The organism is Streptomyces sp. NPDC017529 (assembly GCF_044329785.1).
Classification (GTDB): Bacteria; Actinomycetota; Actinomycetes; order Streptomycetales; family Streptomycetaceae; genus Streptomyces.
Map to the genome: position 1 here is coordinate 358,892 of NZ_JBIRJY010000004.1, position 57,671 is coordinate 416,562.

At 73.3% G+C, this 57,671-nt stretch carries 45 protein-coding genes, 2 tRNA genes and 1 pseudogene (1 of these 48 cut by a window edge); 36 read left to right on the top strand and 12 right to left on the bottom strand.

Annotated features, from left to right (window positions below):
- Positions 1-1,965, bottom strand: partial view of a DEAD/DEAH box helicase gene (locus ACH4K4_RS12325; protein WP_398166785.1) — the 5' portion only. The gene continues 423 nt to the left of window position 1, outside the view; 1,965 of the gene's 2,388 nt are visible here — the first part of the coding sequence; its start codon is at positions 1,963-1,965; its stop codon lies off the left edge, out of view.
- A 463-nt stretch (positions 1,966-2,428) separates the two neighbouring features.
- Between ACH4K4_RS12325 and ACH4K4_RS12330 the strand changes: the two genes are divergently transcribed.
- Positions 2,429-3,184 carry a ferritin-like fold-containing protein gene (locus ACH4K4_RS12330; protein ID WP_360127863.1) on the top strand — a complete coding sequence of 252 codons (756 nt, stop codon included), beginning with the start codon at positions 2,429-2,431 and terminating at the stop codon, positions 3,182-3,184.
- Between the two features lie 57 nt (positions 3,185-3,241).
- On the opposite strand, the gene ACH4K4_RS12335 is transcribed toward ACH4K4_RS12330, so the two are convergent.
- From ACH4K4_RS12335 to ACH4K4_RS12350, 4 genes are all read right to left on the bottom strand, one after another.
- Entirely contained in the window at positions 3,242-3,514 is a 273-nt protein-coding gene (locus tag ACH4K4_RS12335; protein WP_398166786.1) for a hypothetical protein, read from the bottom strand.
- A 214-nt stretch (positions 3,515-3,728) separates the two neighbouring features.
- Complete coding sequence (locus tag ACH4K4_RS12340) at positions 3,729-3,956, bottom strand: DUF3107 domain-containing protein (RefSeq protein WP_360133309.1); 228 nt, start codon at positions 3,954-3,956, stop codon at positions 3,729-3,731.
- Between the two features lie 215 nt (positions 3,957-4,171).
- Positions 4,172-4,813 carry a TetR/AcrR family transcriptional regulator gene (locus ACH4K4_RS12345; protein WP_365835949.1) on the bottom strand — a complete coding sequence of 214 codons (642 nt, stop codon included), beginning with the start codon at positions 4,811-4,813 and terminating at the stop codon, positions 4,172-4,174.
- Between the two features lie 148 nt (positions 4,814-4,961).
- On the bottom strand, positions 4,962-5,180 hold the full coding sequence (locus ACH4K4_RS12350) for a hypothetical protein (protein WP_398166788.1): 219 nt from the start codon (positions 5,178-5,180) through the stop codon (positions 4,962-4,964).
- Between the two features lie 172 nt (positions 5,181-5,352).
- Here ACH4K4_RS12350 and ACH4K4_RS12355 point away from each other — a divergent pair, with 172 nt between their 5' ends.
- The 12 genes from ACH4K4_RS12355 (at position 5,353) to moeZ (ending at position 20,233) form a co-directional block, all read left to right on the top strand.
- Positions 5,353-6,405, top strand: coding sequence for an alpha/beta fold hydrolase (locus ACH4K4_RS12355; RefSeq protein WP_398166789.1), 1,053 nt, complete (start codon positions 5,353-5,355; stop codon positions 6,403-6,405).
- Positions 6,406-6,413: 8 nt separating this feature from the next.
- On the top strand, positions 6,414-7,877 hold the full coding sequence (locus ACH4K4_RS12360; protein ID WP_398166791.1) for a DUF3152 domain-containing protein: 1,464 nt from the start codon (positions 6,414-6,416) through the stop codon (positions 7,875-7,877).
- A gap of 89 nt (positions 7,878-7,966) precedes the next feature.
- On the top strand, positions 7,967-8,062 hold the full coding sequence (locus tag ACH4K4_RS12365) for an Ms4533A family Cys-rich leader peptide (RefSeq protein ID WP_398166792.1): 96 nt from the start codon (positions 7,967-7,969) through the stop codon (positions 8,060-8,062).
- Between the two features lie 261 nt (positions 8,063-8,323).
- Positions 8,324-10,018, top strand: coding sequence for an ABC transporter substrate-binding protein (locus tag ACH4K4_RS12370; protein ID WP_398167186.1), 1,695 nt, complete (start codon positions 8,324-8,326; stop codon positions 10,016-10,018).
- Positions 10,015-10,995 (top strand): ABC transporter permease, encoded by a 981-nt coding sequence (locus ACH4K4_RS12375; RefSeq protein WP_398166793.1) that lies wholly within the window; start codon positions 10,015-10,017, stop codon positions 10,993-10,995. Before ACH4K4_RS12370 ends, ACH4K4_RS12375 begins: the two co-directional genes overlap by 4 nt.
- Positions 10,992-11,981, top strand: coding sequence for an ABC transporter permease (locus ACH4K4_RS12380; protein ID WP_398166794.1), 990 nt, complete (start codon positions 10,992-10,994; stop codon positions 11,979-11,981). Before ACH4K4_RS12375 ends, ACH4K4_RS12380 begins: the two co-directional genes overlap by 4 nt.
- Positions 11,978-13,660 carry a dipeptide ABC transporter ATP-binding protein gene (locus ACH4K4_RS12385; RefSeq protein WP_398166795.1) on the top strand — a complete coding sequence of 561 codons (1,683 nt, stop codon included), beginning with the start codon at positions 11,978-11,980 and terminating at the stop codon, positions 13,658-13,660. The genes ACH4K4_RS12380 and ACH4K4_RS12385 overlap by 4 nt, the downstream gene beginning before the upstream one ends.
- A 179-nt stretch (positions 13,661-13,839) precedes the next feature.
- Complete coding sequence (locus ACH4K4_RS12390) at positions 13,840-15,591, top strand: glycosyltransferase (RefSeq protein ID WP_398166796.1); 1,752 nt, start codon at positions 13,840-13,842, stop codon at positions 15,589-15,591.
- Complete coding sequence (locus ACH4K4_RS12395; protein WP_398166798.1) at positions 15,588-16,850, top strand: hypothetical protein; 1,263 nt, start codon at positions 15,588-15,590, stop codon at positions 16,848-16,850. The genes ACH4K4_RS12390 and ACH4K4_RS12395 overlap by 4 nt, the downstream gene beginning before the upstream one ends.
- A gap of 333 nt (positions 16,851-17,183) precedes the next feature.
- Positions 17,184-18,161, top strand: coding sequence for an NAD-dependent epimerase/dehydratase family protein (locus tag ACH4K4_RS12400; protein ID WP_398166800.1), 978 nt, complete (start codon positions 17,184-17,186; stop codon positions 18,159-18,161).
- Complete coding sequence (locus tag ACH4K4_RS12405) at positions 18,149-18,955, top strand: spherulation-specific family 4 protein (protein WP_398166802.1); 807 nt, start codon at positions 18,149-18,151, stop codon at positions 18,953-18,955. The genes ACH4K4_RS12400 and ACH4K4_RS12405 overlap by 13 nt, the downstream gene beginning before the upstream one ends.
- A 99-nt stretch (positions 18,956-19,054) precedes the next feature.
- On the top strand, positions 19,055-20,233 hold the full coding sequence (gene moeZ / locus ACH4K4_RS12410) for an adenylyltransferase/sulfurtransferase MoeZ (RefSeq protein WP_398166803.1): 1,179 nt from the start codon (positions 19,055-19,057) through the stop codon (positions 20,231-20,233).
- 70 nt (positions 20,234-20,303) lie between these two features.
- On the opposite strand, the gene ACH4K4_RS12415 is transcribed toward moeZ, so the two are convergent.
- Positions 20,304-23,315 (bottom strand): lysylphosphatidylglycerol synthase domain-containing protein, encoded by a 3,012-nt coding sequence (locus ACH4K4_RS12415; RefSeq protein WP_398166805.1) that lies wholly within the window; start codon positions 23,313-23,315, stop codon positions 20,304-20,306.
- Positions 23,316-23,488: 173 nt separating this feature from the next.
- On the opposite strand from ACH4K4_RS12415, the gene ACH4K4_RS12420 reads away from it, so the two are divergent.
- The 6 genes and pseudogenes from ACH4K4_RS12420 to ACH4K4_RS12445 form a co-directional block, all read left to right on the top strand.
- Complete coding sequence (locus ACH4K4_RS12420; RefSeq protein WP_398166807.1) at positions 23,489-23,959, top strand: MGMT family protein; 471 nt, start codon at positions 23,489-23,491, stop codon at positions 23,957-23,959.
- Between the two features lie 294 nt (positions 23,960-24,253).
- Positions 24,254-27,625 (top strand): ATP-dependent helicase, encoded by a 3,372-nt coding sequence (locus ACH4K4_RS12425; protein WP_398166808.1) that lies wholly within the window; start codon positions 24,254-24,256, stop codon positions 27,623-27,625.
- A gap of 92 nt (positions 27,626-27,717) precedes the next feature.
- Complete coding sequence (locus tag ACH4K4_RS12430) at positions 27,718-31,494, top strand: UvrD-helicase domain-containing protein (protein ID WP_398166809.1); 3,777 nt, start codon at positions 27,718-27,720, stop codon at positions 31,492-31,494.
- A gap of 10 nt (positions 31,495-31,504) precedes the next feature.
- Positions 31,505-32,905 carry a dipeptidase gene (locus tag ACH4K4_RS12435; protein ID WP_398166811.1) on the top strand — a complete coding sequence of 467 codons (1,401 nt, stop codon included), beginning with the start codon at positions 31,505-31,507 and terminating at the stop codon, positions 32,903-32,905.
- 241 nt (positions 32,906-33,146) lie between these two features.
- Entirely contained in the window at positions 33,147-34,082 is a 936-nt protein-coding gene (gene nudC, locus ACH4K4_RS12440) for an NAD(+) diphosphatase (RefSeq protein WP_360133256.1), read from the top strand.
- A gap of 289 nt (positions 34,083-34,371) precedes the next feature.
- Positions 34,372-34,779: pseudogene (locus ACH4K4_RS12445) on the top strand (XRE family transcriptional regulator); the annotation flags it as partial.
- A gap of 86 nt (positions 34,780-34,865) precedes the next feature.
- Here the strand turns inward: ACH4K4_RS12445 and ACH4K4_RS12450 are convergent.
- Entirely contained in the window at positions 34,866-35,111 is a 246-nt protein-coding gene (locus ACH4K4_RS12450; protein WP_360133249.1) for a mycoredoxin, read from the bottom strand.
- A gap of 198 nt (positions 35,112-35,309) precedes the next feature.
- On the opposite strand from ACH4K4_RS12450, the gene ACH4K4_RS12455 reads away from it, so the two are divergent.
- The 5 genes from ACH4K4_RS12455 (at position 35,310) to ACH4K4_RS12475 (ending at position 39,224) form a co-directional block, all read left to right on the top strand.
- Complete coding sequence (locus ACH4K4_RS12455; RefSeq protein ID WP_398166813.1) at positions 35,310-37,586, top strand: ATP-dependent DNA helicase UvrD2; 2,277 nt, start codon at positions 35,310-35,312, stop codon at positions 37,584-37,586.
- 142 nt (positions 37,587-37,728) lie between these two features.
- On the top strand, positions 37,729-38,061 hold the full coding sequence (locus tag ACH4K4_RS12460) for a hypothetical protein (RefSeq protein WP_398166815.1): 333 nt from the start codon (positions 37,729-37,731) through the stop codon (positions 38,059-38,061).
- A gap of 120 nt (positions 38,062-38,181) precedes the next feature.
- Positions 38,182-38,535 (top strand): WhiB family transcriptional regulator, encoded by a 354-nt coding sequence (locus ACH4K4_RS12465; RefSeq protein ID WP_003984433.1) that lies wholly within the window; start codon positions 38,182-38,184, stop codon positions 38,533-38,535.
- Entirely contained in the window at positions 38,532-38,861 is a 330-nt protein-coding gene (locus tag ACH4K4_RS12470) for a hypothetical protein (protein ID WP_398166816.1), read from the top strand. Before ACH4K4_RS12465 ends, ACH4K4_RS12470 begins: the two co-directional genes overlap by 4 nt.
- A 162-nt stretch (positions 38,862-39,023) precedes the next feature.
- Complete coding sequence (locus ACH4K4_RS12475) at positions 39,024-39,224, top strand: hypothetical protein (RefSeq protein ID WP_398166818.1); 201 nt, start codon at positions 39,024-39,026, stop codon at positions 39,222-39,224.
- On the opposite strand, the gene ACH4K4_RS12480 is transcribed toward ACH4K4_RS12475, so the two are convergent.
- Both ACH4K4_RS12480 and ACH4K4_RS12485 read right to left on the bottom strand, forming a co-directional pair.
- The gene (locus ACH4K4_RS12480) at positions 39,225-40,622 is read right to left on the bottom strand and encodes an ABC1 kinase family protein (RefSeq protein WP_398166819.1); all 1,398 of its coding nucleotides are present in this window, start codon (positions 40,620-40,622) and stop codon (positions 39,225-39,227) included.
- Positions 40,623-40,656: 34 nt separating this feature from the next.
- Entirely contained in the window at positions 40,657-41,793 is a 1,137-nt protein-coding gene (locus tag ACH4K4_RS12485) for a ThiF family adenylyltransferase (RefSeq protein ID WP_398167187.1), read from the bottom strand.
- Between the two features lie 202 nt (positions 41,794-41,995).
- On the opposite strand from ACH4K4_RS12485, the gene ACH4K4_RS12490 reads away from it, so the two are divergent.
- The 4 genes from ACH4K4_RS12490 to ACH4K4_RS12505 all read left to right on the top strand — a co-directional run bounded on the left by ACH4K4_RS12490 (position 41,996) and on the right by ACH4K4_RS12505 (position 45,898).
- On the top strand, positions 41,996-42,595 hold the full coding sequence (locus ACH4K4_RS12490; protein WP_398166821.1) for a M48 family metallopeptidase: 600 nt from the start codon (positions 41,996-41,998) through the stop codon (positions 42,593-42,595).
- A 115-nt stretch (positions 42,596-42,710) separates the two neighbouring features.
- The gene (locus tag ACH4K4_RS12495) at positions 42,711-44,423 is read left to right on the top strand and encodes a TerD family protein (RefSeq protein ID WP_398166823.1); all 1,713 of its coding nucleotides are present in this window, start codon (positions 42,711-42,713) and stop codon (positions 44,421-44,423) included.
- Positions 44,424-44,434: 11 nt separating this feature from the next.
- Positions 44,435-45,118 carry an AIM24 family protein gene (locus ACH4K4_RS12500; RefSeq protein WP_398166825.1) on the top strand — a complete coding sequence of 228 codons (684 nt, stop codon included), beginning with the start codon at positions 44,435-44,437 and terminating at the stop codon, positions 45,116-45,118.
- A gap of 21 nt (positions 45,119-45,139) precedes the next feature.
- Positions 45,140-45,898, top strand: a complete 759-nt coding sequence (locus ACH4K4_RS12505; protein WP_398166826.1) for an AIM24 family protein — start codon at positions 45,140-45,142, stop codon at positions 45,896-45,898.
- A gap of 99 nt (positions 45,899-45,997) precedes the next feature.
- On the opposite strand, the gene ACH4K4_RS12510 is transcribed toward ACH4K4_RS12505, so the two are convergent.
- Both ACH4K4_RS12510 and ACH4K4_RS12515 read right to left on the bottom strand, forming a co-directional pair.
- A complete protein-coding gene (locus ACH4K4_RS12510; RefSeq protein ID WP_398166828.1) occupies positions 45,998-46,525 on the bottom strand; it encodes an NUDIX hydrolase in 528 nt (175 codons plus the stop codon).
- On the bottom strand, positions 46,522-47,997 hold the full coding sequence (locus ACH4K4_RS12515) for a zinc-dependent metalloprotease (protein WP_398166829.1): 1,476 nt from the start codon (positions 47,995-47,997) through the stop codon (positions 46,522-46,524). Before ACH4K4_RS12515 ends, ACH4K4_RS12510 begins: the two co-directional genes overlap by 4 nt.
- Positions 47,998-48,189: 192 nt before the next feature.
- Here ACH4K4_RS12515 and ACH4K4_RS12520 point away from each other — a divergent pair, with 192 nt between their 5' ends.
- The 4 genes from ACH4K4_RS12520 (at position 48,190) to ACH4K4_RS12535 (ending at position 51,518) form a co-directional block, all read left to right on the top strand.
- Positions 48,190-49,341 carry an SDR family oxidoreductase gene (locus ACH4K4_RS12520; protein WP_398166830.1) on the top strand — a complete coding sequence of 384 codons (1,152 nt, stop codon included), beginning with the start codon at positions 48,190-48,192 and terminating at the stop codon, positions 49,339-49,341.
- A gap of 127 nt (positions 49,342-49,468) precedes the next feature.
- Positions 49,469-49,930 carry a molybdenum cofactor biosynthesis protein MoaE gene (locus tag ACH4K4_RS12525; RefSeq protein ID WP_398166831.1) on the top strand — a complete coding sequence of 154 codons (462 nt, stop codon included), beginning with the start codon at positions 49,469-49,471 and terminating at the stop codon, positions 49,928-49,930.
- Between the two features lie 164 nt (positions 49,931-50,094).
- Positions 50,095-50,274 (top strand): hypothetical protein, encoded by a 180-nt coding sequence (locus tag ACH4K4_RS12530; RefSeq protein ID WP_365836013.1) that lies wholly within the window; start codon positions 50,095-50,097, stop codon positions 50,272-50,274.
- 152 nt (positions 50,275-50,426) lie between these two features.
- On the top strand, positions 50,427-51,518 hold the full coding sequence (locus ACH4K4_RS12535) for a PDZ domain-containing protein (RefSeq protein WP_398166833.1): 1,092 nt from the start codon (positions 50,427-50,429) through the stop codon (positions 51,516-51,518).
- 59 nt (positions 51,519-51,577) lie between these two features.
- Here ACH4K4_RS12535 and ACH4K4_RS12540 read toward each other — a convergent pair whose 3' ends face one another.
- Positions 51,578-52,132, bottom strand: a complete 555-nt coding sequence (locus ACH4K4_RS12540; protein WP_398166835.1) for a PPA1309 family protein — start codon at positions 52,130-52,132, stop codon at positions 51,578-51,580.
- Positions 52,133-52,268: 136 nt separating this feature from the next.
- On the opposite strand from ACH4K4_RS12540, the gene ACH4K4_RS12545 reads away from it, so the two are divergent.
- The 4 genes from ACH4K4_RS12545 to ACH4K4_RS12560 all read left to right on the top strand — a co-directional run bounded on the left by ACH4K4_RS12545 (position 52,269) and on the right by ACH4K4_RS12560 (position 57,603).
- Positions 52,269-55,181 carry a UPF0182 family protein gene (locus ACH4K4_RS12545; RefSeq protein ID WP_398167188.1) on the top strand — a complete coding sequence of 971 codons (2,913 nt, stop codon included), beginning with the start codon at positions 52,269-52,271 and terminating at the stop codon, positions 55,179-55,181.
- A gap of 67 nt (positions 55,182-55,248) precedes the next feature.
- Positions 55,249-55,322, top strand: a tRNA-Met gene (locus tag ACH4K4_RS12550).
- Positions 55,323-55,541: 219 nt separating this feature from the next.
- Positions 55,542-57,398 (top strand): tetratricopeptide repeat protein, encoded by a 1,857-nt coding sequence (locus ACH4K4_RS12555; RefSeq protein ID WP_398166837.1) that lies wholly within the window; start codon positions 55,542-55,544, stop codon positions 57,396-57,398.
- Positions 57,399-57,529: 131 nt separating this feature from the next.
- Positions 57,530-57,603, top strand: a tRNA-Met gene (locus ACH4K4_RS12560).
- Positions 57,604-57,671: the final 68 nt, after the last annotated feature.

Below are 57,671 nucleotides of genomic sequence, written 5' to 3' on the forward strand. Positions count from 1 at the left end.
GGTCTTGCGGGTGCGGCGCGGCTTGGCCGGGGCCTCGTCCGCGACCGGCTCCGCGCTTTCCACCGTCTCCGTGCTCTCGGCCGTCTCCACGGCGGCCTCGGCCTTCTTGGTGGCGGCGGTCTTGCGGGTGCGGCGCGGCTTGGCCGGGGCCTCGTCCGCGACCGGCTCTGTGCTCTCCACCGTCTCCGTGCTCTCCACCGTCTCCACGGCGGCCTCCGCCGCGGGCTTGGTGCTGCGCGTACGGCGACGGGGCTTCGCGGGCGCCTCGGCCTCGACGGCCGCCGGCGCTTCCGCGACGACCGGCTCGGCGGTGGCCTGGGCCGGGACCGTCACGGTCTCGGCGGGCGCCTCGGCCGTGTCCACGGCGGTACGGGCCGCCGTGTCCGCCGGGGCGGCGGCGCTCGCGGCGCCCCGCGTACGGCGGCGGCGCGGCTTGGCCGGCGCGGCGGTCGCCTCGGCGGCCTGGCCGGCCTCGGGCGCGGTGCCCCCGATGGCGTCCGGCGCCGTCTCGTCACGGGCCGGGGTCACGGCTGCCGGTGCCTGGCCGGCGCCGCCGCGCGTACGGCGGCGGCGGCGCGGCTGGCGCGGCCCGTCGGAAGCGGCGGTACCGCTCTCGGACGGCGCTGCCGTCCCGGTCTGCTGCTCGGCGTCCGTACCGTCCAGCGGGGCGCCGCCCCGCGTCCGGCGGCGCTGGCGCGGCGTACGGGTGCGCTGCGGACGCTCCTCCTCGACGACGGCGGGCGCGCCCCGGCGCGGACCGCGGCCGCGGCCGCCGGTCTCGCCCAGGTCCTCGACCTCTTCGGCCGCCAGCCCGGCACGCTTGCGCTCCGCGCGCGGCAGGACGCCAGTCGTGCCCTCGGGGATCTCCAGCAGCTCGTAGAGGTGCGCGGAGGTGGAGTACGTCTCCTCCGGCTCGTCGAACGGCAGGTCCAGCGCCTTGTTGATCAGCTTCCAGCGCGGGATGTCGTCCCAGTCGACCAGCGTGATCGCGATGCCCTTGGCACCCGCGCGGCCGGTCCGGCCGATCCGGTGCAGGTAGGTCTTCTCGTCCTCGGGGGACTGGTAGTTGACGACGTGCGTCACACCCTCGACGTCGATGCCGCGGGCGGCGACGTCGGTGCAGACCAGCACGTCGACCTTGCCGTTGCGGAACGCGCGCAGCGCCTGCTCGCGCGCGCCCTGGCCGAGGTCGCCGTGGACCGCGCCGGAGGCGAAGCCGCGGCGCGCGAGCTGGTCGGCGATGTCGGCGGCGGTCCGCTTCGTACGGCAGAAGATCATCGCCAGACCGCGGCCGTTCGCCTGGAGGATGCGGGAGACCAGCTCCGGCTTGTCCATCGAGTGGGCACGGAAGACGTGCTGCTTGATGTTGGCGACGGTCTGGCCCTCGTCGTCCGGCGCCGCGGCGCGGATGTGCGTGGGCTGCGACATGTAGCGCCGGGCCAGGCCGATGACCGCGCCCGGCATGGTCGCGGAGAACAGCATGGTCTGGCGGCGGACCGGCAGCATGTTGATGATGCGCTCGACGTCGGGCAGGAAGCCCAGGTCCAGCATCTCGTCGGCCTCGTCCAGGACGAGCGCCTTGACGTGCGAGAGGTTCAGCTTCTTCTGGCCCGCCAGGTCCAGCAGGCGGCCCGGGGTGCCGACGATCACGTCGACGCCCTTCTTGAGGGCCTCCACCTGGGGCTCGTACGCACGGCCGCCGTAGATCGACAGCACCCGCACGTTACGGACCTTGCCGGCGGTCAGGAGGTCGTTGGTGACCTGCTGGCACAGCTCGCGGGTGGGCACCACCACGAGGGCCTGCGGGGCGTCGGTGAGCTGCTCGGGCGTGGCCCGGTCCGCCTCGACGTCGGCGGGGACGGTGACGCGCTCCAGGAGGGGGAGCCCGAATCCCAGGGTCTTGCCGGTGCCGGTCTTGGCCTGGCCGATGACGTCGGAGCCCGCCAGGGCCACGGGGAGCGTCATCTCCTGGATGGGGAAGGGGGACGTGATGCCGACGGCCTCAAGGGCTTCGGCGGTCTCGGGGAGGATCCCGAGGTCTCGGAACGTAGACAGAATCTTGCCTCTTCTGTGAGACGCGGCACGAGGCGGCCAAGGGGGTCGTACCGCGCCCTCGCACGGTTTCGTACGGGCCGGCCTTTGATCAGCCGGATGGCGCGGGACCACTGCCTTCGCTCAAGCACTCGAACCGCGAGCGGTGTCCCTCTCGCTGTACGTACGTCGCGTACGCGCCGCGAAAAAGGGCGGTCGGGTTGGAGCCGATCGGGCCACCGACCGGGCATCCGCATGCGTGGAACAACCCACCGATACTCGGCGGGCGCATTACCACCATACCCCGGATACGCACACGTGTGTCCGGGCAATCGTTCGGTCGGGTGGGACGGGAGTGGCTGACCAGCCACTTCCCCCGCTTGCGCAGCGGGCTATTGTGCGCTTCATGGAGACGCCTGACAACGCAGCGCACACCGCCGAAGATGATCGAGAACACACCGGGATCGCCGCCCGGGACTGGGCCGCCGCCTCCGAGGAACCGCAGTACCGGGCCGCGGTGATCGACCTGCTGGGCGCCCTCGCCTACGGCGAGCTGTCCGCCTTCGAGCGGCTCGCGGAGGACGCGAAGCTGGCGCCGACCATGGACGACAAGGCCGAGCTGGCCAAGATGGCGTCGGCCGAATTCCATCACTTCGAGCGGCTCCGCGACCGGCTCGCGCAGATCGAGGCCGAGCCGAACGAGGCGATGGAGCCGTTCGCCGCGGCGCTGGACGAGTTCCACCGGCAGACCGCGCCGTCGGACTGGCTGGAGGGCCTGGTCAAGGCGTACGTCGGCGACTCGATCGCCAGCGACTTCTACCGCGAGGTGGCGGCCCGGCTCGACTCCGACACCCGGGACCTGGTCCTCGGCGTCCTCGACGACACCGGGCACGCGACGTTCGCCGTCGAGAAGGTACGGGCCGCGATCGAGGCCGACCCCCGGGTCGGCGGCCGGCTCGCGCTGTGGGCGCGGCGGCTCATGGGCGAGGCGCTGTCCCAGGCGCAGCGCGTCGTGGCCGACCGTGACTCGCTGTCGACGATGCTGGTCGGCGGGGTCGCCGACGGGTTCGACCTCGCGGAGGTCGGGCGGATGTTCTCGCGGATCACGGAGGCGCACACGAAGCGGATGGCCGCGCTGGGCCTGGCCGCGTAGGGCGCCCTCGAACGCGTCGGGGCCCGCCGCGCACGCGGCGGGCCCGTCTCCTGTCCGCTACCGCGCCATCCCCCGGACCGGCAGCAGCCCGCGGCCCGGCCGGACCAGGAGCGAGAGCATGGCCGCGCTCAGGCCGGCGGCGGCCAGGAGGATCTGGACGGGGTGGCCGGGGCCCATGATCGAGTGGGCGAGGAAGGCACCGAGGAGAGCCGCGACGGGGCCCGTCGCCAGGGTCAGGGGGCGGGCGGGGAACCGGTCCGGCAGGCGGCGTGTGGCGGCCAGGGCGATGGCGAGCCCGACGATCAGGGAGCCGAGAGCTTCCAGGACCATGGTTTATCCCTCCCGCGGTGATGACCGGTTGGACGACACAAATCGGTCACAGGCGGTCGTACCCAGGGAGAATGCGCCGCAACCCTCGCCGGCGCACGGAGTCGGCGGGGCGGCGGGGCACGAACGGGACACGAAAGCGGCGGCCCGGAGACGATCTCTCCGGGCCGCCGCTTCCGTGACGGGTGCGCGGGCCCGCCCAGGGGCCCGCGGCCGGCTACAGCGTGCCGAAACCGACCTTGCGAACGGTCTGCTCGCCGATTTCCACATAGGCCAGCCGGTCCGCCGGGACCAGGACCTTGCGGCCGTGATCGTCCACGAGGCTCAGCAGCTGCGACTTGCCGCCCAGTGCGTCCGCCACCGCTCGCTCGACGTCCTCGGCGGTCTGCCCGCTCTCCAGAACGATCTCGCGGGGCGCGTGCTGCACGCCGATCTTGACCTCCACGGCTTTGTCCCTCCGACGGTCTCGGTTTTCCCCTGGCGCAGCCACGGGAAGATGCGCGGAAATCCGCGCCGTACGCAGCACACATTAGCCCGGTACGCGGACGGACAGGACGCCGCGGAGCACGCCAGAAGCGAACAGCGGCGGGACACCGGTGCCGGACGGGGCGGGCCGGGCGGCCCGCGGCGCCCCGACGGCCCGCCGCGCCCCTCAGCGGCTCACTGGCCTTCGGCGCCGTGCAGCGGGAAGCCCGCGATGCCCTTCCAGGCGAGCGAGGTCAGCAGCTGGACGGCCGTCTCGCGCGGCACGGTGCTCTCCGAGGAGAGCCAGTAGCGCGCCACGACCTGGGAGACGCCACCCAGCCCGACGGCCAGCAGCATCGACTCGTCCTTGGACAGACCGGTGTCCTCGGCGATGACCTCGCTGATCGCCTCGGCGCACTCCAGGGAGACCTTGTCGACCCGCTCGCGCACGGCGGGCTCGTTGGTGAGGTCGGACTCGAAGACGAGGCGGAAGGCGCCGCCCGGGTCCTCCACGTACGCGAAGTAGGCGTCCATCGTCGCGGCGACGCGCTGCTTGTTGTCGGTGGTGGAGGCGAGGGCGGTGCGGACCGACTGCAGCAGGGCCTCGCAGTGCTGGTCCAGCAGGGCCAGGTAGAGGTCCAGCTTGCCGGGGAAGTGCTGGTAGAGCACGGGCTTGCTGACGCCGGCGCGCTCGGCGATGTCGTCCATCGCGGCCGCGTGGTAGCCCTGCGCCACGAAGACCTCCTGGGCCGCGCCCAGGAGCTGGTTGCGCCGGGCTCGGCGTGGCAGGCGTGTGCCCCGCGGGCGTGCCGCCTCGGTCTGCTCGATGGCGCTCACGCTGCCTCCCAGGTGTGGTTCCGTCCGCGGCGTATACACAGCGATGCGCCGCGGACGCCATCGTACTTTTGAGTAACCCGGCTGTGCGTGGTCAAGGGCGAGAAAATCCGCCGTCGAACGCTGTGGGAAGCCGACATATGGCCCCAGGTCATCGGTAATCGTCTTCGTCGAGGTCCACGACGCGGGCCTGCTCGGCGCGGTCCGCCTCGTCGGCGGCGTCCGGATCGGCGCCGGTCAGCGGCTCGTCGCGACGCTGAGCGAGGTCCGTGTGCTGCTCCGCGGCGTCGGCTTCCGGCGCCTCGACGTCGAACTCCGTGGTGTCCGTCTCGTCCTCGAAGGTGTCCGGGTCGGTCGGGTCGACGGGCATGGTGGCTCCCTTTCTCTCGTACTTCGGAGGCCGGGGTGAGCGTCCGCACACGAGCGCTCATCTCACGGGTGCCCTCTGGGGCCGAGCCTAAGAGAGCGGGTTACGAATTGCGATGTGGTGTGTGAGCGCGAACACACGATCGGCGGCGTGATCGTCTCGTAACATCGAATCCATGTCTTCGACGGAGTCGACCGGTTCGCCGGACACCCGCGCCGTGCTCCCGGTGCCCCCGGCGGGCCGCCCCTCGCGTGTGGGCGCGGGGGAGACGGTGCGTTCCGTGAGCCTTCCGGGGCTGACGCTGAGCGTGCGGGGCGTGCCGGGCAAGCGGGCCGGACTGCCGCCCGCGCTGTACGTCCACGGTCTCGGCGGGTCCTCCCAGAACTGGTCCGCGCTGATGCCGATGCTGGCCGACCGGGTCGAGGGGGAGGCGCTGGACCTGCCGGGCTTCGGTGACGCGCCGCCGCCGGACGACGGTGACTACTCGGTGTCCGCGCAGGCGCGGGCGGTCATCCGTTACCTGGACGCGAGCGGCCGCGGCCCCGTGCACCTGTTCGGAAACTCGATGGGCGGCGCCGCGGTGACGCGGGTGGCGGCGGTCCGCCCCGACCTCGTACGGACCCTGACGCTGATCTCGCCCGCGCTGCCCGAGCTGCGGCCGCAGCTGTCGGCGCTGCCGACCGGGCTGCTCGCGGTACCGGGTGTGACCAGGCTGTTCAGCAGGATGACGCGGGACTGGACGCCGGAACGGCGCACCCGTGAAGTGCTGGCCCTGTGTTACGGCGACCCGGCCCTGGTGACCCCGGACGGCTTCACCGCCGCCGCCGAGGAGTACGCACGCCGGCTCGAACTGCCGTACTTCTGGGAGGTGATGGAACGTTCCGCCCGTGGCATTGTCCATGCGTACACGCTCGGCGGGCAGCACAATCTGTGGCGTCAGGCCCAGCGGGTGCTCGCGCCCACGCTTCTCGTCTACGGTGGGCGCGATCGCCTGGTCTCCTTCCGGATGGCACGCCGGGCGGCCGCCGCTTTCCGCGGCTCCAGGCTGCTGACGCTGCCGGAGGCGGGGCACGTGGCGATGATGGAGTGCCCGGAAACGGTGGCGCGGGCCTTCCGCGAGCTGTTGGACGACGACGCGGCCGCGCGGGGCGCGGCCGGGGCGGGCGAGGCCGCCGGTGCGGGACAGCCCGCCGGTGCGGACGCGCCCTCCGACGTGAGTAGGAGCTGACAGGCCGAGTGGGACGTCACAGCCGCCGGGACCCGGCCGCGACCGCCGATGGCACCTCCGCGATAGCCGAGGTGGGCGGCGCGGACGCGGCGAGCGCGGCAGCCGGTGCCGTACCCGCTCCGGGGCCGGGCACGGGACGCAGGCGCCGGCGGCCGGCGGGCGAGGCACAGACCGCGCCCGCGCCGGGCACGCCGCGGACCGCGTCTGTCCAGGGCGCGCCGGGCGTCCCGCGGCCGCGTGGCGGTGGCCCGCAGGCGGCGCCTCCCGCGCCTGCCACGCCCGCGCACGGTTTCGCGCCGTTCGGCGACGACGCCGGGGGAGCGGTCCGGCCCGCCCCGGACGGCCCCACCCCGAACGACCCTGCCCCGAAGGCCCCCGACGGCCCCGTCGTCACGGGCGCCGGACCGCTCGGCTACCCCTTCACCCCGCAGAACCGGGTGCCGGCGCCGCGCCAGGACTACGTGGACGCCTTCGAGGACGGACCCGGGAAGCCGGGACACGGCGGCCCCGAGGACGCGCAGGACGACGTGTTCGCCGCCGGAGCGCCGGAGCGCGCCCCCCGGCGGCCGGTGGGCTTCGAGCGCGCGGAAGACGGGGACGAGGGGCCGGGCGGCGGCCCGGCGCCCGGCGAACTCGGCGCGCAAGGGCCGCAGTTCGGCTCCCGGAAGAAGAGCGTCAAGGGCCGTACCTTCACGGGCGTGGCCGCGGCGGCCGTGACGACGGTGCTCGCCGTCGTGGTGGCCGGGCAGGTCGCCGGGCACCGGCAGGACGACGGCAAGCCGCAGGCGCTCGGGGCGAAGGAGCGGTCGGACGGCGGCGACGCGGCCTCCCGGTCGCAGGCGCGGCCGACGCAGCCGGCGGCCCCCGCCTCGTACGACGAGAAGATGGCGCGGGCCTACCCGCTGGACGAGAAGCTGACGGCCGCAGGGGAGTTCGAGCCGGTCGGCGGGGACGCCGCGGCGCCGGGGCACGGCAAGGTGGAGCGCTACCGGGTCGACGTCGAGAAGGGGATGGGCCTGGACGGGGAGCTGTTCGCCGACGCGGTGCACAAGACCCTCAACGACGAGCGGAGCTGGGCGCACGGCGGCCGGCGCGCCTTCCAGCGGGTGGGGTCGGGCGACGCCGACTTCGTCATCACGCTGGCGAGCCCCGGGACCACCGCCAAGTGGTGCGCCAAGTCGGGGCTCGACACGACCGAGGACAACGTGTCGTGCGACTCGGCGGCAACCGAGCGCGTCATGATCAACGCGTACCGGTGGGCGCGCGGCGCCGAGACGTACGGCCCGGACAGGATGCACGCGTACCGGCAGATGCTCATCAACCACGAGGTGGGGCACCGGCTCGGGCGCAACCACGAGGGCTGCTCGCGGCAGGGCGCACTGGCGCCGGTGATGATGCAGCAGACCAAGTTCCTGACGACGGACGGCGCGACGTGCCGGCCCAACGCCTGGCCGTTCCCCGGCGGGGCGTGAGCCGCGGCGCGTCCCGCGATGTGAGACGGCCCGTCTTCCTCCGCGGGACGCCTTTGCCAGGGGGCGATCGTTCGTCCAGTCTTCTTCGCATGCCGCACCCTGCCGCCGCCTACGAGAACGCCGCTTTCGAGCTGGCGTTGATCGGCGTGTCCGCGCAGTCCGTGGCCGACGTCCACTGTCGCTGAGGCCCGTCCCCGGCCGCGCGGAAGCGCGCCGCGAGGGTCCGCGCACCGCGGGCCCGTCACCGCGCGGCGACACGTGAACCCCGGGCCGGGGCATCCCCCGCGTATCCACGTATCTCACCCGTACGTGTCCGCAGGGGCGGTCCCGCGCCTCACCGCGTTCTCCAGCCGCCGCCTTTCGCGGGTACGTCCTGCCCCGAAAGGCGCCGCGTCGTCATGGCCGAGCCCTCCCGAAACCGTCAACCGTCCGTGCCCGCCAGGCGGATGGCCGCCCTCGCGGTGGGCGTCGCCCTGGCCGCCGGAGCCACCGCCTGCGGCCCGAAGGACGCCACCGCGGACGGCGGCGGCGCCGGCGCCGCGCCGGCCAAGGGCGGCACGCTCACCGTCCTGAACTCCGAGCCCCAGACCAACTTCGACCCGGCGCGCCTTTACACCTCCGGCGGCGGCAAGGTACCGACCCTGGTCTTCCGTACGCTGACCACCCGCAACCGGGAGAACGGCGCGGCGGGCGCCAAGGCGGTGCCGGACCTCGCCACCGACACCGGGCGGCCCAGCGAGAACGCCACGGTGTGGACGTACACGCTCAAGGACGGGCTGAAGTTCGAGGACGGCTCGCCGATCACCAGCGCCGATGTCAAGTACGGGATCGAGCGCTCCTTCGCCGCCGAACTCTCCGGCGGAGCGCCGTATCTGCGCGACTGGCTGGTCGGCGGCGACACCTACGAGGGGCCGTACAAGGACAAGGGCAAGGGCGGGCTCACGTCCATCGAGACTCCGGACGAGAAGACCATCGTCTTCCATCTGAGAAAGCCCGAGGGCGAATTCCCGCTGCTCGCCACGCAGACCCAGTTCGCGCCGGTGCCCAGGGCGAAGGACACGGGAACGAAGTACGAGGAACACCCGGTCGCCTCGGGCCCGTACAAGGTGGTCGAGAACACCGGCGACGGCGAACACCTCGTCCTGAAGCGCAATCCGCACTGGTCCGAGAAGACCGACTCCGAACGGCACGCCTATCCCGACACCATCGACGTGAAGTCCGGCCTGGATTCCGCGGTCGTCAACCAGCGGCTGTCCACCGGCGCCGGCGCGGACGCCGCCGCGGTGACCACCGACACCAATCTCGGCCCCGCCGAACTCGCGCGGATCGGCGGTGCCGGCGAACTCGGCGAGCGGGTCGGCACCGGCCACTTCGGCTACACGAACTACCTCGCCTTCAACCCGAGGGTGAAGCCCTTCGACGACCCGAAGGTGCGCCAGGCCGTCGCGTACGCCGTCAACCGGCAGAGCGTGGTGAACGCGGCGGGCGGCTCCGCGCTCGCCGAACCGGCCACCACCTTCCTGCCCGACCGGAAAACCTTCGGATACACCCCCTACGACCCGTTCCCGGCCGGCCGCACCGGAAATCCGCAGAAGGCCGGGGAACTGCTCAAGGAGGCGGGTTACGAGAACGGGCTGACCATCACCCTCACCCATTCCACCGCCAAGAACTTCGAGACCGGCCCGGAAATCGCCACCGCCGTCCAGGAAGCCCTGAAAAAGGCGGGGATAACGGTCCGGCTCCAGGGTCTGGAAGACAACGACTACAAGGAGAAGGTGCACAGCGTCCAGGACGAGCCGGGCCTGTTCATCGGCGGCTGGGGCGCCGACTGGCCGTCCGGCGGCCCGTTCCTCGCGCCGGTCTTCGACGGCCGCCAGATCGTCCGCGGCGCCGCCAACTTCAACCACGCGCAGCTCGACGACCCGGCGGTCAACCAGGAGATCGACGAGATCAACAAGCTGACCGACCTGCCGGCGGCGGCCGTCCGGTGGGGCGCGCTGGACAAGAAGATCGGTGGCCGGGCCCTGTCCGTCCCGCTCTTCCACCCCGTCTACAAGCGCCTCTACGGCAAGGACGTCAAGAACATCGTCATCAGCGACTGGGACGGCGTGCTGGACATCTCGCAGGTCGCGGTCCGGTGACCACGACGACCGAGGTGACCGGCCGCCGGGACGCGAGCGCCTGGCACAGGCTGCGGCGGCGGCCCGCCGCCGTGGTCTCCGCCGCCGTCCTGCTCACCCTCGTCCTGCTCGCCCTCGGCGCACCGCTGCTGACGGCGCTGGAGGGCCAGGACCCCACCACGTACCACGACGGGCTCGTCGACTCGGCGCGCGGCGGCGTGCCGCTCGGCGCGTACGGCGGGATCAGCGGCGACCACTGGCTGGGCGTCGAACCCGGCACCGGCAGGGACCTGTTCGCACGGCTGCTGTACGGGGCCCGGGTGTCCGTGCTCGTCGCGCTCGGCGCCACGGTCGTGCAGGTACTGCTCGGGCTCGTGATCGGGCTCGCGGCCGGGCTGGGCAACCGGCTCGCCGACCAGGTGCTCTCGCGGTTCGCCGAGGTGCTGACCGCGCTGCCGATGCTCGTCGTCGCGATCTCGCTGACCGCGATCGTGCCCGACGACTTCCCCAGGCCGCTGCTGCTGGTCCTGGTCATCGGGCTGCTCAACTGGGTCGGCACCTCCCGGATCGTGCGGGCCCGCACCCTGGCGCTGAAGAAGCTGGACCACGTGGCGGCGGCCCGGCTCGGCGGCTCGGGGCCGGTGCGCATCGCCCGGCGCGAGCTGCTGCCGTCGCTCGCCGCGCCGGTGATCACATACGCGGCGGTCCTGGTGCCGGGCAACATCGTGGTGGAGGCGTCGCTGTCCTTCCTCGGCATCGGGGTCAAGCCGCCCACGTCGTCGTGGGGCCAGATGCTGTCCACCGCGACGACCTGGTTCCGGGCCGACCCCGCCTACGTCCTGCTTCCCGCGGGCTGCCTGCTGGTGACCGTGCTGGCCTTCACCGTGCTGGGCGACCAGGTCCGTACGGCGCTGGACCCGCGCGAGCGCTCCCGGCTGCGGGTCGGCACCCGCGCCGCCCGCGCGGCGATACGCGCTCAAGAAGGCGGGGCCGCATGACCGGCTACGCACTGCGCCGGCTGGGCGGCGCGCTCATCGTCCTCTTCCTGCTCACCGTCGCCGTCTACGCGCTCTTCTACGTAGCGCCCGGCGACCCCGCCAAGCTGGCCTGCGGCCCGCGCTGCAACCCGGCGCAGATCCAGCAGGTACGCGAACGGCTGGAACTGGGAGAGCCGCTGCTCACGCAGTATCTGCACTTCCTCCAGGGGCTGGTGGCAGGACGCGACTTCTCGTCCGGCACCGCCGTGCTGCACTGCGACGCGCCGTGCCTCGGGCTCTCCTACCAGAACGGCGCGCCCGTCACCGCACTGCTCGGCGACCGGCTGCCGGTCACCGCGTCCCTCGCGCTCGGCGCGATGGTGCTGTGGCTGGTGCTCGGCGTCGGCACCGGGCTGCTGTCCGCGCTGCGCCGCGGCGGCGTGACGGAGCGGGTGCTGACCGTGCTGACCCTCGCCGGCACCGCCACCCCGGTCTTCATCACCGGACTCCTGCTGCTGATGATCTTCTGCGGGTACCTCCGGTGGCTGCCGTTCCCCTCCTACGTACCGCTGTCCGAGGGCCCGGAGCAGTGGGCCTGGAACCTGCTGCTGCCCTGGACGGCGCTGGCGCTGCTGGAGTCCGCCAAGTACGCCCGGCTGACCCGCTCCTCGACGCTGGAGACGCTGGCCGAGGACCACATCCGCACCTTCCGCGCGTACGGCGTGCGGGAACGTTCCGTCGTCACACGGCACGCGCTGCGCGGCGCCCTGCCGCCCGTCATCGCCCTCACCGCGCTCGACCTGGGGACGATGTTCGGCGGCGCGATGCTCACCGAGACGCTCTTCGGGCTGCCGGGCGTCGGGCAGCTCCTCGTGCACTCGGTACGCGTCGTCGACCTGCCCGTGGTCGTCGGGGTGGTGCTGGGCACCGGCGCTGCCGTGATCGTCGCCAACGCGGCGGCGGACATCCTCTACGCACTCGCCGACCGAAGGGTGGCCCTGACATGACCCGCGAGGACGTTCCCGCCGCGGTGCCCGCACCGCTGGTGGAGGTCAGGGACCTGACCGTGGCCTTCCCCGCCGGGGGAGGGGACGGCGTACGGGCCGTGGACGGGCTCTCCTTCTCGCTGTCCGAGGGCCGGGCCCTGGGCATCGTGGGCGAGTCGGGATCGGGCAAGTCCACCGTCGCCGCGGCCCTGCTGGACCTGCACCGGGGGACCGGGGCGCGGGTGGCCGGCACGGTGCGGGTCGCCGGCACGGACGTACGGGCCGCCGACGAGCGGGAGCTGCGGCGGTTGCGCGGCGGCCGGGCCGCGATGGTCTTCCAGGACCCGCTGTCCTCCCTCGACCCGTACTACGCGATCGGCGACCAGATCGCCGAGGCGTACCGGGTGCACCACCCGAAGGCGTCCCGGCGTGCGGCGCGCGCCCGCGCCGTCGGGGTACTGGAGCGCGTCGGCATCGCGGACGCGCCCCGGCGCGCCCGCTCCCGGCCGCACGAGTTCAGCGGGGGCATGCGCCAGCGCGCCCTGCTCGCGATGGCGCTCGCCTGCGAACCGCGCCTGCTGATCGCCGACGAGCCGACCACCGCGCTGGACGTCACCGTGCAGGCGCAGATCCTCGATCTGCTGCACGACCTGCGGGCGGAGACCGGCATGGGGCTGCTCCTGGTCACCCACGACCTGGGGGTGGTCGCGGGCAGCGTGGACGAGGTGCTGGTGATGCGCGCGGGCCGGGCGGTCGAGCACGGCACGGTCGGCGAGGTGCTGCTCGCCCCGCGCGAGCCGTACACCAAGGAGCTGTTGACGGCGGTACCGCGCGTGGACGCGGAGCCGGCCGTGCGCGAGGGACGGGCCGCGGCACCCGGCGAGGTGTTGCTCGAAGCGACCGGCCTGCGGCGGGAGTTCGGCGGGCGCCGTCACCGTACGACCGCGGTCGACGAGGTGTCGCTGACGGTGCGGGAGGGTGAAACCGTCGGCCTCGTAGGGGAATCGGGAAGCGGTAAGACGACGCTCGGGCGGATGCTCGTACGGTTGCTGGACCCCACCGCCGGCACGCTGCGCTACCAAGGCCGGGACATCGGCACCCTCGGCGACCGCGAACTGCGGCCTTTCCGTGGCCAGTTGCAGATGGTCTTCCAGGACCCGGTGTCCTCGCTCAATCCCCGGCGCAGCATCGGCGAGTCGGTCGCCGACCCGCTGCGCGCGGTCGGCGACCGCGACGACGCGCGCGTGGTGCGCAAGGCCCGCGCGCTGCTGGAGCGGGTCGGCCTGGACCCGGCGTGGTACCACCGCTACCCGCACGAGTTCAGCGGCGGGCAGCGGCAGCGCGTCGGCATCGCGCGGGCGCTCGCCCCCGGGCCCCGGCTGCTGGTCTGCGACGAACCGGTCTCGGCGCTGGACGTCACCACGCAGGCGCAGATCATGGAGCTCCTCGGCGAGCTGCGTCGGGACCTGGGCCTCGCGCTGGTCTTCATCGCGCACGACCTGGCGGTGGTGCGGGCGGCCAGCGACCGGGTCGCCGTGCTGCGCGACGGGCGGATCGTGGAGGAGGGCGCCACCGAGGACGTGTACGAGCGCCCGCGGCACCCGTACACGAAGAGCCTGCTGGCGGCGGTGCCGGTGCTGGACCCGGAGGCGTCCGCGGCGCGCCGGGCGCTGCGGGCCCGGACTCCGTCGATCGCATAGCGCGCCAGAACGCCCACACGGGTGGAAAGTTACGTCTGTTCACCCCTTCCGGTGGCACGACGGACAACCGTCCGCCGTGTCACCGGGATCTCTGCGTAGCTTCTTCCTGCAGGTAGCGGCGGGCCTTCGAAGCGGCCTGACGTCGTTGGACGCCTACAGGGAAGAACGGGGGTGCGCTCGTGCGCATTGGTCTGCTCACCGAGGGTGGCTGTCCGTATGCGTCCGGTGAGGCGCGGCGCTGGCGTGACCGGCTCGTGCGCGGTCTCACCAGCCACGAGTTCGAGATCTACGCCCTCGGCCGCGGGCCGGGGGACGGCGGGGAAGGCGCGCCGGACCGGGTGCGGGCGGTGCGGACCGCGCCGCTGTACGGGGAGCTGTCCGGCGCGCTGCGGTGGCGGCCGGGGCGGCGCGCGGTGGTGCGCGGGCGGCGCGCGCGGCGGCGGTTCGCGGAGTGTTACGGCGACCTCGCGGCGGGGTTCGCCGTGACGCGGACGGCCGGAGGCCAGGCGGACCGTTTCGCCGCAGGGCTCTACGGGCTCGCCGCGCTGGCCCGCGACCACGGCGACCTGCCCGAACTGCTCCGCTCCGAGCAGGCCGTACGCCTCCTGGAGACCGCCTGCCGCGCCCCCGGCGCACTGCGCGCCGCGCACGGCGCCCGCGTCGGCGACCTGCTGGCCGTGTCCGAAGAGCTGGAGCGCACCCTGCGCCCGCTGTCCCTGGACTGGTACGGCGGAGCCGCCGGTACGTGCGCCGCCGGAGGCGCGGTCGCGCCCGCCGGGCTCGCCGCGGTGGACCTCTGCCACGCCACGGCCGGCGGTGCCGCCGCCCTCCCCGGTCTGCTGGCCAAACGCTTCTTCGGTACGCCCCTGCTGCTCACCGAGTACGGCGTGCGGCTGCGCGAGCACTACCTCGCGGGCTCCGGATCGACCCTGAGCGCTCCCGTGCGCGCCCTGCTGGGAGCCTTCGAGAACGCCCTCGCCCAAGAGACGTACGCCCAGGCCGCGCTCATCACCCCCGGCAACGCCCACACGCGCCGCTGGCAGGAACACTGCGGCGCGGACCGGGCGCGCCTGCGTACCGTCCACCCGGGCATGGACGCCGACGCCTTCACGGCCGTCCCCGACGCGGCGGCCGACCTGTCGAAGACGCTGGTGTGGACCGGCACCGTCGACGCCGACAAGGACCTCGTCTCCCTGCTGCACGCCTTCGCGCGCGTCCACCGGGCCGAACCGGACGCCACACTGCGCGTCGTCGGCGCGGCGGGACCCGGCCGGGAGGACCGCGCCTACCTGGCGCACTGCCGCGCGCTCGCCGCCCAGCTCTTCCCCGACGAGGCCGCCGACGCGCTCAGCGCCGGCGACAACCCGGTCTCCTTCGAGGAGACCGGCGGCCCCGGCCTGCCGTGCCCGGAGGACGCCTACGCGGCCGGCTCGGTGCTGGTCCTCTCCAGCGTGGTGGAGGGCTTCCCGCGGTCCCTGGTGGAGGCGATGTTCAGCGGCCGGGCCACGGTCTCCACCGACGCCGGCGCGGTCTGCGAGATCATCGGCGGTACGGGACTGGTCGTGCCGCCGCGCAACCCGCGCGCGCTCGCCGACGCGTGCCTGGAACTGCTCCGCGACCCCGGCAGGCGGGCCCGGCTGGGCGCGGCGGCGCGCGCCCGCGCCCTCGAACTGTTCACGGTGGAGCAGAACGTCGCGGCATTTCGTGGCATCTACCTGGAACTGATCTCCCATACGCCGGCCGGTGCCGGACCGGCGCCGGCCGGCGCGCCCCGCCTCTTCGCCCGGCCCGCCGAGTCCCACGTACCGGGCCGCTGGGCCGTGGCGCGCGGCGCCCGGCAGGCCGCCCCGCCCACCGGCCGCGCCCCGTCCTGGGCGGAACCGGCCACCGCGGGCGCGGGGCCGGTCCGCCCGAGAGGAGCGCGACCGTGACGACAGCCGAGACCGGCACGGACCCGGAGACGGGCCCCGAGCCCGCCGGTACCGCCTCCCTGCCCGCCCGCGACACCCGCGCGCGACCGCCGGGGCGCGGCCCCGCCGACCCCGTACGCACGCTGATGCACCGGCACCGGGCGCTGTGCGAACGGGCCGTCGACCCGCTGGAGATCGCCGCCGGCCTGGAGGCGCACGGCGTCACCGACCGCACGGCCGCCCGCTTCCGGCACCGGGACGTGTTCTCGCTGGCCGAGGAGCTGTACGCCCGGGTACCGCGCGACGAGGCGCCACCGCCCGCCGCGCACGGGCGGGAACCCGTCCGCGGGGGCCGGGGCGTCCGGGTGGTGCTGCACCTGCTGCCCGGCGCGGTGTGCGCCGCGACCGTGGCGGCCGTCACCGCCTCCGGCAGCGCGCCGACCCCCGTACCACGCCCGCTGATTGACGCTCCGTCACCCGAGCTGGTGGAAGCGGCTGTCGGCGTGGCCGGTGCGGGCCTGGTCGTCCTCGCCCTGCGCCTGTGCGTCCGCGTGGGCCCGCTGCGCCCCCGCCGGCCGTCCGCCCGCGCCGCCGGGCTGTGGACCTGCTGGCTGGCCGGGTACGCCCTGGGCGGCGACTGGCTGCTGCGGCAGCTGCTGGCCGGCGGCCCCGAACTCCCGTACGCGCGCCCCCAGTTCGCCACCGCCACCGCCCTCGCCCTGACGTGCGCCGTCCTGCCCTCCGCATGGTGTGCGCACTGGTTCGCGCGCCGGGCGCGACGCGGGCTGGCGGAGGGCCGCAGCCTGGCCGGGTTCGCATCAGGAGTACGGCCGTTGCTGCTGACCGCCACCGCCGCGCAGCTCGCGGCGCTGCTCGCGCTGGCGGCCGCCACGAGCGCCGCCGTCGGCGGCGGGGGAACGGTCCCGGTGGCCGCCGCCACGGCCCTCGGCAGCCTGCTCTTCCTGGGCCGGCTGCTGGCCCGGCACGGCTTCCCCGCCGCGGCCACCGCCGGACCGGCCGCGGCCGTCGCGCTGGAGGCCGCCGCCCTGGCCTCCGTGCTCGCCGCGCGGCTGCCGGGCCTGGCACCGGCCGGCAGGCCGGTGGAGTCCGCCGTCGCCCTCCTCGGCCCGGCCGCCGTACCGGCCGCGGCCTGCGCGGTGCCCGCGCTCGGCCTGTTGCTGTACGCGCTGCGCGCCCTGGCCGGCGCCTCGGCGCACGCACCCGCGACCGGCGCGGCGGCCCCGACCGCGCCCGCACCGGCGGAGGCGGACCGGCCGTGACCGCCCGCCCGTCGCCGCCCGCGATACGCATGCCGCTTCCCGAGGCACGCACGCCACCACTCCCGGCGCGCGTGCCATCGCCGCCTGCGCGCACACCGGCACCCCCGGCGGGCGCGCGGGCGTGCGCCGGACACCCGCCGGCGCTCCGCGAGCGCCGGCCGTCACCCTCCGGGCGTCCGCCGCCGGCCGCGCGGCATACCCCGTCACCCCCCGGCCCCGCGGCGGCCGCCGTCACCGCCGCAGATGCCGAAGTTCGTCCACGAATTCCCCTGAGGAGAACGCCATCATGAACGTCCATCCCACCGAAGCACACCGGGACCGGGGGGTCGCGCGATGAGGGTGCTGCTCATCGGTGCCAACGGGTACCTCGGGCGCTATGTCGCCGACCGGCTGCTCGCCGATCCCGCCGTCCAGCTGACCGCCCTCGGGCGCGGCGACGACGCGGACGTCCGCTTCGACCTGGCGTCCGGCAGCCCGGGGGCGCTGACCCGCTTCCTGGACGCCGTGCACCCCGGTGTCGTGGTCAACTGCGCGGGCACCACCCGCGGCGGTGCCCGCGACCTGACCCGGCACAACACCGTCGCGGTCGCCACCGTCTGCGAGTCGCTGCGGCGCAGCAGCTGCGGCGCCCGGCTCGTGCACCTGGGCTGCGCGTCCGAGTACGGGCCCTCGCAGCCCGGCTCCTCGACCGCCGAGGACGCCGTGCCGCGGCCCGGCGGCCCGTACGGCGTCAGCAAGCTGGCCGCCACCGAACTGGTCCTCGGGTCGGGGCTGGACGCCGTCGTGCTGCGGGTCTTCTCGCCGGTGGGCCCCGGCACCCCGGCCGGCTCGCCGCTCGGCAGGCTCGCGGAGGCGATGCGCCGCGCGATGCAGTCGGGGGACAGCGAGCTGAAGCTGGGCGGCCTGGGCGTGCAGCGCGACTTCGTGGACGTGCGGGACGTGGCGCGGGCCGTGCACGCGGCCTCGCTCTCCGCAGCCCAGGGCGTGGTCAACATCGGTACGGGGCACGCCGTACGGCTGCGCGAGGCGGCCGCGCTGCTCGCCAGGGTCGCCGGGTTCGGCGGCTCGCTCCACGAACTGGACGCCCCGCCCGGCTACGCGGGGGGCGGGCCCGCCGCCGCCCGGCTCGCCATTCCGGGCCCGGCCTCTGAACACGGGGCCGTCCCGCCCGCGTACCCCTATCCGGACGGGTGTGGGAGCTGGCAGCAGGCGGACGTACGCACCGCACGCGACCGCCTGGGGTGGCGGCCGCGGATCGGGCTGGAGGAGTCCCTCGCCGACATCTGGATGGAGGCCGCATGTCGTATCTGACGACTCCCCTGCACACCGGGCGCGCCGTGACCGATGCCGCGCCGCTGGGCGTCGGCGTCCCCGGGTTCGCCCACCCGCTGCTGGCGCCCACGGAGTGGGCCGAATTGCTGCGGCTTTCGCGCGGGTTGACGAGCACCGGAACGAGCCATCGGGGGGCGGGGCCCCGCGGCGGCGCGGCGGCACTGCACTGGGCGGTGCTGAACGTCGCGCGGGGCCCCGGGGTGCTGCCCGACCCGCACTGCCTGCCGGCCGCCGCCCAGCTGCGGGACGCGGGGACCCGGCTGCTGGGTTACCTGGACCTGGGGTGCGGCGCGCGCCCCTTCGGTGAGCTGGTGTCCGACGCGCACCGCTTCCTGGAGTGGTACAAGGTCGACGGTTTCTATGTGGACCGCTGTCCCACGGACCGGACACTGCTGTCCGAGACCCGCCGCCTGACCACCACCCTGCGGGCCCTGCGGGACGGCGCCCACCTCGTCACCGGGCACGGCGGCCACCCCCACCCCGGCTATGCGGAGGCCGCCGACCAGCTCGTCACCTTCGCCGGCCGCTGGTCCGACTACCGCTGGTCACAAGTGGCGGAGTGGACGGCCGATTACCCGCCGGGGCGCTTCTGCCACCTGGTGCACGGCGTGCCCCGTACGCACCTGGAGGAGGCCCTGCGCATCGCTCGCTGGCAGGGCGCGGGCACGGTCTACTTCACCGACCGGCTCGACGACGGCGGGGCCGCCTGGGAGTCGCTGCCCGGCTACTGGGACGAATTCGTCTCGCGTATCGGACCTGGTATCTCGGAATGAAGAAGGGCGTGGCAGTGTTACGGGAAGAACGCCGTCCCCTGCTCCGGGCCTTTCCGGGGCGGGGGGACACCCATCGAGATACCGACAAACGGAGTTCCCGTGTCGCTGCCACCCCTGGTCGAGCCCGCTTCGGAGCTCACCGTCGACGAGGTCCGCAGGTACTCCCGCCACCTGATCATCCCGGATGTCGGGATGGACGGGCAGAAGCGGCTGAAGAACGCCAAGGTGCTGTGCGTCGGCGCCGGCGGCCTGGGCTCGCCCGCGCTGATGTACCTGGCCGCGGCCGGCGTCGGAACCCTCGGCATCGTGGAGTTCGACGAGGTCGACGAGTCCAACCTCCAGCGCCAGATCATCCACAGCCAGGCGGACATCGGCCGCTCCAAGGCCGCGTCGGCCAAGGACACGGTGCTGGGCATCAACCCGTACGTCACGGTCAACCTCCACGAAGAGCGCCTCGACTCCAGCAACGTCATGGAGCTGTTCGCGCAGTACGACCTGATCGTCGACGGCACCGACAACTTCGCCACCCGCTATCTCGTCAACGACGCCTGCGTGCTGCTGAACAAGCCGTACGTCTGGGGCTCGATCTACCGCTTCGACGGCCAGGCCTCGGTGTTCTGGAGCGAGCACGGCCCCTGCTACCGCTGCCTGTACCCGGAGCCCCCGCCGCCCGGCATGGTCCCCTCCTGCGCCGAGGGCGGCGTCCTGGGCGTGCTGTGCGCGTCCATCGGCTCCATCCAGGTCAACGAGGCCATCAAGCTGCTGGCCGGCATCGGTGACCCGCTGGTCGGCCGTCTGATGATCTACGACGCGCTGGAGATGACGTACCGTCAGGTCAAGGTGCGCAAGGACCCCGACTGCGCGGTCTGCGGCGAGCACCCGACCGTCACCGAACTCATCGACTACGAGGCGTTCTGCGGCGTCGTCTCCGAGGAGGCCCAGGAGGCGGCGGCCGGTTCCACGATCACCCCGCTCCAGCTCAAGGAGTGGATCGACACGGACGAGAAGATCGAGATCATCGACGTCCGGGAGCCCAACGAGTACGAGATCGTCTCGATCCCCGGCGCCAAGCTGATCCCGAAGAACGAGTTCCTGATGGGCGGCGCCCTCCAGGACCTCCCGCAGGACAAGAAGATCGTCCTGCACTGCAAGACGGGCGTCCGCTCCGCCGAGGTCCTCGCCGTCCTGAAGTCCGCGGGCTTCGCGGACGCGGTACACGTGGGCGGCGGCGTCATCGGCTGGGTCAACACGGTCGAGCCGGAGAAGCCGGTCTACTGAGCTGCTGCCGGCCACACACGGCGAAGGGCCCGCACCCCGAGGGGGGCGGGCCCTTCGCCGTACCGGGCGCTCAGATCTGGCCCTTGCGGGTCAGCTGGGTGAAGGAGATCCAGCCCGGCAGCACCGGCAGCCAGAACGTCATCAGCCGGAACAGCAGTACCGCGGGGAAGGCGATGTCCGAGGTGAGCCCGGCCAGCGTCAGGGTGCCGGTCAGCGCGGCTTCGATGGCCGCCACGCCGCCGGGGGTGGGCGCCGCCGAGCCCGCCGCGTTGCCCGCGAGGAAGACCACCGCGATGGCCGCGTAGCTCAGCTGACCGCCACCGCCGAACGCGCGGATCGAGGCGTCCAGGCACAGCACGTTCGCCGCGGTCAGCAGCAGCGTGCCGCTGATGCCGACCGCCACCTTCTTCGGGCGCTGGAGCACGTCGAGCATCCGCGGCACCACACCCGCGAACAGCGACCGCACGCGCGTGTAGATGAACTTGCGCAGCGCCGGGACGGCGGTGACCACCAGCACCAGCACGGCGGCCGTCAGCAGGCCCGCGATGACCGCGCGGGACGGCGAGAGCGACGGCGTGCGTTCGGTGCCGGTCAGGTAGCCGAAGGTCAGCAGCAGCACGATGTGGCAGCCGAGGCCGAACAGCTGGGACGCGCCCACGCTCGCCACCGCCAGGCCGGGCCGGAGGCCGGAGCGTTGCAGGAAGCGGGTGTTGAGCGCCACGCCGCCCACCGCGGCCGGCGCGACGAGCTTGACGAAGTTGCCCGCCACCTGCGCGGTCACCGTCCGCAGGAAGGAGACCTTCTCCGGTACGAAGCCGAGCAGGCTCATCGCCGCCGCCGGGTAGGTCAGCGCCGAGAAGGCCAGCGCGGCCACCACCCACATCCACTGGGCCTGGCCGGCCACCTGGCCGAAGTTGGCGTGGGTGATCTGCGAGAGCAGGAAGTACGCGGCGAAGGCGCCGGCGATCCAGGTGACGAGGGTGCGCGGCCGGATCCGTTCCAGGCGGGCGGGCTCGACCGGTGCCGTCGGCCGGATCAGCAGCACCTGCTGGCGGATCTGCGAGAGCAGGTCCTCCTCGCGGGCCTCCTCCAGCGCCTCGTCGACCGCCCGCTTCTCGGCGTGCTTCTCGGCGCGCAGCACCTTGCGGTTGCTCGGCCCTTCCCGGGCGTCCGTGCCCTCCCGCCGGGCCGCCTCGGCGGCCTTCCGCTCCTTCGCGGCGCGCGACGCCTCCAGGACCGCCTCGCGCTCCCGTGCGGAGCGTTCGCGGGCCAGCTGGCGCAGCGTGGCCCGGGTGGTGCGGCTGAGGGCGATCGGCTGGAGCAGCGGCAGGCTGTCGGCGACCGTGTCGGGACCGAGTACGTCGACGGCCGCGGCCACCGCCCGCTCGGCGCCGGCGCGCAGCGCGAAGGTGGTCAGCAGTTGTGCGATGTCCATCCGCAGGACGAGGTCGCCGGCCGCGATCTCGCCGCCGCGCAGGTCGGTCAGGAAGATATTGCCGGAACGATCCACCAGGAGCGCGTCGCCCACCAGGCGCCGGTGGGCGATGCGCCGCGACTGGAGCGCCGCCACCTGCCGCCAGGCGTTGCGCATCAGCTCGTCGGTGATCTCCTCGGCCGGCAGCGAGTCCAGCGGCCGGCCGTCGATGTGCTCGTACACGAGCATCACGGCGTCCGGGCCGAGCTCGGAGGTGGCGATCAGCTTGGGGGCGTTGGCGCCGGCCGCGATGGCCGCGTACGCCAGCAGTGCCTCCTGTTCCAGTGCCTGGCGCAGCGACTGCAGGCTGCGGCGCTGGTTGATGCCGCGCAGCGACAGGCGGCGCCAGACGCGGTAGAAGAAGCCCTGGGCCTGCCGCTCGCGGTCCACGACGGTCACGTCGATCGGCGGGCCGTCCTCCAGGGTGACGATGTAGCGGCGGCCGCGGTCGGCGTGCTCCGGGTGTTCCGGGTTGCCGATGTCCTCGGCGCGCACCGCCCTGACCGGGTGGAAGCCGACCCGGCGCAGGCCGGCCAGCAGGTTCTGGCCGGTGGGGCGCACATTGGGCGAGCCGACCGCGTACAGCGTCCCGAAGGCCACGGTCCAGCCGATGAGGATGGTGGTGACGATGGCGAACGGCGTGGTGTAGCGGCCGACGAGCACGGCGAAGGCGTCCAGCAGCAGGACGAACCACATCGCCACCCGCCAGCGCGGGCGCCGCGACATGCCCACCGCTGTCATATACGCGATGACCGGCGCCAGGTAGCTGTGCACCGGCGGGGTCAGCCCGCCGTTGGCCAGCGGCTGGGTCAGCGCGACCTGGATGGACTCCGGGGCGGCCTCGGCCACCCACAGGTCGGTGGCGAGCGAGACGCCGTGCGCGAGGACCGCGGCCAGCACGCCGTCCGCGATCCGCAGGCCGTCGCGTTTGATCAGCCGTTCGACGGCGAAGGCCACCGGCACGATCAGCACGGCCACGCTCGACGCCAGCCCGGCGAAGTTGATCAGCAGGCGCGGCGCCAGCCCGGCGCCCTCGCCGATGTCGTTCTGCAGCCCCTGGGTCGTGCCGTGGGCGAACGTGGCCAGCAGCAGCACCAGGGCGATGCCCACGATGCCGAGCAGCAGGCGCATCAGGTCGGAGGGGCGGTGCACGCGGGCCGGCAGCAGCGGCTCGTCGCCGGAGACCTGGTCCACGTGGAACTCGCTGCCGACGCGGTCCCGTGGCGGGCGGTCGGCGGTGGCGCCGGACTTCCGCAAGTCGCCGGGCTCGGCCGGCTGCCGGGTGTCCGGCCCGGGTGCCGTGTCGGTTCCGGTCGGTTCCGCCGCCTCGCCGCCGGGGCTCTCCGCTGCCGCCGCCCCCGTTCCGGAGGCGGCGGAGGTGTCGGCCCGGCCGGGCCGGTCCGGCCCCTCCGGACGCGCGGACTCGTCGGCTCTTCCCGCCTTCTCGATCGTGCTCGCCTTTTCGGTCTCGGAAGCCTGTGACGGCTTCCCCCGTTGTTTCCCGTCCCCCGGGGCGGGGGTGCCGGAGGACAGCGCCTCAGGGGTGCCGGCCTCCCGTGGAGGCACCGCACCCTGCTGTTCGGCCGTCTCTTCTTGATCTCGTATCACCAGTCACCGCCCGGAAGATGGTGGCATGGCCGAGGGGAGGCGGGGGGCATCAGGGTGCATTTCGAAGGGCCGGGAAACGGAACATACGCCACCGGGACCGCCCGCGCGCGCCGCCGCGAGGCCGTCGCGCCGGCCGTGGCCGGCTGTCGGTGGCGTGGTGCAGGATGGGCCGAATGAGTGGGACAGCAGGAGACCTTCCCGAGCGAGGCGGCGCCGGCGTGCCCGGAGACGAGGGGGGCGTGCCGGGGCCGGAGGCGGGCGGTATCCCCGAGTACGCGGAGCGGGTCCTGTCGGTCGCGGAGCTGGTCCCGCCGGGCCGCGTGATGACGTACGGCGACGTCGCCGAATGGCTCGCGGGGGAGGAGCCGCCCGAAGGGGCCGCCGCCGCGGGGGCCGGGCGGCGCGTGGGCGGACCGCGCCAGGTGGGACGGGTCATGGCCCTCTACGGAGGCGCCGTGCCGTGGTGGCGCGTCGTGCGCGCGGACGGGCAGCTGCTCCCGGGCAGCGAGCTGCGCGCGTTGGCGCACTACCGGGCGGAAGGCACGCCGCTGCGGGAGACGGCCCGGTCGGCCGAGGGGCACATACCGCGCCTCGACATGCGGCGCGCCCGCTGGGACGGCGGCGACCCGGCGCCACGCGGCTGAGGCCGGGCGCGGCCGGGCCCGTGGCGCGCCCGCCGCGGCGGCCGTGCGCCCGTCACTCGGCGCACCACCCGGCACGACTGTCACGCGCAACACATCCAACACACCCGACACAGACGTCAGCATCCGTCGTACGGTCGTGAGACGCGCTGCGGCTCGTGCGCCACCTGGCGTAGCGTCGGGCACGGCCCGCACCACCGCCCCGCCGCCCGGCATCCGGCGCGGTGGCCGCAACGGCACGCCCCGCACCGCGGCGCACACCACGACCAGCACCTCCTCCCAGGACCGGCGATCCACGTGAGTTCCTCCTTCTCGGCCTCGGCCGTGCCGTCCGCGCAGCCGCGCCGGCGACCGGCGCGGCGGGGCGCCACCGGCGCGTACCGACTGGTGCGTACCCGGCCGGGACCGGTGGACCCTCCTGCTTTGGACGCACGTCAGCGCGCCGTGGTTGACCACGGTGCCGGGCCGCTGCTGGTCCTCGCGGGGCCGGGCACCGGCAAGACCACGACGCTCGTGGAGGCGGTGGCCCGGCGGATACGGGACGGCGCCGACCCCGAGCGGCTGCTCGTGCTGACCTTCAGCCGCAAGGCCGCCGTCGAACTGCGCGACCGGATCGCCGCGCGCCTGGGCAGCGCCGCCGCCCCGCAGGCCACCACCTTCCATTCGTACTGCTACGCGCTCGTACGGGCCCACCAGGACGCCGACCTGTTCGCCGACCCGCTGCGGCTGCTGTCCGGACCCGAACAGGACCTCGTCGTGCGCGAGCTCCTCGAAGGCCAGGCCGGACTGGCGGCCGCCGGGCGGGCCCGGGTGCGCTGGCCGGACGAGCTGCGGGCCTGCCTGACGACGCGCGGCTTCGCCGACGAGGTGCGCGCGGTGCTCGCGCGGAGCCGCGAACTGGGGCTGGGCCCGGAGGCGCTGGGCGACTTCGCGCGGCGTACGGGGCGGCCCGACTGGGGCGCGGCGGCCGGGTTCCTGGCCGAGTACCTGGACGTGCTGGACGCCCAGGGCGTGCTGGACTACGCCGAACTGGTGCACCGGGCGGTACTGCTCGCGGAGCGCGACGAGGTCGCGGCGGAGCTGGCGGCGCGCTACGACACGGTGTTCGTCGACGAGTACCAGGACACCGACGCGTCCCAGGTACGGCTGCTGCGCGCGCTGGCCGGCGGCGGCCGTACGCTCGTCGCCTTCGGCGACCCCGACCAGTCGATCTACGCGTTCCGCGGCGCCGACGTCAACGGCATCCTCGACTTCCCGGCGATGTTCCCGCGCAGGGACGGCACCCCGGCCCCGGTCGAGGTGCTCGGCACCTCCCGCCGTTCGGGCGCGGCCCTCCTGGCCGCCACCCGGCGGCTCACCGCCCGTATGCCGCTGACCCGCCTGCCGGCCCGCGCGGTACGGGCCCACCGTGACCTCGCGGCCGCACGGGACGGGGGCCGCGTCGAGGTGTACACGTACCCGACGCCGGGCGCCGAGCTGGACAACATCGCGGACATCCTGCGCCGCGCGCACCTGGAGGACGGCGTGCCGTGGCGCGACATGGCCGTTCTCGTACGCGCCGGCGGCCGCTCCATACCCGGCGTGCGCCGGGCCCTGACCTCGGCCGGTGTGCCGCTGGAGATCGACGGCGACGAACTGCCGCTGCGGCAGGAGCCGGCGGTGGCGCCGCTGCTGACGGCCCTGCGGGTGGCGGCTTCGACGGTGGCGGCGGTCCCGGCGGGCCCTGAGGAGACGGCGGGCCCTGAGGAGACTGCGGGCGAGGCGGAGGCGCCTGCCGGGGCGGCGTACGGGCTGTCCGCCGAGACGGCGATCGAGCTGCTGACCTCCCCCCTCGGCGGCATGGACGCCGCCGACCTGCGCCGGCTGGGGCGGGCGCTGCGCGAGGAGGAGCGGGCCGCCGGGCACGACGTACCGCGGCCCTCCGACGAACTGATCGCCCGCGCGCTCGCCGAACCGGAGCGCCTGGTCGCGCACGATCCGGCGTACGCGCGGGGCGCGCAGCGGCTCGGCGCGCTGCTGCGCACCACCCGCGACCTGCTGGCCGGCGGCGGCACCGCCGAAGAGGCCCTGTGGACGCTGTGGGACGGCACGCCCACCTGGTCGCAGCGGCTGGAGCGGGCCGCCCGGGGCGGGGGAGCCGCCGCCCGCAACGCCGACCGCGACCTGGACGCCGTCGTCGCGCTCTTCGAGACCGCCGCCCGCGCGGAGGCCCGTACCGGCGGCCGCGGCGCGCTGAACTTCCTGGAGGAGCTGGACGCCCAGGACATCGCCGCCGACACCCTGACCCGCCGGACCGTACGCCCCGACGCGGTGCGCCTGATGACCGCGCACCGCTCCAAGGGCCTGGAGTGGCGGCTCGTGGTGATCGCCGGCGTACAGGAAGGGCTCTGGCCCGACCTGCGGCGGCGGGGCTCGCTCCTGGAGGCGGACCGGATCGGCCGCGACGGGCTGGCCGAACCGCTGCCTCCGGGCGCGCTGCTCACCGAGGAGCGCAGGCTGTTCTACGTGGCGGCCACCCGGGCCCGCGAGCGCCTGGTCGTCACCGCCGTCAAGGCCGCCTCCGACGACGGCGACCAGCCGTCCCGCTTCCTGACCGAGCTGGGCGTGGAGCCGCAGGACGTCACCGGGCGCCCCCGCCGCCCGCTGTCGGTCGCCGCGCTGGTCGCCGAGCTGCGGGCCACCACCGTCGACCCGGACGCCACCCCGGCGCTGCGCGAGGCCGCCGCGCGGCGGCTGGCGAAGCTGGCGGCGCTGCACGACGACGACGGCCGGCCGCTGGTGCCGGCCGCCCACCCCGACCAGTGGTGGGGCCTGTACGAGCCGACGCACAGCACCGTTCCGCTGCGCGACCGCGACCGCCCGGTGGTGCTCTCGGGCAGCGCGCTGGACCAGCTCGCCAACACCTGCTCCCTCCAGTGGTTCCTGGGGCGCGAGGTGAAGGCGGACGCCCCCGCGACCGCCGCACAGGGCTTCGGCAACGTCGTCCACGTCCTCGCCGACGAGGTCGCCTCGGGCCGTACGCCCGCCGACCTGTCGGTCCTGATGGAGCGCCTGGACTCCGTATGGGACGCGCTCGCGTTCGACGCCCCCTGGAAGTCGCGGCAGGAGAAGGAGAACGCGCGCGCCGCCCTGGAACGCTTCCTGCGCTGGCACGTGATGGAGCGCGGCACACTGGGGCGCGAGACCGTCGCGACCGAGCACGGTTTCGACGTCACCCTCGAAGCGGGCGAGTACGCGGTCCGCATCCGGGGGAGCATGGACCGTGTCGAGCGGGACGCGGAGGGCCGCGCGTACGTCGTCGACTTCAAGACCGGCAAGCAGAAGCCCACCGGGCCCGAGGTCGCCCGCCACCCGCAGCTCGCGGTGTACCAGCTGGCCGTGCGGGCCGGCGCGGTGGACGCCGTCTTCGAAGAGCGGCGGCCCGAGCCGGGCGGCGCGGAACTCGTACACCTGAGGGTGGGCGCTCCCCAGAAGGAAGGCGGGGACGCGCTGCCCGCCGTCCAGGCGCAGGCGCCCCTGGACGGGGACTGGGTGGGCGAGCTGCTCGCCACCGCCGCCGGCCGGGTCCTGGAGGAGCGCTTCTCGCCCACCACGGGACAGCACTGCACCCACTGCACGTTCCGCAACGCCTGCTCGGCGCTGCCCGAAGGCCGGCACGTCGTGGAGTGACGCAGGCGGCACGGCCCGGTCCGCACGCGTCCGCGGGCCCGCTCAGCTGCGGTTTGGGGCGATTGTCAGTGCGGCCCGATACGGTCTCGGATGTGTCAGCGCGCATCACCGACCCCGAGCAGCTCAAGGAGCTCCTCGGCATCCCGTTCACCCCGGAGCAGACGGCCTGCATCACCGCACCGCCCGCCCCGCAGGTCATCGTGGCCGGCGCCGGTTCCGGCAAGACCACGGTCATGGCCGCGCGCGTGGTGTGGCTGGTCGGCACGGGCCAGGTCGCCCCGGAGCAGGTCCTCGGGCTGACGTTCACGAACAAAGCCGCCGGCGAGCTGGCCGAGCGCGTCCGCAAGGCCCTGGCGGCGGCCGGGGTGGGCGAACCGGCCGATCCGTTCGGCGCCGGCGCACCGGGCGGCGGCCGGGCCGACGCGGACGGCGTCCCCGGCGAGCCCCGGATATCGACGTACCACTCCTTCGCCGGCCAGCTCCTCAAGGACCACGGCCTGCGCATCGGCCTGGAGCCCAGCGCCCGCCTGCTCGCCGACGCCACCCGCTTCCAGCTCGCCGCCCGGGTGCTGCGCGCCGCCCCCGGCCCGTACCCGGAGCTGACGAAGTCGCTGCCCGCGCTCGTGGAGGACCTGCTCGCGCTCGACGGCGAGCTGGCCGAGCACCTGGTGGAGCCGGACCGGCTGCTGGCGTACGACACCGGGCTGCTGGCCGCCCTGGACGAGGTGAAGCTCACCAACGCCGACCTGCGCAAGGTGCCCGAGACGGCCCGCGGGCGGCGGGAGCTGCTGGAGCTGGTCGGGGCCTACCGGCAGGAGAAGCGGCGGCGCGAGCTGCTGGACTTCGGCGACCAGATCGCCCTGTCGGCGACGCTCGCCACGACACGCGCCGAGGTGGGCGCGCAGCTGCGCGAGGAGTTCAAGGTCGTCCTCCTGGACGAGTACCAGGACACCTCCGTGGCCCAGCGGATCATGCTGTCCGGCCTGTTCGGCGGCGGCACGGGCCACGCGGTGACCGCCGTCGGCGACCCCTGCCAGGCCATCTACGGCTGGCGCGGCGCCTCCGTCGCCAACCTGGACGACTTCCCCGACCACTTCCCCTTCGCGGACGGCACCCCGGCCCGGCGCTTCGCCCTCAGCGAGAACCGCCGCAGCGGCGGCCGGCTGCTCGACCTGGCCAACGGCCTCGCCGCGCCGCTGCGCGGCATGCACGAGGGCGTCGAAGCGCTGCGCCCCGCGCCCGGCGCCGAGCGCGACGGCGTGGTGCGCTGCGCGCTGCTGCCCACCCACGCGGAGGAGCTGACCTGGCTCGCCGACCGCATCGCCCACCTGGTGCGCACGGGCACCCCGCCCGGCGAGATCGCCGTGCTGTGCCGGACGGCCGGTGACTTCGCCCGTATCCAGGGCGAGCTGGTCGCGCGGGAGGTCCCGGTCGAGGTCGTCGGCCTGTCCGGACTGCTGCACCTGCCGGAGATCGCCGACCTGGTGGCGGTGTGCGAGGTCCTCCAGGACCCCACGGCCAACGCCGCCCTGGTACGGCTGCTGACCGGCCCGCGCTGGCGGATCGGCCCCCGCGACCTGGCCCTCCTGGGCCGCAGGGCGCGGCTGCTCGTCCACCGCGACGGCCGGTCCGAGGACCCCGACCGGCGGCTGGCCGAGGCCGTGGAGGGCGTGGACCCGGCCGAGACCATCTCGCTCGCCGACGCCCTCGACACGTTCCTGGAGGCGGACGGGCGCCCCGACGACGAGCTGCCGTTCTCCTCCGAAGCCCGGGTCCGCTTCGCCTACCTGGCCCGCGAGCTGCGCGACCTGCGCCGCTCCCTGGCCGACCCGCTGATGGACGTACTGCACCGGGTGCTGACCGTCACCGGCCTGGAGGTCGAGCTGTCCGCCTCCCCGCACGCCCTCGCGGCCCGCCGCCGGGAGACCCTGGGCACCTTCCTGGACATCGCGGCCGGCTTCGCCGCCAAGCAGGGCGGCGCGGCCCTGGACGGCGACGCCACGCTCCTCGCCTTCCTGGGCTTCCTGCGCACGGCCGTCCAGCACGAGAAGGGCCTGGACAGCTCCCTGCCGGGCGGCGAGAACACGGTCAAGGTGCTCACCGCGCACAAGTCCAAGGGCCTGGAGTGGGACGTGGTCGCCGTCCCCGGCCTGGTCGGCAAGCAGTTCCCCAGCGAGCAGTCCCGCGACTCCTGGCTCACGCAGCCCAAGGTCCTGCCGCACGCCCTGCGCGGCGACGCGGCGACGCTGCCGGACGTGGCCGACTGGAGCAGCCGCGGCGTGAAGTCCTTCAAGGAGGCGATGAAGGAGCACCAGTCGGTCGAGGAGCTGCGCCTCGGCTATGTGACCTTCACCCGCCCGCGCTCCCTGCTGCTCGGCTCCGGCCACTGGTGGGGCCCCGACCAGAAGCGGCCACGCGGCCCGTCCGCCTTCCTGGAGGCGCTGCGCGCACATTGCGAAGCGGGGCACGGCGAGATCGACGAGTGGGCCGAGGCGCCGGGGGAGGGCGCGGAGAACCCGTCGCTGAAGGCCGCGGAAGCCGAGCTGGAGTGGCCGCTGCCGTTGGACGCGGTGGCGACCGGGCGCCGGCGCGCGGCCGCCGGGACGGTCCGGGCGTACCTGGACCGGCTGGTGGCGGACGGCGCCGCCGCCCCGCCGCACGCCACCGCCTCCGGCGGGACCGAGGCCGCGGCCGCCCACGACGCCCCGCACCCCGCGTCGGGCAGCGGATCCGCCGCCGTCCCGGAGCAGGCGCGGCCCGTCCACGACCCGGAGTGGCCGCCACCGCCCGAAGACGATCCGTACGAGGAGGTGTACGCGGACGCCGACGCGTACGCGTTCGAGGTCTCGCGGGAGCCCGGCACCGGCTCCCGCCCCGCCCCCGGCCCCGCAGCCGCCCCCGACCCCGAGCACGACCTCGCCGACTGGGACGCCTGGACCGCCGAACGGCCCGCGCACCCGGAGGACGCGGGCGTACGTTCCGGGGACGGGCACGCCTGCGTACCGGCACAGGCCACCGCCCCGGAAGCCGCCCCGGTGCCCGAGGCAGCGCCCGCCCTCCTTCCCGAGGAGCGCCGCACCGTGGCCTCCTGGGACCGCGACCTGGACGCGCTCGCCGACGAGCTGCGCCGCGCCCGCGCCACCGTGCACGACGTGCCCCTGCCGGCCTCGCTGAGCGCCTCGCAGCTGCTGTGGCTGGCGTCCGACCCCGACGGCTTCACCCGGGAGCTGGCCCGGCCCATGCCGCACCCGCCGCGGCCCGCCGCACGCCGCGGCACCCGCTTCCACGCCTGGATCGAGTCCCGCTTCGAGGAGCTGACGCTGCCCGTGCTCGGCCCCGAGGAACTGCCCGGCGGCGCGTACGGCCACGAGGCGCTCGCGCAGGAGGCGGCCGGCGAGGCGGCACCGATCACGGACGAAGACGACCTGGAAGCCCTCAAGGAAGCCTTCGCCCGCACCCCGTACGCCCGGCGCACCCCGTACCGCATCGAGGTCCCCGTACAGCTGACCCTCGCGGGCCGGGTGGTCCGCGGCCGTATCGACGCCGTGTACCGCAACCGCGGCCCCGAGGGCGACACCTACGAGATCATCGACTGGAAGACCCACCACGCGCAGACCGCGGACCCGCTCCAACTCGCCCTCTACCGGGTGGCCTGGGCCGAGCAGCACAGCCTGCCGCTGTCCGCCGTCGACGCCGCGTTCCTGTATGTACGCAGCGGGGAGACGGTCCGGCCCCCGCGCCTGCCGGACCGCGCCGGCCTGGAGCGCATCCTGCTCGGCGAGCACGGGCCGGCGGCCGGCGGGGAAGGGGGCGGCGGCGGTGACGGGACCGACGAGACCGGCGGCGGGCCGCGCCCCACGGCCGGATAGGCTCGGAGACATGAGCACCACCTCGGACAGCGCCGTCCGCGCGTACATCGACGTCCACCGCGAAGCCTTCCTCGACGACCTCGCCGCCTGGCTGCGCATCCCCTCGGTCTCCGCCGACCCGGAGCGGGCCGACGACGTACGCCGCAGCGCCGAATGGCTGGCCGGCCGGCTCACCGCGACCGGCTTCCCCACCGCCGAGATCTGGGAGACGGACGGTGCTCCCGCCGTCTTCGCCGAGTGGCCCTCCGGGGACCCGTCGGCCCCCACCGTCCTCGTCTACGGCCACCACGACGTGCAGCCAGCCGCCCGCGAGGACGGCTGGCACACCGACCCCTTCGAGCCGCGGATCGCCGACGGCAAGCTGTACGCGCGCGGCGCCGCCGACGACAAGGGACAGGTGTTCTTCCACACACTCGGGGTGCGCGCCCACCTCGCCGCGACCGGCCGCACCGCCCCGGCCGTCAACCTCAAGCTCCTCATCGAGGGCGAGGAGGAATCCGGCTCCCCGAACTTCCCGGCCCTGATCACCCAGCACGCGGACCGCCTGGCCTGCGACGCCGTGATCGTCTCCGACACCGGCATGTGGTCCAAGGACACCCCGACCGTCTGCACCGGCATGCGCGGCCTCACCGACTGCCAGATCGACCTGTACGGCCCTGGCCAGGACATCCACTCCGGCTCCTTCGGCGGCGCGGTGCCCAACCCCGCCACCGAGGCCGCCCGCCTGGCCGCCGCGCTGCACGACGAGGACCGCAGGGTCGCGATCCCCGGCTTCTACGACGGCATCGTCGAGCTGACCGACCGCGAGCGCGAGCTCTTCGCCGAGCTGCCCTTCGACGAGGCCGAATGGCTGCGTACGGCCCATTCGCACGCCGCGCTCGGCGAGACCGGCCACAGCACCCTGGAGCGCATCTGGGCCCGCCCCACCGCCGAGGTCAACGGCATCAGCGGCGGCTACCAGGGCCCCGGCGGCAAGACGATCGTGCCGTCCGCCGCCCAGCTGAAGCTGTCCTTCCGCCTGGTGGCCGGCCAGGACACGGACGCGATCCAGCAGGCCGTACGGGACTGGGCCGCCGCCCGCCTGCCCGACGGCATCCGCCACGAGATCACCTTCTGGGGCGCCACCCGCCCCTGCCTGACCCCGCTCGACCACCCCGCCCTGCAGTCCGTCGTACGGGCCATGGGCCGCGCCTTCGGCCAGCAGATCCGCTACACCCGCGAGGGATGCTCGGGCCCGGCCGCCGACCTCCAGGACGTCCTCGGCGTGCCGGTGCTCTTCCTCGGCATATCCATCCCCTCGGACGGCTGGCACGCGCCGAACGAGAAGGTCGAACTGGACCTGCTGATGAAGGGCGTCGAGACCGCCGCGCACCTGTGGGGCGACCTGGCGGAGAACTGGCGTGCCGCTTGACCCCTGACCGAGCCGTACCGGCATCCGCGCCCGTGACCCGGCCGGCGGCCCGGCCGGCGACCCGTTCCGCGGCCGGGGCCGGGGCCCGCCCCCGGGCGGCGGCCGACGCCCGAACGCCGCCGCCGGGTCCGCGCCCGAGCCGTGCCACTCGTACCACCCGCGCCGCCCGGACCGCCGCCCGCCGGGCGACCGCACCCGTAGCCGGCAATCACCCACGCCATAGGGGGAGTTGGAAACCGCAGTGACCACCTGGACCGACCACAGCGCCGACCGGCCGATCACCTTCAGCGCACCGAGCGGCATCGACAGAGCCGCCCACCACCGCCTCGACGAGGCCTGGCTCGCGGCCGCCTGGAGCCACCCGACGACGCGCGTCTTCGTGGTCTCCGGAGGCCAGGCCCTGGTCGACGACACCCCCGACGGCCGCACCGAACTGGTCATGACGCCGTCCTTCGAGGCGCCGCTCACCGAGACACACCGCTACTTCCTCGGCACCGACGAGGACGGCGTGCGCTACTTCGCGCTCCAGAAGGACTCCCTGCCGGGCCGCATGGACCAGTCCGCGCGCCCCGCCGGCCTGCGCGAGGCGGGCCTCCTGCTCTCCCCGCGCGACGCCGGGCTGCTCGTGCACGCCGTCGCCCTGGAGAACTGGCAGCGCCTGCACCGCTTCTGCTCCCGCTGTGGCGAGCGCACCGTCATCGCGGCCGCCGGCCACATCCGCCGCTGCCCCGCCTGCGGCGCCGAGCACTACCCGCGCACCGACCCGGCCGTGATCATGCTCGTCACGGACGAGGAGGACCGCGCCCTGCTCGGCCGCCAGGTCCACTGGCCGGAAGGCCGCTTCTCCACCCTCGCCGGCTTCGTCGAGCCGGGCGAGTCCATCGAGCAGTCGGTGGCCCGCGAGGTCTTCGAGGAGGCCGGCGTCGTCGTCGGCGACGTCGAATACGTCGCCAGCCAGCCGTGGCCCTTCCCGTCCAGCCTGATGCTGGGCTTCATGGCCCGCGCCACGTCCTCCGACATCCAGGTCGACGGCGAGGAGATCGAAGAGGCCCGCTGGTTCTCCCGCGAAGACCTCCGCGCCGCCTTCGAATCCGGCGAAGTCCTCCCCCCGTACGGCATCTCCATCGCCGCCCGCCTCATCGAACTCTGGTACGGCAAGCCCCTGCCGAAGCCGTAGACCACACCTGGCGCCGGGGTCCTACGGGGCCCCGGCGCTCACAGCGGAAGCGGAACCTCCCGCTGGTGGGCTTCCCCCAAGCGCCTTCAGCAACTCGCACACTCCGCATGCTTCGTACCTGTATGTCGGGTGCTCGCTCGTGACGTTCACGTTCTGCGGCGGGCGCGCGTCATCGCGACGGCGGGAGGGCGGCACGACTCGCGTGCGACGTGCTCCTGGGGCGGAAAGGGGCGCCGCCGCGTTCGGTGACGCCGAGACGGCCCCTCGGGAGGCCGGACGTGCGCACTACGCGGGCGTGTGGCTCAGCCGGTACGAGTTCCACTCGTCCGGCAGGGGGCAGACCTTCACCGGCGCCCACTACGTCGTACTGGTGCAGAACGGCAACCGGCTCACCGGCCGGTCGCTGCCCGGAGCGTCGTCCCAGCCCGACTCGCCACTGTCCCTGGACCTCACCGTGGACGGGAACGTGGTCACCGGCACCTGGGTGGAGCAGACCGCGGCGGACGGCTACTACGCCGGTGCCCGCTACCACGGTGCCGTCCAACTGCTCGCCGAACCGACCGGCAGGCGCATGGCCGGGAAGTGGGTCGGCTTCGGCAAGGACTTCGACGTGAACACCGGACCGTGGGAACTGATCTTCAAGGACGCGTCCACGGCCAAGGAGACGGTGGAGCGCTACAGCCGCCGTCCGGAGTGAGCACCCGGAGCGAGCGGGTCGTGACGCGGGCATGACGAATCCCCCGGACGCGGCGGCCGGGGGATTCGTCCGTGTGAGCCGAAGGCTCAGGCGGCGCCGAGGGCCTGCTTGACCTGGGCCAGGGACGGGTTGGTCAGGGTGGAGCCGTCGGGGAAGAGCACCGTGGGGACGGTCTGGTTGCCGCCGTTGGCCTTCTCCACGAAGGCGGCGGACTCGGGGTCCTGCTCGATGTTGATCTCGGTGTACGCGATTCCCTCGCGGTCCATCTGGCCCTTGAGCCGGCGGCAGTAGCCGCACCAGGTGGTGCTGTACATCGTCACGGTGCCCGCCATGGGTCCTCGCGCTCCTTCAAGCTCGGCGTGTATGCAGAAAGGGGAACGCCTGCCCGGCCCGGACCATTCCCGTCCGTCCCGGACCGCTCCGGTACGCGTACGGCTTCGCTTCCGTAGGCCCGCGTATTCGTATGACCGGAGGGTGGCGGCTGTGGACGACTTTCCCGGCTGTCCCGCTCGACCTGGCAGCATGGCGGGGTGACAGCAGCATCGGACTCCACTCTTTTCCCTCAGGTTGCGGCCGCGACCCAGTTCCCGGCCACGCCCGAGGGTGCCGACGCGGTGCTCGACGGCCTCGACCCCGAGCAGCGCGAGGTCGCCACGGCGCTGCACGGCCCCGTGTGCGTCCTGGCGGGCGCCGGGACGGGCAAGACCCGCGCGATCACCCACCGCATCGCGTACGGCGTCCGGGCGGGCATCCTGCAGCCGTCCACGGTGCTCGCCGTCACGTTCACCGCCCGCGCGGCGGGGGAGATGCGCGGGCGGCTGCGGCAGCTGGGCGCCGGCGGGGTCCAGGCCCGTACGTTCCACTCCGCCGCCCTGCGCCAGCTCCAGTACTTCTGGCCCAAGGCGGTCGGCGGCGAGGTGCCGCGGCTGCTGGAGCGCAAGGTCCAGCTGGTCGCCGAGGCCGCCGCCCGCTGCCGGGTCCGCCTGGACCGCAACGAGCTGCGCGACGTCACGGGCGAGATCGAATGGTCCAAGGTCACCCAGACCGTGCCCGCCGACTATCCGGCCGCCGTCCACAAGGCGGGCCGCGAGGCTCCCCGGGACCCGGCCGAGATCGGGCAGATCTACGGGACGTACGAGCAGCTCAAGCGCGACCGGGGGACCATCGACTTCGAGGACGTGCTGCTGCTGACGGTCGGCGTCCTGCAGGACCGGCACGACATCGCCGAGCAGGTCCGCGCCCAGTACCAGCACTTCGTCGTGGACGAGTACCAGGACGTCAGCCCGCTCCAGCAGCGGCTGCTGGACCTGTGGCTCGGCGACCGCGACAACCTGTGCGTCGTCGGCGACGCCAGCCAGACGATCTACAGCTTCACCGGCGCCACGCCCGAACACCTGCTGAACTTCCGCACCCGCCACCCGAACGCGACGGTCGTCAAGCTGGTCCGCGATTACCGCTCCACCCCCCAGGTCGTGCACCTCGCCAACGGCCTGCTGTCCCAGGCGCGCGGCCGCGCCGCCGAGCACCGCCTGGAGCTGATCTCGCAGCGGGACGCGGGCCCCGAGCCGGCGTATGTGGAGTACGGCGACGAGCCCGCGGAGGCGGAGGGCACCGCCCGCCGTATCCGCGATCTGATCGCCTCCGGCGTGCCGGCGAGCGAGATAGCGGTCCTCTTCCGCATCAACGCCCAGTCCGAGGTCTACGAACAGGCCCTCGCCGACCTCGGCGTGCCCTACCAGCTTCGCGGGGCCGAGCGGTTCTTCGAGCGGCCCGAGGTGCGCGAGGCGGGCGTCAAGCTGCGCGGCGCCGCCCGCTTCGGCGCCAACGACGCGCTTCTCGACGACGCCGTGGACCTCCCGTCCGAGGTGCGGGCGGTGCTGAGCGACATGGGCTGGACGAGCGTGCCGCCGGCCGGGTCGGGCGCCGTACGGGACCGCTGGGAGTCGCTGGCCGCGCTGGTCCGCCTCGCGGAGGACTTCGCCAAGGCCCGGCCGGAGGCCACCCTCGCCGATCTCGTCGCCGAGCTCGACGAGCGGGCCAACGCCCAGCACGCCCCGACCGTCGAAGGTGTGACGCTCGCCTCATTCCACTCGGCCAAGGGCCTGGAGTGGGACGCCGTCTTCCTGGTCGGCCTCACCGAGGGCATGATGCCGATCACATACGCCAAGACGGACGAGCAGGTCGAGGAGGAGCGCCGGCTGCTGTACGTCGGCGTGACCCGGGCGCGCCTGCACCTGAGCCTGTCGTGGTCCCTGTCGCGTTCTCCGGGGGGGCGGGCGGTCCGGCGCCCCAGCCGCTTCCTGGACGGCCTGCGGCCCGGCTCGGCAGGCGCCGGACGCCGTGCGGCGGCAGCCGCCGCGGGCGGCATCGAGCGGGGCGGCGGCGCCGCCAGGGGCGCGGGCAAGCGCCGGACCCGGTCACCCGCCCGCTGCCGGGTCTGCGGCAAGACGCTCACCGACGCGGGTGAAATGAAGCTCATGCGCTGCGACGACTGCCCCTGCGAGCTCGACGAGGCGTTGTACGAGCGGCTGCGCGACTGGCGGGCCGAGCGGGCACGGCAGCTGGGCCAGCCCGCGTACTGCGTCTTCACCGACAAGACGCTGATGGCGATCGCCGAGGCCGTCCCGGGAACCGAAGGGGAGCTGGCGGGCATCCCTGGAGTGGGGGGACGCAAGCTGGGCAGGTTCGGCTCCGACGTCCTCGCGCTGTGCGCAGGTGAGGAGCTCGTCCCGGCAGTGGGGGAGCCGTCATCGGACGATCTTCCGGAGGGTGGTGCAAGAAGCTCCGGAAAGTCGTCAGAAAAATAGTTTGCGCGCGCGGAGCGCATCCCCATAGCCTTCACAGGCACGAAGACAACGGGCCTTCCGGGATCCGCTGGATTCGTGTTGTACTGAACAAGCTCGGACCGGGTTTTCCGGTCCGCCGAGACGCCGAGAGGAGGCGAGACCAGTGATCAGCTTCATCGAGACCCAGAAAATGACCGATCGTTCGGTCGCCGCCTCCTGCCTGCTCGACGTCTCGTTCCTGGGCACCGGTGTGTCCGGCTCCGGCCGGCCGTCCGGTCTTGAGGTCTCCCGTGCCGCTTCCTTGGTGCTGATGCCCCAGGCCAAGCGTGACGAGCGACCGACCCAGGCACCGGCAGCAGCGGCAGCGGCACTGGCAGCGAATGCGCATGCCTTTGACCGTGCGGCGGCCAACGGTGCCGAATCCCGGAAGCAGTACCAGACGCAGCAGGACACGTGGGCCCACCGCGGGCACGAACCCTGGAGAGATCCAGCCTGATCGGCATGATCAGGTCGGCACCTTCCAGGGCCGCGGAACCCACACCGGGATCCGCGGCCCTTTTGTTTTGCCCATGAGCCCAGCCACCAGCCGGGCCGAACAGACGAGGAACACACCACCGTGCAACTCCAGACGCACACCCCGTCCGTCGCCACCGACCTGATCCCTCCGCCCGACTCCCAGGAGACCCCTTTGCTGCCCCTCACCGAGCTCGACGACGAGATCGACCGACTCGGCGCCGCCGTGCCGTGCCGTACCTACGACCCCGAGGTCTTCTTCGCCGAGACCCCGGCCGACGTGGAGTACGCCAAGTCCCTGTGCCAGACCTGTCCGGTGCGTGAGGCCTGTCTCGCCGGTGCCAAGGACCGCCGCGAGCCGTGGGGCGTCTGGGGTGGCGAGCTCTTCGTCCAGGGCGTCGTGGTGCCCCGCAAGCGGCCGCGTGGCCGTCCGCGCAAGAACCCGGTCGCGGCATGAACCTCCGCGGCACCTACATCAGCGGCACCGGAACGATCGACCGTCCCGCCAAACGGGACCCCCAGAAGCAGGACCCGATGAACCCCACCCTCACCGAAACACCCGCACCCGTGAACTCCGGCGTGATCGAGTCGCGCCAGAACAGGACCCGCGAAATGCAACTCATCCCAGAAGCCCTGGCCCGGGCGCATATGCAAGAGCGCCTCAAGGAGGCCGAGTCCGAACGCAGGGCCCAGAGCCTCATCACGGCGCGGCGCATGCAGCGCCGCGCCGAGCGGGCGTCGCTGCGCGCCCGGCGTGCCTTGGCCATGGCCGTCATGCAGTGATCCACCGGCAGCCCGGTGCCCGAACGGCGCCGGGTTCTCCCGGCGGTGTCACCGCCGCATCCTGCGACAACGCAACACCACGAAAACCAGGGGCTGTCCAAGCGGGCAGCCCTTGGGGCGTTGTGCCCCCTTTCCCGTCGGTGACGGGGATATTGTCGGCTGATGAACCAGAAGACGTACGAACAGGCGGACTTGACCACCGAGAACGCGGAGTGTGCCCAGTGCGGCGCCACGGCCGAAGGCACCCCGCCCACTTGGACCTGCACCATCGGCAACGGCACCCGGCAGCACCTCTGCGACACCTGTACCCGTCTCAACCTCCACACCATCGAGTCCCACTTGGACCCGGTCACCACGCGGTAGTCAGGCCGATGTCTCCTCGGTGGTGCGGCTCTGTCCGGGCACGGACGGCTCGGGCTCCTCGGCCGGGGCGAAGCCCGGAAGCCAGGCTTCCAGCTCGTCACGCAGGCGGACGGTGGCACCCAATTGGCACAGGACGCCGATGGTGCTCAACGTCACACGGTGTATGAGGAGGTAGGAGGGGGGCAGGTTGAGCCGGCGGCCCAGCTGGTAGGCGGGGGAGCGGGGGTCGGCGATGCGCGCGGCCTGGTTGCGCATCCAGGAACGGGTGAAGGTGAACTCGTCCGCCTGGGCCGGCTCGATGATCGGCAGCAGGTAGTCCAGCACCGCGTCCGGGTCCAGCTCGATCGACTCCTTGACGAAGCCCTCCTCGCACAGCAGCTCGTAGACCGCCTCGGCCCGGCCGTCGAGCGTCATGCGCAGCGAGGTGCCGATCGTCGTGGGCAGCCCGTCCGGCAGCCGGTCGACCGTGCCGAAGTCCAGGACCCCCAGCCGCCACTTCTCCGCCGGACCGTCGGGGTCGTCGCCGGTCAGCAGCCGGAAGTTGCCGGGGTGGGGGTCGGCGTGCAGCAGACCCGTGCGGGCGGTGCCCGAGAAGAGGAAGCGGGCGAGGAGCTGCCCGGCCCGGTCGCGTTCCTCCGTGGTGCCGTTCGCGATGACCTCCGAGAGGGGGACGCCGTCCATCCACTCGGTCACCAGGATCTGCTCGCCCTGGTGGACCACGGCGGGCACCATGACGTCGGGGTCGTCGGCGAACTCGTCGGCGTGCGCCTGCTGGGCCTCGGCCTCCAGCGCGTAGTCGAGCTCCTCGGAGACCCGGTCGCGCAGCTCGGAGATCAGCGGCTTGATGTCCATGCCGGGGATCAGCGGCCCGAGCAGCCGGGCGAACCGGCCCAGTTGCGACAGGTCGGACAGGAGGGCGGCGCCCGCTCCCGGGTACTGCACCTTGACGGCCACCTCGCGCCCGTCGTGCCAGACCGCGCGGTGCACCTGCCCGATCGAGGCGGCGGCCGACGGTTTGTCCTCGAACTCCGTGAACAGCTCGCGCCAGTCCTCGCCCAGCCGATCCGCCAGCACCGTGTGCACCGTGTCCGTCGGCATCGGCGGCGCGGCTTCCTGGAGCTTGGTGAGCGCGGCGCGGTACGGGCCGGCGATCTCCTCGGGCAGCGCCGACTCGAAGACGGACAGCGCCTGCCCGAACTTCATGGCGCCGCCCTTCAGCTCGCCGAGGACGCGGAACAGCTGTTCGGCGGTCCGCTGTTGGAGCTCGCGGCCGACGATGTCCGCCGACCTGCCGCCGATCCGCTTGCCCAGCCCCCAGGTGGCGCGGCCGGCGAATCCCAGTGGCAGCGCGGCCAGCTTGGCGGTGCGGGTGACCGCCTTGCGGGGAAGATCTGACATGCGCCCCTCCAACTCACACTGTCCCCAACCGGGGTTACTCCGCCATTGTTGCGTGTCGCGCACGAGGATCCGAGGCACCCATGGCGCCGGTCGTCTCCGCAGCGCCACAGCCGCACTCGGGATGCGGCGCGATCCGTACCGTCTGCCAGCCCGCACAAGGCTGGGCGAACTCCATCCGGGCGCCCGTGCAGGGCGGCAATCCGCCGTCCAGGAACGCCAGCGCCTGTATGGCGGCCAGCCCCGCCACCGTCGCCGCCAGCGCCGTGTCGCAGGCCGGCACGGCCGGTGAACCGCGCCCCGACCGCCACTGGGCGAGCAGCCGCGGCCAGGCCGGCTCCGCGTCCGTATGCCGCAGCTCCAGGCAGCCGGCGCAGGAGGAGCCGCCCGGCAGGACCAGTGGGCCCACCACTCCCGTGCCCTCGACGACCCCGGCGAACACATGCGGGATGCCGGCGGTCAGGAGGGGCTCGTACAGAACCGGGTCGGGCGCGTAGGCGGCGAGGCCGTCGCGCGGCGTAATCACGACGAGCGCCAGGCCCGGGTCGCCCTCGTCCGGCGGCCCGCTCCCGGACCGGGACCCGCGCGACCAGGGCGAGGAGCGGTGGACCAGGCTGCGGGCGGCGGTGTCGCGACGTGCGCCGATGTGTTCGGCCCGGACGCCGCCGGGAACGACGTCCCAGGGCTCGACCTTCCCGCCGTCCTGCACCTCCACCCGGCCGATACCCGCCGCCGACAGCAGTGCCGCGACCGAGGCACCCACCCGTCCCGCGCCGCGCACACGCGCCCGTATGGCGCGGCGCGCCCCCATCCGCTCCAGTCCGCCCGCGGCCTCGGGATGCCGCACGGACAGCGACGCCAGGTCGGGACGGAGCCGTCCGAAAGCCGTGGTGTCCGCGCGCACCGCCTCGGCCGCCGGGCCGCCCGCCGACGGGGCGTCCAGCAGCCCCGCCTGCCCCAGCCGCTCCACCACCCGCCGCGCGTGCCCGGCGGGCAGGCCGAGCGCCCCGGCCGCGTCCACCAGCTGTTCCATGCTGCGCGTGCCGTCGATCAGCGCCAGGAAACTGCCGGTCGCCGTGTCCACCGGTCCCAGCTCCACCGCGTGTGCCGGGGCCACCCCGAACCGCACCGTCTCCCGGTCCCGCCATCCGCGCCGCAGCGCGGGCTTGAGCATCGGATACATGAATCCGCCCCCCCCGTCGATCGGATCTCGTCCAGCGGGTTTCAGCATGCCCGCGCCGCCGGGCGGGCGCCGGAAGTTATCCACAGCCTCCGGGGAATAGTCGTACAAGTCGTGCCTGCCTTGGTGTGTTTCCGGTGTCCGGCAAAAACCCGGCGACGGGACTTCGCGCAGGGGCAGCGGGTAACGTCGGGGCGTGCCCGCCGACCCTTTGCGCCGTGCCGCAGATCCCCAACACAGGACCGCCACACGCCCCGCGACCGGTGGCCCCGGCACGAGCGCGGTCGAAGTGCGCAGAAGCTCGCGGCGGCGCCGGACGGTCTCGGCGTACCGCGAGGGCGACCGCACGATCGTCCTGATCCCGGCCCGGATGTCCGAGGCCGAGGAGCGGCGCTGGGTGACGGTGATGCTGGACAAGCTCGCCGCGCAGGAGAGCAGGCGCAAACCCGGCGACAGCGAGCTGGCCGAGCGCGCGGAGCGGCTGTCGGACCAATACCTGGGCGGCCGGGCCCGGCCGGCCACGGTGCGCTGGGTGACCAACCAGAACACGCGCTGGGGCTCCTGCACGCCCGCCGAGGGCAGCATCCGCCTCTCGCACCGCCTCCAGGGCATGCCGGAGTACGTGATCGACTACGTGCTCCTGCACGAACTGGCCCACCTTCTCGTCCCCGGCCACGGCCGGCGCTTCTGGCAGCTCCTGGAGTCGTATCCGCGCACGGAGCGTGCGCGCGGCTATCTCGAAGGGGTGGCCGCGGCGGAGCGGCTGCCGCATTTGCCCGCGGCCCGTACGGAATAGGGACGGTTGCGACCGGTTCGGCCGCGCCCCGGCATCGCCCGCTGTCGGCGGCAGCGGTTAGCCTGACGCGCAAGTCATCAGAGCGCGAAGCGGGAGCGGGGGACGGTCGTTACGTATGGCCAGGGAATTCCAGCGGGGCCACAAGGCCAGGATCAGTGATCTGACGGCCGGGACGGATCTGTACGTAGGCGTGCAGATCGCCGGTTCCGGACTGACCTTCGACATCAGCTGCTTCGGACTCGACGCGGACGAGCGCCTCTCCGACGACCGGTACTTCGTCTTCTTCAACCAGCCCGCGTCGCCCGAGGGGTCGATCCAGCTGCTGGGCGCCCAGGCGGGCGACACCGAGTCCTTCCGGGTCACGCTCGACCGGATCCCGCAGCACATCCGCAAGCTCTCCTTCACCGCCACGCTCGACGGCGCGGGTCAGATGTCCCAGGTCGGCCCCGGTTACCTGCGCATCGTCGCCGGCGGCGAGGAGGTCGCCCGCTACGCGTTCAACGGTGCCGAGTTCACCACCGAGCGCGCCGTGATGCTCGGCGACTTCTACCTGAAGGACGTGTGGCGCTTCGCCGCGGTCGGGCAGGGCTTCGACGGCGGCCTGGAGGCGCTGCTGAAGAACTTCGGCGGCGAGGTCGCGGAGGAGGAGCCCGCGGCAGCGCCCGAACCGGCGCCGCAGGGCGCCGTGCCGGGCTTCGCGCCGCCTGCCGCAGCCGAGCCTGCCCCGGGCTTCGCCGCCCCGGCTCCCGCCGCACCGCAGCCCGCCCCCGCCTTCGGCGCCCCTCAGGACGCACCCCAAGGCGCCCCGCAGGCCCAGCAGCCCCCGGCCCCGCCCCAGCCGCAGGTCCCGGCCCAGGCCCAGCCGCCCCAGCCGCCGGCCCCGCAGATGCACGGCGCACCGACCATCGCGGCCCCGATGGCGCCGCCCGGCGCACCGCCCGGCCAGCCCGCCCCGCTCCCCGGACAGCAGCCGCCGCCCGGTCACGACCCGTACCAGCAGGCACCGGCGCCCCCGTACGGCCAGCCGGGACAGCCGCCCCAGGCGCCTCCCCAGGCTCCGTACGGACAGCCGGGCGGCCAGTTCCCCGGCCAGCAGCCCCCGGCCCCGTACGGCGCCCCTCAGGCGCAGCCCGGCGCGTACGGCCAGCCGCAGGCCCAGAGCCCGGGCCCCGGCCTCAGCGTCGCCCTGGAGAAGTACCGCGAGGCCCCCACGGGGCAGCGGTGGACGCCGCAGAACGAGAAGCTGATCCGCGCCGACCTCGGGATCGACGGGCAGCCGGTGCTCGCCCGCCAGGGAAGCATGGTCCTCTATCAGGGCAAGGTCGACTTCAGCTACAAGGGCGCCGGCATCCGCGGCCGCATCGTGGGCAACGCCACCGGCCAGGAGATGCAGCTGATGCGCTGCACGGGCCAGGGCCAGGTGTTCTTCGCGGACAACAGCGCCCACGTGCACCCGATCGAGCTCCAGGGCGACGCGATCTGCGTGTCGGCCGAGAGCGTCCTGGCCTTCGACGAGTCGCTCCAGTACGACGTCCGCCGCATCGAAGGGCACGGCATCCCGGGCGGCGCGCTGTTCACCATGCAGTTCCAGGGAACCGGCACGATCGTCGTCAAGACCCAGGGCACCCCGGTCGTCCTCCCGGTCACACCGACCACCTTCGCGGACGCCAACGCCATCGTCGCCTGGTCGGCCGCCTCGCAGGTGATCGTCTCCAGCCAGGTGAGCCTGCGCCGTGCCGCGTATCCGGGACACTCGGGCGAGACCGTGAACCTCCAGTTCCGCGGCGCGCCCGGCAATTTCGTCGTCGTCCAGCCCTACGAGGTCTGAGGGAGCCCGCCATGTTCGAACAACAAGCCACGGGCTACGCCCCGACCGCGCCCGCCGCGCGCATGGAGAACCACGGCAACGCAATGGTGAAGATCGCCATGCGGAGCGGCCAGGACGTCTTCGCGCGGACCGGCTCGATGGTCGCCTACGAGGGCTTCGTCCAGTACGAGCCGAATCCGCCCGCGGTGCGCCAGATGGCCTCCCAGTGGCTGACCGGCGAGGGCGCTCCCCTGATGAAGTGCACCGGCGACGGCCTGCTCTACCTCGCCGACTACGGCGCGGATGTCGTCTGCATCAACCTCAACGGCGACTCGATCTCCGTCAACGGCACCAACCTCCTGGCCTTCGACGCCCACCTCCAGTGGGGCGTGCAGCGCGTCAAGGGCATGGCGAAGTTCGCCGGCCAGGGGCTCTTCAACGTGGGCATCTCGGGCACCGGCTGGGTCGCGCTGACCTCCCGCGGCACCCCGATCGTGGTGGACTGCGGCCGCGGCGAGGACGAGACGTACGTCGATCCCGACGCGCTCGTCGCCTGGTCGACCAATCTGAAGATGAAGGGCAAGCGCAGCTTCAAGGCGTCCTCGATGATCGGGCGCGGCAGCGGCGAGGCATACCAGCTCGGTTTCTCCGGCCAGGGCTTCGTCGTCGTACAGCCCAGTGAGGACAGCACCGACCGGCTCCGGGCCCGGGGCTGAGGGGGAGGACGTCAAGCCATCATGCAGAGTCCGCTTTTCGCCTACACCGAGGCACAGACCCAGGACCGGTACGTCCTGCAGAACCCGCAACTGCTGCGGGTCGCCCTGCAGGGCCACGAGGACCTGCTCGCCCGTAAGGGCGCCATGGTCGCCTACCAGGGACTGCTGGAATTCGACGGCAACTACCAGACGCCGGGCCAGCAGCGTGCCCGCGCCGCGTCCGGCGAGGGCCTGGACCTGATGCGCGTCTCCGGGCAGGGCACGGTCTACCTGGCCAACCTCGCACAGTACGTACACGTCATGGACGTCGACCACGACGGCCTGACCGTGGACAGCAGCTACGTGCTGGCGCTGGATTCCAGCCTCCACTGGGAGGTGATCTCCGTGGACAGCCAGCACGGGATCTCCGGCACCGGCAAGTACCAGCTCAACATCTCCGGCCGGGGCAAGGTCGTGCTGATGACCTCGGGCCAGCCGCTGATGATGCAGGTCACCCCCGACAAGTACGTCAACGCCGACGCCGACGCGGTGGTCGCCTGGTCCGCCTCGCTGCGGGTGCAGATGCAGGCGCAGACGCACTCCTCGGGCGTGTGGCGGCGCCGCGGCGGGACGGGGGAGGGCTGGGAGCTGAGTTTCCTGGGGCAGGGCTACGCGCTCGTGCAGCCCAGCGAGCTGCTGCCGCCGCAGAACGCCGTCATCGGGTCCGGCCTGGCCGCCCAGTTCGGTGTGGGGAAGCAGGGCGCCCACGGGCAGAACCAGGGCAACATCTTCGGCAACTGAGGTACACGGGTCGCGCGCCCCGCGCATCGGTCCGGCACACGCCTCGCACCGGCCACCGTGCGGCCCTCGCCAGGGGGCCGCACGGTGGCCGTACGCGCCTCAGAGAAGCGCGCGCGTGCGCTCCACGAGACGTACGACCGAGTCGTCCGCCACGTCCGCCACCTGCGCGTAAGGGAACCACCGCAGATCCAGCGACTCGTCGCTGATCACCGCCTCGGCCCCCTGGGGAGCCAGCGCCGCGTACTGCACGTCCAAGTGCCAGGCGCAGGGCGTGTGATGCCGGTCCAGCCGCACCGGCCCGCCCAGCAGCGTCAGCCCGGAAGCGATCCCGGACTCCTCGCGCGCCTCGCGCAGCGCCGCGTCCGCCAGCGTGGCGTCCTCCGGCTCGCAGTGCCCGCCCATCTGGAGCCACATCTTCAGCTTGCGGTGCAGCGTCAGCAGCACCCGCCCGCGCGCCGGGTCGATCACCAGGGCGCTGGCCGTGATGTGCCCGGCCTTGCAGGGCTTGCCCATGCCGTCCGGGTAGGTGGCCAGGTGGTCCAGGTAGGAGAGCCGCAGCCGCTCCTGCTCGGGGGACGGCGCGGGCCACTCCTTGAGGACCCGCGCCGCGTCGTCGTGAAGGGTCACTTGTCGCTGTCGCCCTTGCCGCCTTCGCCCCCGGGCTTGCCGCCCTCCTCGGAGCCGCCCTCGCCGGTCTCCTTCGTCAGGTCCGGCTTCCCGGCACCGCCGGCGGCCTCACCGAGCATCTTGTCCAGCTCGGAGAAGTCCATCTGCTCGTGGTGGACAAACCCGTCCGGGTCGTCCAGGTCGGCGGCCGTCGGCAGCATGTCCGGGTGCTCCCACAGCGCGTCGCGGCCGTCCAGGCCCCGCGCGTCCGTCAGGGAGGCCCACAGCCGCGAGGCGTCCCGCAGGCGCCGCGGACGCAGCTCCAGGCCGATGAGCGTGGCGAAGGTCTGCTCGGCGGGGCCGCCGGTCGCCCGGCGCCGCCGCAGCGTCTCGCGCAGCGCGTCGGCGGACGGCAGGTGCGGGGAGGCCGCGGCGTGCACCACCGCGTCCACCCAGCCCTCCACGAGGGCCAGCGCCGTCTCCAGACGGGCCAGCGCCGCCTTCTGCTCCGGGGTGTCCTCGGGCTGGAACATGCCCTGCTGCAGGGCGTTCTGCAACTCCTCGGGGTGCTGCGGGTCCAGCTGGCCGACCACGTCCTCCAGCTTGGTCGTGTCGACCTTGATGCCGCGGGCGTAGCCCTCGACGGCGCCGAACAGGTGCGAGCGCAGCCACGGCACGTGGGCGAAGAGCCGCTGGTGGGCGGCCTCGCGCAGCGCCAGGTAGAGCCGCACCTCCTCCTCGGGGACGCCGAGCCCGGAGCCGAAGTTGGCGATGTTGCCCGGCAGCAGCGCGGCCTTGCCGGCCGGACCCAGGGGCAGCCCCACGTCCGTCGAGCCGACGACCTCGCCGGCCAGGACGCCCAGCGCCTGCCCGATCTGCGTACCGAACATCGCGCCGCCCATGGAACGCATCATGCCGAGCAGCGGGCCCGCCATGGCCTGCATCTCCTCGGGCAGCACGTCGCCCATGGCCGCGCCGACACGCTCCGCGACCGGGTCCACCAGGTCCTTCCAGACCGGCAGGGTCTCCTCGACCCACTCGGCGCGGCTCCACGACAGGACCGTGCCCGCGCCCGACGGCAGCGACGTCACACCGTCCAGCCACAGGTCGGCGAGGCGTACGGCCTCCTCGACGGCGGCCCGCTCACCGGGGGAGACGCTCGCGTCCTTGGTGCCGTCCTCGGCACCCTGCGCGACGGTCTGCCGCGCGATGTCCTTGGCCATGTCCCAGTTCACCGGGCCGCCCTCGTAGGAGAGCATCTGGCCGAGCTTCTGGAAGGCGGCGCCAAGGTCGCCAGGGTTCATCTCGCCACCAGGACCGCCCATGCCGCCGAAGAGCGCCGCGAACGGGTTGTCCGCGCCGCCGCTCCCGCCGCCGAATCCGAACGGGTTCGCGGGGCCCTGGCTACCTCCCTGGCCGCCCTTCTTCTTGCCGTTGTCGCCGTCCTCCGGCTCCTCCGGCGGAAGGCCGAATCCAAATGGGGTGTCACTCACGGGTTTCCTCGGCTCGTAGGGCCGCCGGCCCGGGGCCGGCGGCGGCTGCCCGACATTCTCTTCCAGCCTAGACACCTGTCCCGCTTCGGGGCTCGGTGCTTCGCCGTCCCGGCGCCTGCGGCAGGATGGACGCCACCTGGTACGTACGCGTCAGCACGCCTACGCACTGAAGACAACCGCTGGAGACGCCCGGTGAGTTCCCCAGATCCGACCGTTCGCGCAGCGCGAAACGCTGCGGCCGAGACCGAGAAGGCAAGCAAGGAGGCGCCCGGCACGCCCGGCAGGCCGCTGCGCCGCCCCGTCGTGGCCGTCACCGGCGCCGCCTCCGGCGTGGGCGCCCTGCTGACCCAGGCCCTGACCGAGTCCGACGAGGTCAAGCAGGTGGTGGCCATCGACGAGCGGCGCGGCGAGGCCGCCGAGGCGCACTGGCACGTCCTGGACGTACGGGACCCGGCCATCGCCGACAAGCTGCGCGGCGCCGACGTCGTCGTACACCTGGCCGTCGACCTGGACCTGGAGACCGACGCCGCGGCCCGTACGGCGTACAACGTGCGCGGTACGCAGACGGTCCTCACGGCCGCCGCGGCCGCCGGAGTGCACCGGGTCGTGCTCTGCACCTCCGCCATGGTCTACGGCGCGCTCCCGGACAACGACGTACCGCTGGCCGAGGACGCCGAGCTGCGGGCCACCGCCGACGCCACCGGGGTCGGCGACCTCCTGGAGATCGAGCGCCTGGCGCACCGCGCGCCCCGCGCGCACCCCGGCCTGAACGTCACCGTCCTGCGCCCCACCGTCCTGGTGGGCGGTACGGACACCGCGCTGACCCGGTACTTCGAGTCGCCGCGGCTGCTCGTCGTCGCGGGATCCCGCCCCGCCTGGCAGTTCTGCCACGTGGAAGACCTGGTCAGCGCCCTGCAGTACGCCGCGCTCGAAAGGGTCGAGGGCGAGCTGGCGGTGGGCTGCGACGGGTGGCTGGAGCAGGAGGAGGTCGAGGAGCTGACCGGGATCCGGCGCATGGAGCTGCCGTCCTCGGTGGCGCTCGGCGCCGCCGCCCGGCTGCACCGCATCGGCCTCACGCCGTCGCCCGCCGGCGACCTCGCGTACACGATGCACCCGTGGGTCGTCAGCGGCAGCCGGCTGCACGAGGCGGGCTGGCGCCCCCGGTGGACGAACGAGGAGGTGCTGGCCCAGCTGCTGGAGGAGGTGGCGGGCCGGCACACGGTCGCGGGCCGCCGTCTGGGCCGCAAGGACGCCACCGCGGCGGGCGCGGCCGGCGCGACGGTGGCCCTCCTGGGCACCGCGGCCCTGGTACGCCGTGCCCGCAAGGCCCGGCGCCGTATCTGACGCGACGGCCCCGGCCGTACGGCCGCCGCGTCCCGCCGGTGCCCTGTAGGAGCCTCCATACGGCTTCTCGTGGTCCCGGTGGAACGGCCATGGCCCGTGCCGCCGCCGCGTACGGCACGATGGAGGCATGCCAGGCACGAATGACCACCCGGGCGAGCGGGGCGCGGCGGAACCGATCCGCCTCCTCGCGGTCCGTGACACCCCGCTGTCCTTGGACGAGGTCTTCGCGGCCGTCGGCGACCCGGCCGCCGGAGGCACGGCCCTGTTCGTCGGTACGGTCCGCTCCCACGACGACGGCGCCGACGTCGCGGGCCTCGGGTACTCCGCGCACCCGAGTGCCGAGGCCGAACTGCGGCGCGTCGCCGAGAAGGTGGCGGCCGACTTCCCGGTCAGGGCGATGGCCGCCGTGCACCGGGTCGGCGACCTGGTGGTCGGCGACCTGGCCGTCGTCGTCGCGGTCTCCTGCCCGCACCGGGCGGAGGCGTTCGCGGCGTGCAGGCGGCTGATCGACGACCTCAAGCACGAGGTGCCGATCTGGAAGCACCAGCGGTTCTCTGACGGGACCGAAGAGTGGGTAGGTACCTGTTAGGGGTGTCCGGTTCCGGCCGGTGGCGCACGTTCCGGGCGGTATCCGGTAAAGCCTTTACGTGCGCTCCAGTTGCGTAACCCGCCCCCTGGCGTAAGCGTTGAGCTGGCAGGTGGTTAATCTGCTTATTCGTCGTTGCGGTTGTTACAAGGGGTCGGGAGGCCGCTATGGGAGCGCTCCTCTGGTTGCTGATTCCGGTTCTCGCCGTCATCGCCGCCGTCGTGTGGAGCAGTTGGGCGTCACGCAACCGCAGGACCGGGGATGTCGCGGAACTGGCGGGGTACGCGCGGTTCCGAGAGGCGATGGAGAAGCCCGAGAAGGCACATTCCGGTTCTGACGCGGCATGAGCATGCCGGGATGATCCGGGGCCGCGGCGGGCGTACGCAACCGCAAGCGGCCGCCCCGGCTCCGGTTGCCCCGGCGCTTTGGCCCGCTCGCCCCCGCCCCGTACGGACGGCCCCGGGGACCGGCTGTCAGAGGCGTCCCGTACTGTCGTTCCATGCCCCGCCGCACCGCGACGTTGCTCGCTTCGACCCTGATGCTGATCGCGCTGCTCTGTGCCGGGGTGCTGATCCCCGTTCCGTATTCGAAGATGTATCCGGGGCCGACGACCAACACGCTGGGTGAGGCCGACGGCGAGCCGGTGCTGCAGATTTCCGGCCACAAAACGTACCCGACGACCGGCAACCTCAACATGGTCACGGTCCGGGTCACCGGCGCCGAGTACAACATGAACCTCTTCGAGGCGGTCTACGGCTGGCTGGAGCACGACAGCATCGTGGTGCCCCACAAGATCCTCTACCCGGAGGGCCAGACGGCGGAGCAGTCCGACCAGCAGAACGCCGAGGAGTTCACCCAGTCCCTGGAGAGCGCCAAGGTGGCGGCGCTCAGGCAGCTGAAGATCCCGGTGGGCTCCCAGACGGTCGTGGCGTCCGTCGTCAAGGACGCCCCCGCGGACGGGAAGCTGCACGCCGGTGACGTGATCAAGGCCGTGGACGGCACGGAGATCAAGGCGAACACCGACGTCGCCAAGCTGGTCACCCAGCACAAGCCGGGCGAGCAGGCCGTCTTCACGGTCATCCCGGCCAAGGAAGCGGCCGCGGCCCAGAAGAAGGGCAAGCGCCCCGAAGGCCCCACCAAGGACGTCGCCGTCCCGGTCGCGAAGGCGAAGGACGGCCGCTCCATAGTCGGCATCCAGGCGGGGATCGACTACACGCTCCCGTTCAACGTCGACATCAAGCTGCCCGACGTCAGCGGCCCCAGCGCCGGGCTGATGTTCGCCCTCGGAATCGTCGACAAGCTGACTCCCGGGGACCTGACCGGCGGGAAGTTCGTGGCCGGTACGGGCACGATCGACACCCAGGGCAAGGTCGGCCCGATCGGCGGCATCGCGATGAAGGTCGTCGGCGCGCGGAAACAGGGCGCGGAGTACTTCCTGACGCCCAAGGACAACTGCTCGGCCGTCGTCGACGACCACCCCGACGGCCTCCGGCTGGTCAAGGTGGACACCATCGAGGACGCGATGAAGTCCCTGGAGAAGATCCGCAAGGGCGACACGGCGGGGCTGCCGAGCTGCCCCGCGAACAAGTAGGAGCACCGGTGGCCGGGCCGGGGCGGGGACGCGGCTCCCCGCCCCGGGCGGCCCGCCCCTCAGCTCTCGAAGGTCGCGGCCAGCGCGTCCGCCAGCCCCGGCACCAGCTGCGAGCCGGTGAGCACCTCGGACGTGGAGTCCTTCTCGCGCAGCCGCAGCGCCGACTCGCGCGTGCCGTCCCGCAGCACCGCCACCGTCATCCGCACCTCCTGGCGGTCCGGGTGGCCGGCGACCCACTCGGCGAGCTGGGACTCGTCCATGCCCGCCGGTACGGCGTCCTCAGCGGACGGCGGCAGCATCAGCCGCTCCACGGTCATCGCGCAGCCGGCCACCGCGTCCGGCCAGCCGATGGTGGCCAGGAACTCGTCCAGCGGGGCGCCGGCGGGGATCTCGTCCTGCTCGACCGGGGTCAGCGAGGCGGTGGTGGAGTCGTCGATACCGAGCTGTTCGGCGAGGGAAGGCTCCTGTTCACGGAGCCGGGCGGTGTCGACGAGGGCGAAGAGGCGGGCGGGCTGGTCCCAGCCGAGCCCGGCGGCGTACTCGTCGATTTCGAGTACGGCGCGGGTCAGCGGGCTGGCGGCAAGGGGGGTGCCGTCGACGGGAAGGTTGTTCATGCTCAATATCGTGCCTTGCGGACCCCGGAAAACGGGAACCGAGTAAAGCCTTAGTAAGTTGCAACAGTGGGTCCTACTATCGCCGGGCCTGCTCAACACGACAGCGAACTTCGAGGTGCGCACCTTGGCTTTCCAGATGCCGGACCGCGGCGGAGGCCCGACAGGGCCACGGATCAGAGTCGGCCGACCGTCCCGGCGGGTCCGGACCCTGCTCATGACACTGGGCGTGCTGGCCGTGCTGGCCATGCTCTTCGTCATGTTCTCCGGGTTCTGGACCGACTGGCTCTGGTACCGGTCGGTCAAATACTCCTCGGTCTTCACCACCACCCTGTGGACCAAGATCGGACTGTTCTTCGCCTTCGGCGCCCTGATGGCCGTCGCGGTCGGCGTCAACATCTGGCTGGCGCACCGCCTGCGGCCGCCGCTGAGCGCGATGTCCATGGAGCAGCAGAGCCTGGACCGCTACCGGATGGGCGTCGCGCCCTACAAGAAGTGGGTGCTGATCGCGGTCACCGCCCTGGTGGGCCTGATCGCCGGCGCGTCCGCCTCGGGCCAGTGGCGTACGTGGCTCCAGTGGGTGAACGGCGTTCCGTTCGGCCAGAAGGACCCGCAGTTCGGCAAGGACGTCTCGTTCTACGCCTTCGACCTGCCCTGGTACCGCTTCCTGCTCAGCTTCGGCTTCGCGTGCGCGGTGCTGTGCCTGATCGCCGCGGCGCTCACGCACTACCTGTACGGCGGGCTGCGCGTCACGAGCCCCGGCTCGCGCGCGACGGCCGCCGCCACCGGGCACCTCTCCGTGGTGCTGGGCATCTTCGTGTCGCTCAAGGCCGTCGCGTACTGGCTCGACCGGTACGGCCTGGCGGTGAAGTCCAGCGGCCTGAAGTCCGCCGACGGCTGGACCGGCCTGCGCTACGTGGACGCCAACGCCTATCTGCCAGCGAAGACGATCCTGTTCTTCATCGCGGCGATCTGCGCGGTGCTCTTCTTCGCGACGCTGTGGCGGCGCACCTGGCAGCTGCCGGTCATCGGCTTCGGCCTGATGGTGCTCTCCGCCGTCCTCATCGGCGGCCTGTACCCGGCGATCGTGCAGAAGTTCCAGGTCCAGCCGAACGAGCAGGCCAAGGAAGCGCCGTACATCAAGCAGAACATCAAGGCGACCCGCGACGCGTACGACATCAACGGTGTCGAGGTGCAGGGGTACGACGGCAACTACAAGCCGAAGGACGACACGGAGCGCCAGAAGCTGCGGGACGCCGCCGACACCACGGCCAGCGTCCGTCTGCTCGACCCGAACGTGGTCTCCCCGTCCTTCCAGCAGCGCCAGCAGGTCCGCAGCTACTACCAGTTCCCGTCCACGCTCGACGTCGACCGGTACAAGGACAAGGACGGCAAGGACCAGGACACCGTCATCGGCCTGCGCGAGTTGAACCTCAACGGCGTCTCCGAGCGGAACTGGATCAACGACCACTTCAAGTACACCCACGGTTTCGGCGCGGTGGCGGCCAAGGGCACCACGTTCGCCGAGGGCGGCGAGCCGGCCTACACCGAGAGCGAGCTGCCCTCGAAGGGCCAGTTCGGTCCGTACGAGCAGCGGGTGTACTACGGCGAGAAGACCACCCAGTACTCGATCGTGGGCGGGCCGCAGAAGGAGCTTGACTACTCCTCCGACAAGAGCGGGGAGAAGAGTTACAGCTACACCGGCAAGAGCGGGGTGAACCTCGCCAACCCGGTCAACCGCGCCGCCTACGCGGTGGCGTTCGGCGAGCCGCAGATCCTGTACTCCGGTGCCATCGGCAAGGACTCGCGGATCCTGTACAACCGCACGCCCAAGCAGCGCGTGGAGGCGGTCGCCCCCTGGCTGACCATCGACGGCGACGCCTACCCGGCGGTCATCGACGGTCGCATCCAGTGGATCGTCGACGCCTACACGACGAGCAACGGCTACCCGTACGCCTCGCGCACCACGCTCGGCGACACCACGGCCGACTCGCTCACCGACGGCCAGCGGGCGGTCGTCGCCCAGCAGAATCAGGTCAATTACATCCGCAACTCGGTCAAGGCCACGGTCGACGCCTATGACGGTTCGGTCAAGCTCTACCAATGGGACACCAAGGACCCGGTCCTGAAGACCTGGATGAAGTCGTTCCCCGGGACGGTCGAGAAGAAGAGCTCCATCAGCAAGTCCCTGATGGAGCACATGCGCTACCCGCAGGACCTCTTCAAGGTGCAGCGCCAGCTGCTGACGACCTACCACGTCACCGACCCGAACACCTTCTACACGGGCAGCGAGCGCTGGCAGGTCCCGAACGACCCGACGAACAAGTCGGGCAACTCGGTGCCGCCGTACTACCAGAGCCTGAAGATGCCGGACCAGAAGGCGCAGACCTTCGCGCTCACCACGACGTTCACGCCCAACAAGCGGGACAACCTGGGCGCCTTCATGGCGGTGGACGCCAATGCCACCAGCGGTGACTACGGCAAGATCAGAGTGCTGAAACTGCCGTCGCAGACACCGGTGCCGGGACCGCAGCAGGTCCAGTCGAAGTTCAACTCCGATCCGAAGATCGCCAACGAGCTGAACATCCTGAAGAAACTCGGCGACTCCGAGATCGAGTACGGCAACCTGCTGACGGTCCCGATGAGCGGCGGCCTGCTGTACGTGGAGCCGGTCTACCTGCGCGGCGCGGGCACCAACTACCCGCTGCTGAAGAAGGTGCTGGTCAGCTACGGCGAGAACGACCCCGTCCTGGGCAACAACCTGGACGAGGCGCTCGACGTCGTCTTCGGCAAGAAGCCGCCGGGCTCCGGGACGCAGCAGCCGCCGTCCGGCGACGGTGACACCGGCAAGCAGCCGCCGGCCGACCAGACGGCCCAACAGGCCCTCGACGACGCCGTGAAGGCGTACGAGGAGGGCGAGAAGGCCCGCAAGGAAGGCGACTGGGCCGGATACGGCGAGGCGCAGAAGAAGCTGAAGGCGGCCCTGGACCGGGCCACCGAGGCGGCGAAGAAGGCCGCGCAGAAGGGCGACGCCGGCAAGAACGGCGGCTGACCCGACGCCCGGCCCCGCGCGGGGCCGGGCACCACCTCCCTGCCGTGGTACCGTGGATACACAACGGCGCGGGGTGGAGCAGCTCGGTAGCTCGCTGGGCTCATAACCCAGAGGTCGCAGGTTCAAATCCTGTCCCCGCTACTGAAAACGAAGGCCCGGATCCTTGGGATCCGGGCCTTCGTCATGTGCGACACGCCCGGCCCGCTCCGGGCGGCGTGTCTTCTCCAGGTGTGAACGGAAGTCTGTGGAACGGAGTTTGACATGTCTCTGTATCGGGAAGTCGACAAAACGCTGTAGTGACCTCACTGGCTGCGGTATACCAGGTGTACGCGGGTTGCGGGTGGTGCGACGATGGCCCTCATGGGGGACAAGGCAAGGTTGTTGGAGACAGGCCGGTTTGTGCACGCGCCCGACGACGGGCGCGAATCAGAGATGGCGGACGGGCGGGACACCGCCCTTCCGGGCCCGCGTGACGCCGGGATGCCGATGGACGCGATCGAGGCCGACGCCGCCGCCGAGGCGTCCGAAGCCGTGAGCGAGATCAACCACCGCCGGGCCGCCGACGCCGGCGACACCGGTGCCATGAGCGTGCTGGGCGCGCTGCTGCTGCGCCGCGGCGACCTGGACGGAGCCGAGCCCTACCTGCGGTCCGCGACCGCCGCTGGCGACCGCGCCGCCGCCAACAACCTGGGCGTCCTGCTGCACCAGCGGGGTTACGGGGACGAGGCGGCGGGCTGGTGGCGCATCGCGGCCGTCGCGGGCTCCGCCGCCGCGGCCCACGCGCTGGGCCGCCACTACCGCGAGCGCGGCGACGAGCCCGCCGCCGAGTACTGGCTGCGCCAGTCCGCCGAGTCGGGCCACTGCCTGGGCGCGTACGCCCTCGCCGACCTGCTGGAACACCGCGGCGACGTGGGTGCCGAGCGCTGGTTCCGCACCGCCGCCGAGCGCGGGCACCGCGAGGCCGCGTACCGTCTCGCGCGCCTGCTGGACGACCGCGCGAAGGCCACGGGCGGCGGTGACGGCGCGCTGGAGGCCGAAGCCGAGCAGTGGTACCGCCAGGCCGCCGCGCGCGGGCACCGCCGCGCCGCCCTGCACCTGGGCACGCTCCTGGAGGAGCGCGGCGAGAGCCAGGAGGCCGGACGCTGGTACCTGAGTGCCGCCAAGGGCGGCGAGGCACGGGCCGCGTGCGCCCTCGGCTTCCTGCTGCGCGACGCGGGCGACGAGGAGAGCGCCGCCGAGTGGTGGCGCCGCGCCGCCCAGGACGGTGACGGCAACGCCGCCAACGCGCTGGGCGCGCTGCACGCCGACCGCGGTGAGACGCAGACCGCCGAACGCTGGTACCGCGCCGCCCTTGACGCGGGGGACGTGAACGGCGCGTACAATATCGGCCTGCTCTGCGCCGAGCAGGGCCGGGCGGGCCGCGGCGAGCAGTGGTACCGCCGCGCCGCGTACGCCGGGCACCGCGAGGCCGCCAACGCGCTCGCCATCATGCTGCTCCAGCGCGGCGACTCGGCCGGTGCCGAGCCGTGGTTCTCCAAGGCCGCCGAGGCGGGCAGCGTGGACGCCGCGTTCAACCTCGGCATCCTGTACGCGGAGCGCGGCGCCGACCGGATGGCGCACGAGTGGTACGAGCGCGCCGCGGCGGCCGGCCACACCGAGGCGGCCCTCCAGGTCGCCATCGTCCAACTGCGCGACGGTGACCCGTCGGGCGCCGAGCGGAACCTGCGCTGCGCGGCCGAGGGGGGCAGCGCCGAGGCGGCGTTCCGGCTCGCCGACCTGCTGGACCGCCGCGACGGCGGCGCGGTCGAACGGCGGCAGGACGACGAGTGCACCCGGTGGTACGAGCACGCGGCACGCCAGGGGCACCGGCGCGCGCAGGTCCGGGTTGGCATGTTCGCGGCGGCGCGGGGCGATGTGGTCGAGGCCGCGCGCTGGTACCGCGCGGCCGCCGAGGCGGGCAGCCGCAACGGCGCCTTCAACCTCGGCCTGCTGCTGGCCCGCGAGGGCAGCCTCCCCGAGGCCGCGCTGTGGTGGACCCGCGCGGCCGAGGACGGGCACGGGCGCGCCGCGCTGCGCCTGGCCCTGCTCGCCGCCCGGCGCGGCGCGCTTGCCGAGGGGCACCAGTGGTGCCGGCGGGCGGTCGAGCTGGGGCCGCCCGAGGTGGCGGAACGCGCGGCACGGCTGCGTGAGGCGCTCCAGGAGGAGCTGACCGCGTAGAGCACCTCTCACGGGTGCCGCCACGGGCCCGTGAGCCCGCCCCCTCGCGCGCCCCGCTGCCGCTGGCCCCAAGGCAACGGACAGTGATTTGCGCTGGTCGTCGTAGTGGGGGTAGGGTTGAAACACAACGGCGCGGGGTGGAGCAGCTCGGTAGCTCGCTGGGCTCATAACCCAGAGGTCGCAGGTTCAAATCCTGTCCCCGCTACTGAAGACGAAGGCCCGGATCTCAGGATCCGGGCCTTCGTCGTATGAGCGCCGTCGTGTGAGCGCACG

Coding starts and splice junctions, on each gene's coding strand:
- ACH4K4_RS12335 (WP_398166786.1), bottom strand. CDS start 3,514: ATGGTCCTGGAAGCTCTCGGCTCCCTGATCGTCGGGCTCGCCATCGCC.
- ACH4K4_RS12350 (WP_398166788.1), bottom strand. CDS start 5,180: ATGCCCGTCGACCCGACCGACCCGGACACCTTCGAGGACGAGACGGAC.
- ACH4K4_RS12355 (WP_398166789.1), top strand. CDS start 5,353: ATGTCTTCGACGGAGTCGACCGGTTCGCCGGACACCCGCGCCGTGCTC.
- ACH4K4_RS12365 (WP_398166792.1), top strand. CDS start 7,967: ATGCCGCACCCTGCCGCCGCCTACGAGAACGCCGCTTTCGAGCTGGCG.
- ACH4K4_RS12370 (WP_398167186.1), top strand. CDS start 8,324: ATGGCCGCCCTCGCGGTGGGCGTCGCCCTGGCCGCCGGAGCCACCGCC.
- ACH4K4_RS12380 (WP_398166794.1), top strand. CDS start 10,992: ATGACCGGCTACGCACTGCGCCGGCTGGGCGGCGCGCTCATCGTCCTC.
- ACH4K4_RS12385 (WP_398166795.1), top strand. CDS start 11,978: ATGACCCGCGAGGACGTTCCCGCCGCGGTGCCCGCACCGCTGGTGGAG.
- ACH4K4_RS12400 (WP_398166800.1), top strand. CDS start 17,184: ATGAGGGTGCTGCTCATCGGTGCCAACGGGTACCTCGGGCGCTATGTC.
- ACH4K4_RS12405 (WP_398166802.1), top strand. CDS start 18,149: ATGTCGTATCTGACGACTCCCCTGCACACCGGGCGCGCCGTGACCGAT.
- ACH4K4_RS12420 (WP_398166807.1), top strand. CDS start 23,489: ATGAGTGGGACAGCAGGAGACCTTCCCGAGCGAGGCGGCGCCGGCGTG.
- ACH4K4_RS12435 (WP_398166811.1), top strand. CDS start 31,505: ATGAGCACCACCTCGGACAGCGCCGTCCGCGCGTACATCGACGTCCAC.
- ACH4K4_RS12450 (WP_360133249.1), bottom strand. CDS start 35,111: ATGGCGGGCACCGTGACGATGTACAGCACCACCTGGTGCGGCTACTGC.
- ACH4K4_RS12470 (WP_398166816.1), top strand. CDS start 38,532: ATGAACCTCCGCGGCACCTACATCAGCGGCACCGGAACGATCGACCGT.
- ACH4K4_RS12475 (WP_398166818.1), top strand. CDS start 39,024: ATGAACCAGAAGACGTACGAACAGGCGGACTTGACCACCGAGAACGCG.
- ACH4K4_RS12480 (WP_398166819.1), bottom strand. CDS start 40,622: ATGTCAGATCTTCCCCGCAAGGCGGTCACCCGCACCGCCAAGCTGGCC.
- ACH4K4_RS12485 (WP_398167187.1), bottom strand. CDS start 41,793: ATGCTCAAGCCCGCGCTGCGGCGCGGATGGCGGGACCGGGAGACGGTG.
- ACH4K4_RS12495 (WP_398166823.1), top strand. CDS start 42,711: ATGGCCAGGGAATTCCAGCGGGGCCACAAGGCCAGGATCAGTGATCTG.
- ACH4K4_RS12500 (WP_398166825.1), top strand. CDS start 44,435: ATGTTCGAACAACAAGCCACGGGCTACGCCCCGACCGCGCCCGCCGCG.
- ACH4K4_RS12505 (WP_398166826.1), top strand. CDS start 45,140: ATGCAGAGTCCGCTTTTCGCCTACACCGAGGCACAGACCCAGGACCGG.
- ACH4K4_RS12525 (WP_398166831.1), top strand. CDS start 49,469: ATGCCAGGCACGAATGACCACCCGGGCGAGCGGGGCGCGGCGGAACCG.
- ACH4K4_RS12530 (WP_365836013.1), top strand. CDS start 50,095: ATGGGAGCGCTCCTCTGGTTGCTGATTCCGGTTCTCGCCGTCATCGCC.
- ACH4K4_RS12535 (WP_398166833.1), top strand. CDS start 50,427: ATGCCCCGCCGCACCGCGACGTTGCTCGCTTCGACCCTGATGCTGATC.
- ACH4K4_RS12540 (WP_398166835.1), bottom strand. CDS start 52,132: ATGAACAACCTTCCCGTCGACGGCACCCCCCTTGCCGCCAGCCCGCTG.
- ACH4K4_RS12545 (WP_398167188.1), top strand. CDS start 52,269: ATGCCGGACCGCGGCGGAGGCCCGACAGGGCCACGGATCAGAGTCGGC.
- ACH4K4_RS12555 (WP_398166837.1), top strand. CDS start 55,542: ATGGGGGACAAGGCAAGGTTGTTGGAGACAGGCCGGTTTGTGCACGCG.